We start from the raw sequence: 45,112 nt of genomic DNA on the forward strand, positions 1-45,112 counted from the left end.
TCCCGACCCCGGAGACGATCACCACCAGCACGGTGGTGAGCGACAGCGGCATCGAGGCGCTCACCGAGATGTCCGCCCCGATCAGGTCGGCGAGGAACATCCCGGCCCGGACCCCGGCGACGATGCCGACGGTGAGCATCAGCGTCTCGAGGATCCGGCCCGCCGCGGTCACGTACCAGCCGGTGACGGCATCCTGCACGGCACCGATCGAGGTGAGCCCCGCGAGCTGCACGATGATGCACGAGACCACCACGATCGAGGAGTTCACGCTCGGGTTCACGAGGCTCACCAGCACCGCCGCGAAGACCGCGACGAAACCGCCGAGGGCCTGCGCGTAGAACAGCGGGATGTGCCGGCGGGCGAGGACCTCCATCGCCGCGATCAGCAGGCCGGCGGCGAGGGTCGCGGTGATCACCACGAGAGTGCCCGCGCCGAAGCTGAGCGCGGCCGCACCGCCCATCATCGCGAAGCCGGCGACCACGAGCGGCAACCGGTAGGCGGGCGGCGACTGCGGGATCGCCTCGACCTGCCGTCGCGCCTCCTCGAGGCCGATCGCGCCGGTGATGTACCCGTGGGTGACGTCCTCGAAGGCGGCCAGGCGCGCGAAGTCCTGCACGCGCGCGCTCGCCGAGCGCACCCGGGTGAAGGGGGTCGAGGTCTCGTCGGTCAGGTACGAGATGGTGATCTCGTCGAAGGTGACCTGGACGGAGACGTTGCGCAGACCGGAGGAGCTGGTGATCCGCAGGACGGTCGCGGTCACCTCGGAGGCGGCCGCACCGTTGGTCAGCAGCCCCTCCCCGATCCGCATGGCGAGGTCGAACACGGCATGGAGCCGGGTGGAGGAGGTGGGCACGGAACGATCGTGCCACACCCGCGAGGGCTCAGAGGTTCGGGGACAGCGAGAGCACCCCCACGCCCACGGCGAGCAGCAGCAGCACGCCCACGTCCACCGCCCGGTGCCGCACCGCGAGCGCCCCCACGGCCCGCACCGGCAGCAGCGCCCGCGCGGCCGCGAGACCCACCAGCAGGGCGGACAGCATCGCCCCGGCGATCGGCACGGACCCCAGCGCGCCGACCGCGACGATCACCGGGAGGGCGGGCAACGCGATCGCGAGGACCGTCTGGCGCCGGAACGCGGCGCGAAGGGTGAACGGGGAGCGATCGGTCGGCACGGGCCCATGCTACGGGCCGGGGCGGCTACGCTGGCCGCGGCCGGCAGCGCCGTCGGCCCCCGCCCCGATCTGGAGGAGCCCCATGACCACCCCCGGAGCGACCCGCCTCGAGCACGACCTGCTCGGCGATCGCGAAGTGCCCGCCGACGCGTACTACGGGGTGCAGACCCTGCGCGCCCAGGAGAACTTCCACATCACCGGGGTGCCGCTGTCGCACTTCCCCCGGCTCATCGAGGCCCTCGCCCAGGTCAAGCGCGCCGCCGCGCGCGCGAACCACGCCCTCGGCGCCCTCGACGGCGAGCGCGCCGCCGCGATCGAGCAGGCCTGCGCCGAGATCGAGGACGGCGCGCTGCACGAGCACTTCGTGGTCGACATGATCCAGGGCGGGGCCGGGACCTCGACGAACATGAACGCCAACGAGGTGATCGCCAACCGCGCGCTCGAGATCCTGGGGCGGGAGAAGGGCGACTACGCCCACCTGCATCCCAACAACCACGTGAACCTGGCCCAGTCCACCAACGACGTGTACCCGACCGCGGTGCGCCTCGCGATGATGCTGTCCTTCCCCGCGCTGGCCGACGCGATGGACCATCTCATCGGGACCCTGCGCGCGAAGGGCGAGGAGTTCTCGCAGGTGCTCAAGATGGGCCGCACCCAGATGCAGGATGCGGTCCCGATGACGGTCGGCCAGGAGTTCAACGCCTGGGCCACCACCATCAGCGAGGACGTCGAACGGCTGACCCGCACGGCGCGGCTATTCCGGGAGATCAACCTGGGCGCGACCGCGATCGGCACCGGCATCACCACCGACCCCCGCTATGCGCAGCTCGCCGCGAAGGAACTCTCGGAGATCACGGGCCAGCCCTTCGTGGTCGCCGCCGACCTGGTGGAGGCCACGAGCGACACCGGCGCGTTCGTCACCTTCTCCGGTGTGCTGAAGCGCATCGCGGTGAAGATCTCGAAGATCTGCAACGACCTGCGGCTGCTCTCCTCGGGGCCGCGCGCGGGGCTCGCGGAGATCACGCTGCCGGCGGTGCAGCCGGGCTCCTCGATCATGCCGGGGAAGGTCAACCCGGTGATCCCCGAGGTCGTCAACCAGGTCGCCTTCGAGGTGATCGGCAACGACCTCACCGTCACCTTCGCGGCCGAGGGCGGGCAGTTGCAGCTCAACGCCTTCGAGCCCGTGATCTGCTACAACATCCTCGAGTCGACCCGGATCATGACCCGTGCGATGAACACCCTCGCGGATCGCTGCATCGCCGGGATCACTGTGAACGAGGACGTCCTGGAGGACTACCTGCACCGGTCGATCGGCGTGGTCACCGCGCTCGTGCCCGTGATCGGCTATGCCGCGGCGACCGACATCGCCTCCACGGCGCTGCGCACCGGGCGCCCCGTGCGGGAGCTGGTCATCGAGCGGGGCCTGTTGGACGAGCGCCGCCTCGAGGGGCTGCTCTCCCCTGCCTCGATGACCGCGCCCGTGCGCCCCACCGCGACCGGCACCATCCCCGCCCTCCTCGCCGAAGAGCTCGACTCCGGAGAGGTCGCCCCGCCGCCCGGGACGGGCACCGGCGCCGCAGGGGCCGCGCAGGAAGCTCAGGGCGCGCAGGCCGCGCAGGACGCTGAGACTGCCCACGACGCGGAGCACGGCACCGTCTGAGCCGGGCTCCGGAGACGCCGACGGGCGGCACCCTCCCGGGGTGCCGCCCGTCGGCGGTTCCCCGCGCGGTTCAATGCACGGCTCAGCGCGCGGAGGGCCTCACTCGTCGGCTTCCTCCTGCTTGCCGCGCATGACGAGCTTCGGATCGGGCTGGCCGACGACCTCGTGGTCCTTGCCGTCGTACTCGAACTGCGAGAGGAAGTAGCGCATGGCGTTCAGGCGGGCGCGCTTCTTGTCGTTGGAGCGGATGATCGTCCACGGCGCGTAGCGCTTGTCCGTGCGACGGAACATCTCCTCCTTGGCCTGCGTGTACGCCTCCCAGCGGTCGAGGGACTCGAGGTCCATCGGGGAGAGCTTCCAGCGGCGCACCGGGTCCAGTTGACGGATCGCGAACCGGGTCCGCTGCTCCTTCTGGGAGACGGAGAACCAGAACTTCGTGACGTGGATCCCGGAGTCCACCAGCATCCGCTCGAAGTGCGGGACCTGGGTCATGAAGGTCTCGTACTGCTCGGGCGTCGCGAAGCCCATCACCCGCTCGACCCCGGCCCGGTTGTACCAGGAGCGGTCGAAGAGCACCATCTCGCCCGCGGTCGGCAGGTACTGGATGTAGCGCTGGAAGTACCACTGGCCGCGCTCGCGGTCGCTCGGCTTGTTCAGCGCGACGGTGCGGGCGGTGCGGGGGTTCAGGTGCTCGGTGAAGCGCTTGATGGTGCCGCCCTTGCCGGCCGCGTCCCGACCCTCGAAGATGATGATCGCCTTCTGATCGTTGTCCTCGAGCCAGTACTGGTACTTCAGCAGCTCGACCTGCAGGTGGTACTTCTCCCGCTCGTACTCGTCGCGGTCCATCCGCGTGTCGTACGGGTAGCCCTCCTGCCAGGTGTACACCGGGTTGCCCTGGGGATCGATGAGATCCGGATCCGGGGTGTGCCCGTCGGCGACCGTGTACCCCTCCTCGCGCAGGTGCTCGATGTACTCGCGCAGGGACTGGTTGTCGGGGATCTTCACGGTCTCTCCTCCATGGGGTCGCGGGATGTCGGCGCGAGCGTAGGGTCCTTCGGTGGCCGGGGGGTGAACAGGGCGGCGATCAGTGGGCGAAGTGGCGGGTGCCCGTGAGATACATCGTGACTCCCGCGGCGCGGCAGGCCTCGACGACCTCCTCGTCGCGGATCGAGCCGCCGGGCTGCACGATCGCGCGCACGCCCGCGTCGATCAGGATCTGCGCACCGTCGGCGAAGGGGAAGAACGCATCGGAGGCGGCGACCGCGCCGCGAGCCCGCTCGATGCCCTCCCCGCCGAGGGTGTTGGCGCGGGTCACGGCCAGGCGGCACGAGTCCAGGCGGTTGACCTGGCCCATGCCGATGCCGACGGCGGCGCCGCCCGCGGCGAGCAGGATCGCGTTGGACTTCGCGCCGCGCACCGCGCGCCAGGCGAAGGCGAGGTCGGCGAGGGTGTCCGCGTCGGCCGGCTCGCCGGCGGCGAGGGTCCACTGCGCGGGATCATCGCCCGCGGCATCGATCGCGTCGGCGTCCTGGACCAGGGTGCCGCCCCAGATGTGGCGCACCTCGAGACCGGTGCGGGGACGGTCCTCGACCTGCAGGATGCGCAGGTTCTTCTTGGTGCGCAGCAGCTCCAGGGCGGCGTCCTCGTAGCCGGGAGCGAGGATGACCTCGGTGAACACGGGCTTGACCTGCTCGGCCATGGCGAGGGTGACGGGCCGGTTCGCGGCGATCACGCCGCCGTAGGCGGAGACCGGGTCGGTCGCGTGGGCGGCCGCGTGCGCGGCGGCGATGTCGGTGCCCTCGGCGACGGTCGCGATGCCGCAGGGGTTGTTGTGCTTGACCACGGCGACGGCCGGGGTGTCGACGTCATACGCGGCGCGCAGGGCGGCGTCGGCGTCGACGTAGTTGTTGTAGCTCATCGGCTTGCCGCCGAGCAGCTCCGCGCCCGCGAGACCGGGGGTGTCCGCGTCGGAGACCGCGAGGCGGGCGCGCTGGTGCGGGTTCTCGCCATAGCGGAGGGTCTGGGTGAAGCCGTAGGCGGCGGCGTCCTCGTCGGAGAGGTCCAGCAGGTTCGGCTCGGCACCCTCGCCCTCGCCGGGCTCCTCGTCCTCGGAGAGCCGCGCGGTCATCCACTCGGAGATGGCCGTGTCGTAGTCCGCGGTGACGGTGAAGGCGATCGCGGAGAGCTCCTGGCGCTCTGCGAGGGTGAAGCCGCCCGCCGCGGCGGCCCGGGCCGCGTCGGCGTAGCCCTCGGGCTCGACCACCACGGCGACGCTCGCGAAGTTCTTCGCGGCACCGCGCACCATGGAGGGGCCGCCGATGTCGATCTTCTCGATGATCTCGTCGAAGCTGCCGCCCGCGGCGACGGTGTCGGAGAACGGGTACAGGTTCACGACGACGAGGTCGAAGGGGGCGATGTCGTGCTCGTCGAGCTGGGCGCGGTGCGTCTCGAGGCGCTGATCGGCGAGGATCCCGCCGTGGACCCGCGGGTGCAGGGTCTTGACGCGGCCGTCGAGCATCTCCGGGAAGCCGGTGACGGTCTCGACCTCGGTCACCGCGATCCCGGCATCGCGGACGGTCGCGGCGGTCGAGCCGGTGGAGACGATCTCGGCGCCGGCGTCCGCGAGGGCGCGGGCCAGGTCGACGATGCCGTCCTTGTCGTAGACGGAGAGCAGGGCGCGGCGGATCGGGCGACGGTCGGTGGCGGTCACGAGAGCTCCTCGGTCAGGTGTGCTGCGGTCGTTGCGGTGGACACCCAGGCGGTCGATGTCCACGTGATCACTCCCCGGTGGTCTCCCACCTGCGCCAGTCGTGTGCGCTCAGGGTATCGCGGTCAGGCGGCGCACCACGTCGACGAGCAGCGGCTGCTCGGCGGCCTTGATGCGCTCATGGAGGGTCTCCTCGGTGTCGTCCTCGAGGACGGGGACCGCCACCTGGGCGAGGATCCGCCCCGTATCGACCCCGGCGTCGACCTCGATCACGGTGGCGCCGGTGATCTTCACGCCGTGGGCGAGGGCGTCGCGGACCCCGTGCGCCCCGGGGAAGGAGGGCAGCAGCGCCGGGTGGGTGTTCAGGAGGCGGCCGCCGTAGGCGTCGAGCAGGGGGGTGCCGACGAGCTTCATGAAGCCCGCGAGGACCACCAGCTGCGGATCGTGCGCGGCGACGGCCGCGGCGAGCGCCCGGTCCCACGACTCCCGGTCCGGATGGTCGGCGAGCGCGACGACCGCGGTGGGGATCCCGGCGGACCGGGCGTGCTCGAGGCCGGCGGCCTCCCGGTCGGCGAGGACGCCGACGATGCGGAACGGGGCGTCGGGCTCGCGCGCGGCGCGCAGCAGCGCGGCGAGGTTCGAGCCGGTGCCGGAGATGAGGACGACGACGGGGGTGCTGGTCACCCGTCCAGGGTAGTCCGGGACCTGGCCGTGCCGCCGCGACGGGCGGCTCCCGGACCGGACGGGCAGAATGGGGCGATGAGCGAGCAGCCCCCGCGCCCCCCGGACCGTCCCCTCGAACGGCATCGTCGACTGCTCGCCGCCCTCACCGTGGCGATGCTCGCCTCCTGGCTGCTGATGATGGCGCCGCTGCCGTTCGCGCTGGGGTCGGGGCTGACCGGGCTCGCGGCGCTCGTGCTGCTGGTGCTGCTGTCGATCGAGGCCTTCCGCCGCCGCCGGATCGGTCTCGGCGTGCTGGGCCTGGTGGTAGGTGTGCCGGCGACGTTGCTGATCATCGGGGGCGCGGCGATCTCGGCGCTCTTCTACCAGCCCCTGGCCGAGCTCGAGGCGTGCCGGGCCGAGGCGATCACCGAGCAGGCCCGCGCGGCCTGCACCGCCGAGGGGCAGGACGCGATGATCAGCTGGGTCAGCTCCGTGGTGGGCGGCTGAGCTCGTCCTCGCCCGGGGAGTCCGGGCTCGGCGCGCTCTGGGCCGACCCGGCCGATGCCGCGGACGCGGCCGGACTCACCACGGCCGGGGACGGGGACGCGGGCGAGGCGGCGGTTCCTGCGGAGGCAGCGGTTCCTGCGGAGGCAGGAGTCCGCGCCGAACCGGCCGACGCCGACGACTCCGGACTCGCCGCCGCCCGCCGCGGCAGGCGGGCGGCGAGGGCTCCGCGGACCCGCTCCAGGCGGGAGACGGGACCGCCGCCGACCCCGGAGCCGCCGCCGGCCGCGGAGCCTCCGTAGGCCCCGGAACCGCCGTCGGCCCCGGACCCCGCGGTTCCGCCCGCGGAGCGGCGCCCCTCCCCCGTGAGCTCGGCGCGCTCGGCGGTCTCGGCCCGCTCGACGCGCTGACGCAGCCAGGGGATCAGGCCAGTGCCGAGCACCCCGATCACGAGCACCGTCGGGACCAGCACGATCAGGGCGAGCGGCAGCAGCAGCTCGTCGAGCACCGGACCGAGATGGCTCAACCGGCCCTCGCCGATCCCTCCCGTGGCCAGGCCCACGATGAGCACTGTCCCCACGAGCACCGCCACGGGATAGCCGATCCACGCGGTGACGCGCTCGCGCCAGGGCAGGTCCTCGAGGTCGCGCACGAGGCGCACCGCGCCGAGGACCACCGGCACGGCCGGCAGCACGATCAGCCCCCAGACGGCGTCCGGGAAGTCGCCGGGCTGCGGGAGGGCGCCGAGCATCGGGAGCGCGGGCAGCACGCCGGTCTCCGCGCCATCGAGCGAGATCCCCGTGGACGTGCCGAGCTCGACGGTGCCGCCGGAGAGCACCACGAGCGCCCACACGGCGAGCAGCGGCAGCAGGGCGAGCTGGATCAGGGACAGCACGAGCCCGCCGACGGGGCCCGGGTCGAGCTGGGCGAAGAGCGCGGACTGCGCCGGGACGGACAGCAGGAGCATCACCAGCACCGTCGCGAGTCCCAGGGCGAGGAGGCCGGCCACCGCGAGCAGCGTGGCGCGCGCCACCGAGCCCCAGGGGCGGGGCAGGAGTTCGAGCACCCGCACCCCCGGCACGGTCGCCGTCGCCTCGCGGCGCAGCGACCACAGCAGGCCCGCGAGGCCGCCGAGCATCGCGACCATCGCCCCGGACACCAGGGCGGAGGGGAGGACCGGGCTCACCAGGGCGCTGCGAGAGATCGCCGCCACCAGGGCCAGGCCGATCGCGTAGACGAGGACGTAGAGGACGAGCGCGCCGCCCGCATCGCGCAGCGCCCGATCGCGCAGCACCCCGTCCTCCCGGACGAGCAGCAGCGCGCGGCCCACGCGCCGCATCCCGGCGGCGCAGAGCACCACGAGCAGCAGGAGCAGGCCGAGCGGTGTGAGGGTGACGGCGCCGTCGATCGCGCCCGTGGTCAGCACCAGGCCGCCGCCGTGGCCGAGCACGAGGAGGTTCAGTGCGATGAGGATCGCGTCGAGGGCCGTCGCGGACGAGCGGGTGGCGACGACCTGCGCGGCGAGCGCCGGCACGACCACGAGGGCGAGGGCGGTGCCGAGGGACACGATCGCCGCGAGCGCTCCCCGGACCAGGGGTGTCGCGATGCTCTCGGTCTGACTGCTCACGCACTGCTCCTCGAACGCCCACTGCACACGGTCCGCGGCCTTCGCCGCCGCCCCATGGTCGCACCTCCCGACCCCTGGGTGCCGCATAATGACACGGATGTCCGACCACAGCCCGAGCCCCACGATCCTCGTGCGCACCGTGCGCCTCGAGGAGGACGTCGACCTGCTCGGCCACCTCCCCCGCGGGCTCACCGGGGCGTGGCTGCGCCACGGGCAGGGTGTGGTCGCGATCGGGTCGACCTGGTCGGTGCAGACCACCGGCCCCCACCGCTTCGGCGCCGCCAGCTCGGCCTTCCGGGCGCTCGCGGCGACGGCCCGCGTCGACGACGAGGTCCGCACCCGCACCTCGGGCCTGATCGCGCTCGGCTCCTTCTCCTACGCCGCCGGCTCGCCCCGCCCCTCGACGCTGCTCGTCCCCCGGGCCGTCCTCGGGGTGCACGACGGCGAGGCGTTCCTCACGGTCACCGCGATGGACGAGGAGCCCCCTCTGCCCACCTCGTGGCGGGACCTGTTCCCCTCGACCCCCGTCGGCCCCCCCGGGGACGGCGAGGACCTCGAGCTCGAGCCGGACCACACGCCCGACGAGTACCAGGCCCTGGTGCAGGAAGCGGTCGCGGAGATCGCGGCCGGCCGCGCCGGGAAGATCGTGCTCTCCGAGCGGACCACCGTGCGCTCGGCCACGCCGCTCGAGCCCGCGCTGCTGCTCGCGCGCCTGGCCCGCGCCTATCCGAGCACGTGGGTCTACCACCTCGAGGACGTGATCGGGGCCAGCCCTGAGATGCTCGCCCAGACCGAGGACGGCCGGGTGTTCTCCCGCGTGCTCGCCGGCACGCGCCCGGTGGCCGACGACGGCGAGCTCGACGAGGCGGACCGTCGCGCCTTCCGCGCCGACGCCAAGGAGCTCTCCGAGCACGCCTACGCCGCGGATTCGGTGGTCGAGCGCCTCGTCGACCTCGCGGAGGACGTCGAGGTCTCCCCCGAGCCGTTCGTGCTCCGCCTCCCGGGGCTGGAGCATCTCGCCTCGGACGTCACCGCCCGGTTGCGCAACGGCGTGACCAGCCTCGATGTGGCCGCCCGGCTGCATCCCTCGGCGGCCGTCTCCGGCACCCCGCGGGAGCAGGCCGACGCGATCATCGAGCGCCTCGAGCCGCACGACCGCGGCGGCTACGCCTCCCCCGTCGGCTGGATGGACGCCGACGGGGACGGGCAGTGGGCGATCGCGCTGCGGATGGCGCACCTGCGCGGCCCCCACGAGGTGGTGCTCCAGGCCGGCGGCGGTCTCGTCGCCGCTTCCGATCCGGTCTCCGAGCACGCGGAGGTGCTCGCCAAGTGCCGGCCGATGCTGCGCGCGCTGCGCGGGGATCAGGCCGAGCGGGATCCGAGCGTGACCTCGAGGGTCTGAAGCTCGTCCTCGCGCAGCACGGTGAGGGTGTGGGTGCTGCCCACCTCGAGGCCGCGGACCACCCCGGTCAGAGCCGCGGCGCTGCCGACGGGCGTGTCGTCGACCCGGGTGATCAGGTCCCCGTCGCGCAGATCGCCGGCCGCGGCGGGGGCGTCTGGTTCGAGCGCCACCACCTCGGCACCGCGATAGGTGGTCTCCCCCACCGTCGCGCTGCCGTCGGTCGTGGTCACGCCGAGATAAGCATGATCGGCGGAACCGTCCTCGACGAGCTGCTCGGCGATGAGCATCGCCGTGTTCGAGGGGATCGCGAAGCCGAGCCCGATCGAGCCGGCCTGCCCCTCGCTGTTCGGAATCCCCGCGATCGCCGAGTTGATCCCGATCACCTGCCCGGAGGCGTCGACGAGGGGACCGCCCGAGTTGCCGGGGTTGATCGCGGCGTCGGTCTGGATCGCCGAGGTGTAGCTGGTGTCGGCGCCGGAGGGGTCCTCGCCGGTCGCGGTCACCGGGCGGTCCACCGCGGAGACGATACCGGTGGTGACGGTGTTCTCCAGCCCCAGCGGGGTGCCGAGCGCCATCACCGGCGCTCCCACCTCGACGGTGGAGGAGTCGGCGAAGGTCGCCGGGACGAGATCGTCCGGCGGGGAGAGGAGGCGGATGACGGCGAGATCGGTGGAGGTGTCGGAGCCCACCAGCTCCGCCTCGTAGCTGAGTCCCTCGCTCGTGGTGACCTGGATCCGGCTGCCGCCGGAGACGACGTGCTCGTTGGTGAGGATCGTGCCGTCGGACTCCAGCACGATGCCGGTGCCCTGACTGGTGCCGCCCTGGGTCGCGACCTGGATCGAGACCGCGCTCGGGGAGAGCTGCTCGGCGATCGCGGTCCAGTCCGGGTCCTGCGCGGTCGAGGCGGAGGCGACCGGGCTCGCCGTGGTGCCGTCGGTCGGGGCGGAGGCGGTGGTCGGGGCCGGTTCGTCGGCGAACAGCTCGTCGTAAGCGATGACCCCGCCGAGCGTCGCCCCGCTGGAGAGGATCATGCCCGCCGCGACGAGTCCCACGACGCCGCCCCATCCCGGACCGCGGCGCCGCGGAGCGGGGGCCGGGGCGGGGTCCGCGTCGGGGGCGGCCGCGGGGGCGGCAGCGAGGGCCGGGACCGGGCTCAGCGGCTCGGTGGCAGGGCCGACGGGCAGCTGCGACGTGGCGGGCTGGAGCGACTGCAGCGGCGGCTCGGGCTGGGGCTGCAGCTCGGGCCCGGGCTGGGGCTGCGGGGCGGGCGGGGTCAGGTCGTCCATCGGCTCACCTTCGACTACGGGGTCCTCGGGTCCGGTGCGGACCCTTCTCGGACAACCAACACCCGCAGCCCCTGTGCGGGCTGTACCAGAGCTGTGCGCAAGCTGTCGACGTCGACCCGGTGCGCCTCGGCACCGAGGGCCCGGGCCGCGGCGGCGAGGTCCGTGCCGTGCGGGGTGGTGAAGAAGCGGCGCAGCACCTCGGGCGGGGCGGCAGCGTGCTCGAGACCGCCGAAGATGCGGCCGCCGTCGTCGTCGACGACGATCACGTCGAGGTCGGGCCGCACCTCCTCGGGTCCGATGATCTGCCCGGTGAGGTCGTGGAGGGCGGTGAGGTCGCCGAGGAGCACGCGCACCCTCCCGGGGGCGTCCCGGCGCGCGAGGGACAGCCCGCCCGCGAGGGACACGGTGCCGTCGATCCCGGCGAGGCCGCGATTCGCGAGAACCCTGGCCGCGGTGGGGCCGGCGTGCTCGTCGAGGTCGCGGACCAGGCTCGAGGAGCCGAGCACGAGCACGTCCTCGGCGCCGCTCGCCTCCCACACGGTGAGCGCCGCACGCGCCTGCCAGGACGGCCCCGGCGACGGGATCCGCTCCGCGGCGGCCCGCTGCCAGGCGTCACGGAGCGAGGGACCGTCGTCGGGGACCCGCTCGCCGCGGGCGGCGGGGACGACCAGGCGGGCGCGCCGGGCGGCATCGGCGAAGTCGGGGTGCCGGTCCACGACGATCACCTCGACGTCCTCAGCGCCGAGCAGCCCGCCGAGCACCGGGCGGGAGAGCGTCGGGTGGCCGAGGACGATCGCCCGCTCGGGACGCAGCGGATGCCGCGGATCGGCCATCACCTCGGCGAGCAGGCCCGGATAGCCGACGACGAGGCTGTCGCCGCCGCGGGCGCCGGAGCTGGGCTCGGCCAGCAGCGGGAGGTCGTGCTCCTCGGCGAGGGCGCGGGCGGCGGGGCCCGCTCCGTCCCCCGCGACGACCACGGTGCGCGAGGACACCGTCACCGGCTGCGGGGCGGGGGCGGGGGCGGGAAGACGCCGGGTGAGCACGAGGGAGGGCCGCTCCCCCGGGTCCGAGGCCCGCTCGGGACGCGGGGTGAGCGGGTCCCGGAAGCCGAGGTTCACGTGCACGGGCCCGGGATGCTCCCCGGTCGCAGCGGCGTGGGCGCGGGCGAGGGTGGAGACGACGGTGCGCAGCTCGGCGTCGGTGGCCGCCGCGGCCGTGGGGGCGGGCAGATCGGCCTGGAAGCGCGCGAAGGGGCTGAACAGTCCGGTCTGCACCGTGGTCTGGTTCGCGCCGGTGCCGCGCAGCTCGGCCGGACGGTCGGCCGTGAGCAGCAGCAGTGGGATGCGCGAGTGGTGGGCCTCCATCGCGGCGGCGAGGAGATGCGCGGCGGCGGTGCCGGAGGTGGTGAACACTGCGGCGGGATGCGCCGGATCGTGGCGGCCGATGCCGAGGGCGGTGAAGGCGGCGGCCCGCTCGTCGATCCGCACGTGCACCCGGATCCGGGCGGCGATCGGGGTGGACGCGAGCGCGTAGACGAGCGGGGCGGAGCGGGAGCCGGGGGCGAGCACCGCCTCGCGCACGCCGAGCTCCGCGAGGGCCGTCCACAGGGCCGTCGCGGCATCCACCGCCCCGGAGCCGGTGGGGACGGGGGCGGGGATCACGGCATCGGGGACGCGGGGCTCGGGCATGGGATGAGCGTAGGTCAGAGCAGGTCCGCGCAGTCCGCGAGGCGCTGCTCCCAGGCGGCGGCGAGCGCCGGCGGGGCCGCGTGGCGGGTGAGCAGGTCCTCGTCGGGGACGGGCCTTTCGACGGGGATCCGGCCGTCCCGGGCGAGGAGCGGGTCGGCGACGAGGTCACCGGTGAGCAGGGTCGCGGTCCCGAGTCCGCAGGCGTGCTCGAGGCGCGGGAGGGCGGCAGCGAGCGCGAGCCCGGCGGAGAGGCCGAGGCTCGATTCGATCGCCGAGGAGACGACGACGGGCAGCCCGGCCTGCTCGGCGAGCTCGAGGCAGCGCCGCACACCGCCGAGGGGCTGGACCTTCATCACCAGCAGGTCGGCGGCCTCGGCGCGGGCGACGCGCAGCGGGTCCTCGACGCGGCGCACCGACTCGTCGGCCGCGATCGGCACGTCCAGCTCGCGGCGGAGGGTCGCGAGGTCCTCGAGCGCCGCGCAGGGCTGCTCGGCGTACTCGAGCCCGCCGGCGGCCCGGTCCAGGAGAGGCAGCGCGGCGCGGGCCTCGTCGAGGGTCCAGGCGGCGTTCGCGTCGATCCGGATCCGGGCGGAGGGGCCGAGGGAGTCCCGCACCGCCTCGAGGCGGGCGGCGTCGGCGGAGAGATCGCTGCCCGGATCGGCGACCTTGACCTTGGCGGTGCGGGCCCCGCCGACGCGGGCGATGCGCGCGGCGAGGGCCGGCTGGACCACGGGGATCGTGGCGTTGACCTCGATCTCCTCGCGCAGCGGCACGGGCCGCTCGAGGGTCGCGTCCTCGAGCGCGGCACGCAGCCAGGCAGAGGACTCGGGGGCGTCGTAGTCCCAGAAGGGTGAGAACTCGGCCCAGCCGGCAGGCCCGTGCAGGAGCAGTCCGTCGCGCACCTCGATCCGGCGGAAGCGCGTGGTCATCGGGATCGCCCAGGCGTGGGCGCGGTCGATGCCGAGGTCGCGGAGCGGGGCGGGGATCTGCATGGGCGGGGGCTCTCCAGGGTCCGAGGGCGGGCTCTCCAGGCTAGCGCCGCGGAGGGGGACGGGACGGCCCGCCCCTGCTGGGACGGCGCGCACCCTCCGTCCCGGTCCGGGGCGGAGAGTGCGGGCGGGGCGGGTCCGTCAGGCGACGGAGACCACGGCGGTGTCACCGAACCAGCCGGGGGTCATCTCGAGGGTGCTGATGGTCGCGCCCTCGGGGATGTCGAACACCAGCACGCCGGTGTAGGTGTTGCCCGGGTTGACGCTCTCGAAGATCAGCGCGTCGTCGCGGTACCACTCGTCGTCGGAGGACGAGTATTCGACCCCGTCGCCGACGAGCACGAAGTCGTAGGAAGAGACATCGATCGCATCGGTGCCGGTGTTGTGGATCTCCACCGTCACGAGCACGAACTCGCCCTGCGGCTCCGCCTCCAGGTACTCCATGCCGATCTTCTCGACCCCACGCTCGACCGAGGTGACGGTGAGCTGGACGTCGTCGGCCTGGACGACCTCGCCGATGCCGGCGACGGCGGGCGCCGCCTGGTCGGCGGGAGCCTCCTCGGTCGCGGCGGCGTCCTCCGCAGGCACGGCCTCCTCCACGGCGGCGTCCTCGACGGGCGCCTCTTCCGCCGGGGCGTCCTCCGCGGGAGCCTCCTCAGCGGCGGGCTCCTCGGCCGCAGCCTCCTCGGCCGCCTCCTGCTCCACGACCTCCTCGGCCACGACGGGATCCGGCTCGGGCGACGCGGAGTCGGATCCGCCGCGGACGGTCCCCTGGAAGATGAGACTGAGGAGGACCAGCACGCCGGTCACGATCCAGGCCATGAGCTTGTACCGGTCACGGTCCGCGAGGGGGCGGCCGTACTTGTCGCGGCTCGCACCGGCGAGGTGCAGGATCACGTCGATCAGCGCCCAGATGCCGCAGCCGCCCAGGGTGAACAGCTTGCCGAGACCGAGACCCACCTGGCCGAGGTAGAAGCGGTCCACGCCGAAGATGCCCAGGAAGCAGGAGAGCAGCCACGTCACCAGGAAGGACTTCTGGGGCACGCCGACGGGTGCCTGACCGGGCAGGGGCTGCCCGCCCGGGACCGCCGCCCAGGTCGCCTGCTGGGCGGTGGGCGCCGCGTACGGGCTCGCCACGCCGGGGGCCGGGTACGGGCTCGCCACCGGATACGGAGTAGGAGCCGGCTGCGGTGAGCCGTAGGGCGACGGCGAGGCACCGTACGGCGACTGCTGGGCCGCGTCCGGGGACTGCTACTGCGGTGCCCCGTACGGCTGCTGCGCCCCGTAAGGCTGCTGCGGTGCCCCGTACGCCTGCTGGGGAGCGCCGTACTGCGCGCTCTGTCCGCCCGGTACGGACGGGGTGCCGTGGGAGTCGCGGGGATCGACTCCCTGGGGCGAGGTCGGACCAGTGGTCAACTCGTCTCCTGGTTGTTCACGAAGGGGGATGGACCTCCCGAGCGGGAACCGCACCAGTGCGGCGCCCGTCCGAGCTGTCGAGAACGACCCTAGGAAGGGGGTCCGACAGACGAGCGGGACCTTCGGCGCACAACGCCCCCGGGCGCCCTGCGCAGGGCAGATGTGAGGACCATCCCGCGCAGAGGGCCCGTCGGCCGCCCTCCCGTCGCGGACTACCCTGGCCCTCATGACCCCCGCGCCCGACTCCCCCCGCCCGGTCTCCGACCTCTTCGACCCCACCCGCTGGCGTGCGGTGAGCGCCGCGGAGCTCGGCGGGCCGGAGCTCACGGACCTCACCTACCACCGGGCCGTCGACCCCGCCGGCGCGGACCTGCCCACGGTGCGCATCGCCTTCGACCGGCCCGAGGTGCGCAACGCCTTCCGGCCACGCACCGTCGACGAGCTGTACCGGGCCCTCGATCACGCCCGCCTCGACCCGGGCGTCGGCGTCATCCTGCTGACCGGCAACGGCCCCTCCCCCAAGGACGGCGGACATGCCTTCTGCTCAGGCGGCGACCAGCGGATCCGCGGCCGCTCCGGCTACGAGTACGCCGAGGAGGAGGCGCTCGAGGACACGTCCGCGGTGCGCACCCGCTCGGCCGGGCGGCTGCACATCCTCGAGGTGCAGCGCCTGATCCGCACCATGGGCAAGGTCGTCATCGCGGTCGTCAACGGCTGGGCCGCGGGCGGCGGTCACTCGCTGCACGTGGTCGCGGACCTCTCGATCGCCTCCCGCGAGCACGCCCGCTTCAAGCAGACCGACGCCGACGTCGGCTCCTTCGACGGCGGCTACGGCTCCGCCTATCTCGCCAAGCAGGTCGGGCAGAAGCGGGCCCGGGAGATCTTCTTCCTCGCCGAGGAGTACTCCGCGCAGGACGCCTACGACTGGGGTGCCGTGAACCGCGTCGTCGACCACGAGCGGCTCGAGGAGGAAGCTCTCGCGATGGCGGCGGCCATCGCGACGAAGTCCCCGCAGGCGATCCGCATGCTCAAGTTCGCCTTCAACCTCGCCGATGACGGCCTCATGGGCCAGCAGGTCTTCGCCGGGGAGGCGACGCGCCTGGCCTATATGACCGACGAGGCCGCCGAGGGCCGCGATGCCTTCCTCGGCAAGCGCGCCCCCGACTGGTCGCCCTTCCCCCATCCGCAGGGCTGAGATGAGCACGCCCACCACGCCGGGCGACGCCCTGCCCTGGATCACGCCTGCGCCGTACGACGCCTCCGCCGCCTCCCTCACGGAGCACGTGGCGGCGGTCGGCGCGATGATGGCCGGCCGGGCCCGCCTGTGGCTCGGCCCGTTCCCCGCACCGGAGCAGCTGCCCGCGGGCTTCGAGGAGACGGCGCTCGTGGTCCCCACCTCGGGATCCACGGGCGCGCAGAAGGCCGTCGCGCTGGGCCTCGCAGCGCTGCAGGCCTCGCAGGACGCGACCGCGGAGCTCCTCACCGGGAACTCGGCCGGTGCGTCCCTGGAGGGGGCGGCCGGGGCGTCCGGTGGGCACGGATTCTGGCTGCCGCTGCTGCCGCCGACCCATATCGCCGGCGTGCAGGTCCTCGCGCGCGCCCATCGCACCGCACAGGTCCTCGGCCTGTCCGCCCCGGCGCTCCCCGATCCGCTGCCCGACCTGCGCGGTCACTTCGACGCGGAGACCTTCGTGCAGCTCGCCGAACCCGCCCTCGCGCAGGCCGAGCAGGCGGGGCTCCCGGCTTTCACCTCGCTCGTCCCGACCCAGCTCACCCGGCTCGTCACCGGGGCGACGGGGGCCGACGCCCGGGCCCGCGCCCTGCTCAAGCGGTTCGCGGCGGTGCTCGTCGGCGGCGCCGCCACCCCTCCCGACGTCCTCGCCCGGGCCCGCGGACTGCCCCTGCCCGTGCGCACCACCTACGGCTCCTCCGAGACCGCGGGAGGCTGCGTCTACGACGGTCGCCCCCTGCCCGGCGTCGAGCTGTCCCTCGACACCGCGGGTGGCGCGGGAGCGGAGGGCGAGCCGGGCGGTGCACGCGAGCCGGGCCACGCGGGCGAGCCGGTCGCGGCGGACTATGCGGTCGCGGCAGGTGAGCCGAGCACGGGGCGGCTGCTGATCGCCTCCCCCACGCTCGCGCTCGGCTATCTCACGGCCGACGGCGGGGTCGACTCCTCTGCGTTCTCCGGGATCGCGCCGCGGCGGCTGGTCACCTCCGACCTCGCCGAGATCAGCGCCGACGGCACCCTGCGGGTCCTCGGCCGCGCCGACGACGTGATCGTCACCGGCGGTCGCAAGGTCCTCCCCCAGGACGTCGAGCGCGCGATCGACCGCTCCCTCATGCTCCGCGGCCTGGTGCGCGCCGCGGTGGTGGTGGGCGTTCCCGATCCCGAGTGGGGAGAGCGGATCGAGGCGCTCGTGACCCTGGAGGACGGCGCCCGCGCCGAGGAGGCGACCGCCCTGGTCCGCTCCGCGCTGCGCACCTCCGAGGTCCCCGCGCACATGATCCCGAAGCGGGTGCACGCCGTGGACGACCTGCCGCTGCTGGGCATCGGCAAGGTCGATCGCGCCGCCGCCCGACGCCTCGCCCGCGGCTGACGGGATACCGCGCGCTCGAGGATCCGCCCCCGCTCCGCCTCGCGCCTCCGGTCCGCCCGAGAAACCCCGCGCCGCCCATCTGTCCGAGAACCCCCACAGACTTGGGGGTATTCGGTCCCTATAAGCCCAAGTCTGCGGGGTTTATGGGGCGGGAGCGGGGAGAAGGAGCGGGGGCGGGGCGGAGAGGCGGGAGCGGGGGCGGCGTAAGCTCTACGGGGCCGAGTCCCGTCGGCCGCGGACCTCCGAAGGAGCACGATGGCCAGCTGGTCTCAATGGGTGCAGGGCGCCCGCCCCCGCACCCTCCCTGCCGCTCTCGCTCCCGTCGCCGCCGGCACCGGGGCCGCGATCTGGCAGCTCGAGTCCGTCCACTGGCCCACCCTGCTGCTCCGCGCGGGGCTCGCGCTCCTCGTCGCCGTGTCCCTGCAGGTCGGCGTGAACTACGCCAATGACTACTCCGACGGGATCCGGGGCACGGACGACGAGCGCGTCGGCCCCTTCCGCCTGACCGGCTCGCGCGCCGCCGCCCCGGCCGCCGTGAAGCGGGCCGCCATCGGCGCGCTGGCCCTGGGCGCCTTCGCGGGACTCGTGCTGATCATCCTCGCCCGACTCTGGTGGGCGCTGCCCGTGGGTGTCGCCGCGGTCGCCGCGGCCTGGTTCTACACCGGCGGGAAGCGACCCTACGGCTACCTCGGGCTGGGCGAGCTGTTCGTCTTCGCGTTCTTCGGCCTGGTCGCGGTGAACGGCACCGCCTATGCGCTGACCGGGTCCTTCACCTGGGTCGCGCTGCTGTGCTCGATAGCGATCGGGCTGTTGGCCGTCTCGATCATGCTCACCAACAACCTGCGCGACATCCCCACCGACCGTGAGAGCGGCAAGATCACCCTCGCCGTGCGTCTCGGCGATCGCGGCACCCGCTGGGCCTTCTCCGCGGCGGTGCTCCTGCCCTTCGCGCTGATGGTGCCGGTGATGGTCGTGCAGTGGCCGGTGCTGCTGGTCCTGTCGGCGCTGCCGCTCGCCCTGCTGCCCGCGCGGGTGGTGCTCTCCGGGGCGGAGGGCAGGTCGCTCATCCCGGTGCTCGGCGCCGCCGGCCGTCTCGAGCTGGTGTTCTCGCTGCTGCTGCTCGCGGGTCTCGTGCTCTGAGCCCCCTGCGCTGACTAGTCCCCCGCCCCGGCCTTGCGAGCGTCCTGCTCGTCGTCGCGGGAGTCCTCCGCCTCGTCGAGGGCGGCATCCTCGGCCTCGGCGTCCTCGTCTCGGACCGGGCCGCGGCGCTCGACCCGCGCCTCGTCGGCGGCCTGCAGACCCGCCGCGGCGTTCTCCCGCACCCTCCCGAGGAACAGGAACGAGATCATCATCGCGATGAGCACGGCGAGGACCCCGGCGAGCATCACGCCCACGCCCGCCAGGGCGAGCAGGTACCACAGCACCAGCCACAGGGCGATGCGGATCAGGGCGTAGCCGAGGACGTTGCGCATGGGGACCAGGGTATTGCTCCCAGCCCGAGAACCTAGACTCGCTGCATGCTCCGCGGAATCTCGGTCGTCCTCTCCATCGCGCTGACGATCTTCGCCCTCGCGGACTGCGTGCAGACCACCGATGACAAGGTCCGCGGCATCCCGAAGTGGGCGTGGATCGTGCTCATCGTGCTGATCCCCTGGGTCGGGCCGCTCACCTGGCTGTTCGTGGGCAAGGAGCGCCCGTGGAACACCCAGCCGCCGCGGCGCAGCGGCCCGCTGGCGCCCGACGAGGACCCCGACTTCCTGCGCCGGCTCGACGAGGACATCCGCCGGGAACGTCGCGAGGGGCGCTCGCGGGGCGAGGACGGCTCCTCCTCCGAGTGACCGCTCCCCCGGGTCTCCCGGCGCCGGCTCCGGAGCAAGCGATCAGCGATCAGGCCCCGCGGCTCACAGCCCCGAGTACGAGTGCAGTCCGTTGATGACCGTGTTGACGATCGTGTAGTTGAAGACCACGGCGAGGAAACCGGCCAGCGCGAGCCAGGCCGCGCGGGTGCCGCGGAAGCCGCCCGTGGTGCGGGCATGCAGGTAGGCGGCGTAGATCACCCAGATGATGAAGGTCCACACCTCCTTGGGGTCCCAGCCCCAGTAACGGCCCCAGGCCTCGCGGGCCCAGATCGCGCCGAAGATGAGGGTGAAGGTCCAGCATACGAAGCCGACGGAGTGGATGCGGAAGCTGAGCCCCTCGAGCACGGTCGAGGAGGGCAGGCGGTCCAGCACCCGGCCCATCGCGCCCCAGTGCCCCTCGCCCGCCCGCTCGTGCTGGGCCTGGGCGAGCTGCAGACCCGCGACGACGGCGCCGAGGATCGACAGGGACGTGGCGAGCACGGCGACGGCGATGTGGATGTAGATCCAGTGGGAGTTCTGCAGGCTGGGGGTGAGCTCGGCGGCGGGCACGATCCACACCAGCTGCGCGAGCATCAGCGCGAGCAGCACGGGGCCGAGGACGAAGGTGCCCAGCACCCGCAGCTCGGCGCGGCGGATCGAGAACACCAGGAAGGCGAGCATGACCACGGCGGTGCTGGTGGTCGCGAACTCGTACATGTTCGTCCACGGCACCTGCTTGGTCGCGCCGGAGCGGGTGGCGACGCCGAGCAGGTGCAGCGCCGTGCCGAGGCCCGCGAGGACGAAGGCGAAGGTCTGCGCGGACATCGTGCCGGGAGCGCGCGGGGATCCGACGGGCCCCTCCGCGTCGACGTCCTGAGCACCGGCGCCGGACGCCACGGCCGACGAGGCGGGCACCGCGTCGCCGGTCACCGCCCCCGCGGCCACCAGCTCCTTCCGGGCGAGCTTCTCGTCGCTGCGGCGCTGGGAGGTGGAGGCGAGGTCGGCCGCGAAGCCGATCAGCGCCAGCACGTACAGGATGATGGTGACCATGATCGCCAGGGAGGAGATCTCGGCCAGCTGCTGATCGATCACGGGGCACTTCCTTCGGTGGACTCGACGAGTCGGCGGGCGAGGGTCCTCACATCATCCTCCAGATCCGGGTCATCGCTGCGCGCGAGACCGGCGACCTCGAGCACTCCCCCCGATCCGACGCGCACCCACACCCGTCGGCGGGGCACGAACAGCGACAGGATCAGGCCGGTCACCGCCGTCAAGGCGCTCACCAGCACCCAGCGCTCGAAGGGGTCGTGGGCGACGTCGAAGGCGGCGTAGCGCTTGATGCCGTCGAAACTGATGGTGGTGCCGTCGGGCAGCTCGTACTCCTGGCCCGGGTAGAGGCGGAGCAGCACGGGGTTGCCGCTCTCGTCCGTGACCGGGGTGAGGGTGGAGAGATCGACCTCGTAGGCGTTCTGCGGCACGCCGTCGTCGAGGCCGAGGTCGCCCTGGTAGACGGTGAGGGCGAGCTGCGGGTCGACGAGGTCGGGGTACTGGGAGTGGGGGCCGCTCTCGTCGATCACGCCCGTGGGCAGGAAATAGCCGACCACGGCGGTCTGCTCGGGGCTCGCGTCGGGCGCCTTGAGCACCACCTGCGAGGTGTAGCCGACATCGCCGAGCGGCACGGTGATCAGGGGGCCCTCGGCGACGACGGTCCCCTCCGGGTCGGTGACCGTGATCTCGGGGGCGTAGCCGTTGCCGAGCAGGTACATGGAGGCGCCGTCGACGTGGAGCGGCTTGTTGACCTGCACGGTCCGCTCCTGCACCGCGCCGTCCTCGCCCGTCACCGCGACATCGGCCTCGAAGCTCGTCGGCTGGCCGACCTTCGAGGGATCGCCCTCGAGCACGTACTCGGCGCGGAACTCCTCGAGGGTGAAGCGGAAGGACGGCAGGTCGGCGGGGTCGAACCAGGCCCCCGACTGGAAGGAGTCGTACTGGGTGAGGGAGTTGGAGAAGCCGCCGCCCTCGACGACGGTGATCTGCCCGTGGTAGCGGGTGAGCTGGCCGCCGGCGACGCAGATCAGCACGCCCACGAGCGCGATGTGGAAGAGCAGGTTGCCGGTCTCGCGCAGCAGACCCCGCTCGGCGCTCAGCGAGTCCCCCGTGCGCTCGACGCGGTAGCGACCCCGGCGCAGGCGGCGGTGCGCGGTCTCGAGGAGCATGTCGGCGTCGGCCTCCGGCAGCTCCACGCGGGTGTAGCCGGTGAAGCGGTTGAGCCGGGAGGGGGTGCGCGGGGGCCGCGAGCGCAGCTGGCGCAGGTGCACGCCGACGCGCGGCACGATGCACCCGATCAGGGAGATGAACAGCAGCAGGTAGATCGCCGAGAACCACGGGGAGGAGAAGACCTCGAAGAAGCCCAGGGTGTCCAGGATCTCGCCCCAGCGCCCGTTCTCCTCGAGGAACTGCTCGGTGAGGGTCGGGTTGACGCTGCGCTGCGGGTACAGCGAGCCGGGCACCGCGGCGATCGCGAGCAGCATCAGCAGGATCAGGGCGGTCTGCATGCTGGTCACCTGCCGCCACAGGAACAGCAGCGTGCCGCGCAGCCCGAGGGAGGGACGGCTCGTCGCCTCGACCTTGCTGCTCCAGGAATCGTGCTCGTTCATCACACCACCGGCTCGAAGGTCGCGATCAGGCCCTGCAGGGAGCCCATCCAGGCGGTCCACACCCCGGTCATCAGCAGCACCCCGATCGCGATCAGCAGCGCCCCGGAGAGGAGTCCGATCGCCCGACGATGCCGGGAGAGCCGACGGCTCAGCCCGAGGGCGCGGTCGAACAACAGGGCGAAGAGCACGAAGGGGATCCCGAGGCCCAGCGAGTAGGCGAGGGACAGGACGGCGCCACGCATCACCGCGCCGTCTCCGCCGCCGTCGAGGGACAGCGCGGCGATCGCGGCGTAGGTGGGACCGATGCAGGGGGTCCAGGACAGGCCGAAGATGAGGCCCATGAGCGGGGCTCCGAGGAGCCCGGCGTCGGGCCGCTTGGAGGTGACGGGCCGGTTGGCGCCGAGACCCGGGAACACCCCGAGGAAGACCAGACCCATGAGGATCACGATCGCGCCGGCGATCCGGTTGATCCACACCGTATGGGCCTGCAGGAGGTAGCCGAGCGCCCCGGCGAAGCCGCCCAGCACCATGAACACCACCGCGAAGCCGGCGACGAAGAGGAGCGACCCGAGCAGCATGCGCCGAGTGTCGGGCTTGCCGCTCTCCCGCTGCCCGGCGAGCCCTGAGACGTAGCCGAGATAGCCGGGGACCACCGGCAGCACGCACGGCGAGAGGAAGGCGACGAAGCCCGCGGCGGCGGAGACCGCGAGGGCCAGCAGCAGTGATCCGTTCAGGGCGGTGGCCTGGAAGGCGGCGCCGAGGTCGGCCCCGGTCATTCGGCGAGGACCGTGTCGAGCATCGCCCGCAGGACGGACGGGTCCGCGGCGCCGGAGATGCGGGCGGCGACCCGCCCCTCCCGGTCGAGCACGAGCGTGGAGGGCACGGCATTGGGGGCGACCTGGCCGCGCAGGGCGTACATGATCTGCGCGTCGGTGTCGGGCAGGGACGGGTAGGTGATGCCGTACGTCTGCTCGAAGGCCTGCGCGGGTCCCGCTGCGTCGCGGACGTTCACCCCGAGGAAGGCGACGCCCTGTGCGGCGTACTCCTCGGAGATCGCCTGGAGGTCGGGGGCCTCCTTGCGGCAGGGCGGGCACGAGGCGTACCAGACGTTGAGCACGAGCACCTCGCCGCGGAGGTCGGCGCTCGCGAGGTCCTCGCCGTCGTAGGTGGTGCCGGAGAAGTCCAGCGGCTCGTCGCGCTGCTCCGCGGGGATCTCGGTGGTCACGCCGTCGCCGGAGACGTAGCCGGCGTCCCCCGAGGAGTAGCGGCCCGAGGTGTCGGTCCCACAGGCCGCGAGGACGGCGGTGAGCGAGAGCCCGCCGGCGGCGGCGAGCAGGGTGCGGCGGGTGGTCACGTGAGCTTGCCTCCGGTGGCGTCGACGGCGTGCACGGTGAGCGAGGCCGCGGGCTCGGCGTAGTCGACGCCCGTGAGGCGGTCCCCGTCGAAACGCAGGGTCGTGACCGAGCAGAGCGCGCACTGCCGACGGCGCGGGTCGTGGATCAGGGGGCGTCCCTCGGCGCTGCGCCGGGCGAGCCAGATGGGCAGCTGGTGCAGGACCAGCACGGCCTCCCGACCCTCCGCCTCGGCACGGGCCTGCTGCACGGCGGCGGCGACGCGGGCGACCTGCGCCCGGTAGGGCTCGCCCCAGGAGGGACGGAAGGGGTTCGCGAACCAGCGCCAGTTGCGGGGATCCGTGAAGCGGGCCTCGCCGTGGCCCATGCGCTGCCCCTCGAAGCGGTTCCCGGACTCGATCAGCCGCGGATCGGTCGTGACCTTGAGGCCGTGCGCGGCGGCGATGGGCGCGGCGGTCTGCTGGGCGCGCAGCAGCGGGGAGGCGCGCACGAGGGCCACGTCGTGCTCGGCGAGGTGGGCGCCGACGAGGGCCGCCATCTGCTCGCCGCGCTCGGTGAGGCGGTAGCCGGGCAGGCGGCCGTAGAGGATCCGTTCGGGGTTGTGCACCTCGCCGTGGCGGACGAGGTGGACCGCGGTCGTGCTCATGGGCGCCGGCTCCTTCCCTGATCGTCCCGCTGCTCCTGGCAGAGCCGCCTCACGGTACCAACCACGTCTGGGACGAGCCCGCGCGCGAGGCGGTGGGCGCGGCGGGCATCACGTCCGTCGACCCCTCGCGGGACTCACTCGGCGGTCGCGGGGCGCACGGCGATGGGAGCGTCCTCGGGCAGCGTCCCGCCGAGGATCCGACCGAGCTCGAGGAAGTCCGCATGCCCCACGACGTCGAGCAGGTTCTCGCGCACGGAGCGCACGTGCAGGGGCGCCGCACGCTCGAGCAGGGCCATGCCGGCGTCGGTCAGCTGGGCCTGGCGCCCGCGGCCGTCGGAGCTGCAGCGCACCCGCTCGACCAGGCCCCGCTTCTCCATCCGGGAGATCGTGTGGGTCAGGCGCGAGCGCGAGTGGACGACGCGGTCCGCGAGCTCGGACATGCGCAGGAAGCGGTGCTCCTCCTCGGAGAGGCGCACCAGGATCTCGTACTCGCCGAGGGTCAGGTCGATCTCCGGATCGGACTGCAGCGCCTCGGTGAGGCGGTCGGTGAGCAGGGTCGTGGCGTAGAGGAAGCGCCTCCAGGCCAGCTGCTCCTCGCGCGTCAGCCAGAGACCCTCAGGGCTTGACTCCGTGTCGTGCATCACGTTCTCCTGTTCCTCGCGACTCGCGGTTGTGTCCGGATCAATCCTAGTTTATCTTTCAAGCAAGCGCATCAGTCTCGACGAGATCCTGCGGCACCGACCCCGAGAAGGAGACCCTCATGAACGACCTCACCCCCGGCACCTGGACCCTCGACCCCAGCCACACCTCCGCATCCTTCACCGTCCGCCACGCGGGCATCTCCAAGGTCCGCGGCCAGTTCACCGACATCGAGGGCACCCTCGTCGTCGCCGAGGGCGGCGACCTCGCCTTCACCGCGTCCCTCAAGACCGCGTCGGTCGACACCGCGAACTCCGACCGCGACAACCACCTCCGCTCGGGCGACTTCTTCGACGCCGAGACCCACCCGGAGATCACCTTCCGCTCCACCGGCCACCAGGGCGACACCCTCACCGGCGAGCTGACCATCAGCGGCGTGACCAAGCCCGTCGAGCTCGACTTCACCTACGAGGGCGCCGCGACCGACCCCTTCGGCATCTACCGCGCCGGCTTCACCGGCGCGACCAAGATCTCCCGCAAGGACTTCGGCCTGACCTGGAACGCCGCGCTCGAGGCCGGCGGCGTGCTGGTCTCCGACGAGGTCAAGATCGCGATCGAGGCGGAGTTCACCGCTCCCACCGCGGCCTGATCGCCCCCGCACCCTCGACGGGCCGTCCGCAGACCGCGGGCGGCCCGTCGTCGTGCTCGCTACAGTGCCGCCCATGAGCACGCCCCGCATCCCCTCCCCCTCCGATCCGAACGCCCGCGTGGTGTACCTGACCCGTGAGGGCTGCCATCTGTGCGACGACGCCCTGCCGGTGGTGCGCGCCGAGGCCGATCGCGCCGGCACCTCGGTCGAGGTGCGCGACATCGACGAGGACGAGGCGCTGCGGGCCGACTGGACCTACGACGTGCCGGTCGTCATCGTCGACGGCGCCGTGCACGCGAAATACCGGGTGGACGCCGCGGAGCTCCGCTCCGCGCTCGCCCGACGTCCCTGGTGGAAGCGCCTCACGGGCCGCGCCTGAGGCCCCCAGGTCGCGCCCGGCGGTTCGCGCCGGACGGGGGCGGGCCGCGCCGGACCCCGGCGGGCCGCGCACGGCCCGAGCCGCCCCCGGACGGCGAGAGGGCCCCCGTCCGCGTGGACAGGGGCCCTCTCTCGCGGTCAGACCGCGATCACTTCTTGTTGCGGCGCTGGTGACGCGTCTTGCGAAGCAGCTTGCGGTGCTTCTTCTTGGACATGCGCTTGCGTCGCTTCTTGACGACAGAACCCATAGATGGCCTCAGATCTTCATGGTGGTGAAAGGTTCATGAGTGCGCGGCCCACGGAAGTGCTCCCTCGAGGAGACCCCGGGGCCGGCGCCACGATCGACGCACCATTCTACACGTCACTCCCCGTGGGCCAGTGCGAGATCCGTCGCAGCCCCCGCCGCCAGGCGCAGCTCCTCGTCGACCTCCCGCACCACCAGCGAGTCCGCGACCTCCGCGACCCGCTCGCGCAGCAGCCGGCGCGCCCGTCGGGTGCGGACCGCGGCGGCGAGCGCGGCGAGCGCCGTGCCGAGCAGGCCCAGCAGCAGGCCGGCCGCGAGGCCCAGCACGATCAGCGCGGTGGGCAGCGGGACGGGGATCCACAGGCCTTCGAGCATCGGCAGCGGCAGCGGCGGGATCCCGGCGAAGGCCAGGGCGGCGTTGGCGGCGAGCCAGCCGAGGCCCACCACCGCCGTCAGCAGCGCGAGCCACTGGAGCACGTCGAGCACGGGCCACCACCAGGAGGTCTCCCGGGAGCGCAGGTCCGCGCCCGCGACGGCCTGGTCGAGCGCATCCGGCAGCTCGTCCTCGCGGGAGCGGGCGGCGGTGCGGATCGCGGCGCGCCAGGGATCGGTGCCGCCCGCCGAGGCGGCGTCGGCGAAGCGGCGCACGCCGCCGGCGGCACGGGCCCGGGTCGCCGGATCGGCCTCGGGCAGGGACGATCGGTGCACCTGCTCGTCGGCACGCTCGCGGCCGAGTCCGAGGCGGGCGAGGGGGTCGGCGCGGAAGCGGCGCAGCCAGCGCACGGGCGGCCAGCCGACGCGGCCCGCCGCGCGGTGGCGGTAGGAGCCGCCGACGGCGCTCGCCACCGGCTCGACCCGCGCGGCGACCGCGAGGTCGTCGACGAGCTCGGAGACCTGGGCCTCCGCGCTGCGGGCGGGGAGCCCGGCCGGGTCGGCGGCCGCGCGCAGGGACTCGGCGGCGGCGCGCACATCGGCGCGGTGGCGGGAGGCGACGGCCTCGCGTCCGCGGGCCACGTCGGTCAGCAGGTCCCGCAGCGGCTCGATGCCCTCCCCGGTCTCCGCGGAGACGCCGAGCACCGGCGCCCGCTCGAGGCCGTCGCGGCGCGCGAGCTGCTCGAGGGCGGCGAGCACGCCCTCCCGCTCCGCGGACCGGATCCGGTCGAGCTGGTTCAGCACCAGCACGGTGACGGCGTCGTGCCCCGCGAAGGGCTGCACGAAGTCCTGGTGGAGGACGGCGTCGGCGTACTTCTGCGGGTCGGTGACCCACACCAGCACGTCCACGAGGCCCGTGAGCCGCTCGGCGATCGCGCGGTTGCCGAGCTCGACCGAGTCGAGGTCCGGCAGGTCCAGGAGGACGAGGCCCGAGTCGCCGGGGAGGTGGTGGCGGTCCTCGACCTCGAGCCAGTCCAGCAGCGGGTCGCTGCCCGCACCGCCGAAGACCGCGGCGACCGGTGCGGAGGTGGTGGGGCGGCGCACCGCGGCGCGCGTCACCTCCTGGCCGACGAGCGCGTTCAGCAGGGAGGACTTCCCGGAGCCGGTGGCCCCGAAGAGCCCCACCACGGTGTGCTCGGCGGAGAGGGCGCGGCGGCGGTCGATGCGGCCCACGACCTCCTGGGCCGCGGAGACGTCCCCGCCCGGGGCGACCGGGGCGAGGGCGTCGGCGGCCCGGGCGAGGGCGTCGAGGCGGTCCGCGAGCGGGGCACCGTCGCGGCGGGACCTGCGCGAGGAGCCGGAGGAGCGGGAGAAGAGGCTCATGCGCCGCTCCTGACCTCGTCGGCGAGCGCGTCGAGGGCGTCGGCGTCGGCCGCGAGGAGCTCCCCCGTGCCGACCTCGCCGAGGGCGTCGAGGCGGTCGAGGAAGGGGGCAGAGCGCCCGGCGACGAGGGCGTCGAGACGCTGGCCGAGCCGCTCGCGAGCGATGCGCGCCATGCGGCGCACGGCCTCGTCGCCGAAGATCGTCTCGAGCAGCTTCTGCCCGACCACCGCGGTCGCGGCGCCGGCGCCCACCTCGAGGCCCGTCGGCACGAAGGCGGTCGAGGCGAAGACCACGATCATCAGGGCGACGCCGACGGCGTTCACGCCGAGGGAGAGCAGCCGCGCCCGCGTGCGGCGATCGGCGCCCTCGGTGCGCACCAGCTCGAGCACCTCGCCCTGCCAGGCGCGGATCTCGGCGGTGACCTCGTCGACATAGCCCTCGGGGAGCCGGGAGAGGTCCCGGCCCTCGGCGAGGAGGCGGCCGGAGGGGCCGGCCCGCCAGGCGGCGTCGGCCCGTTCGGCGCCGCGCGCGGTCTCGTCGATCACCACGTGCACGAGCCCGGTGCCGAGCGCCTGCTCGGCCGCGATCGCCGGGGCGGGACGACCGGTGAGGGCGAGGCCGATGCGGTCCCGCACGCGGGAGACCATGCTCTCCAGGCTCCGGAACAGTTCGCCGGTGCCGACCACGTCCTGCCAGCGGGCGAGCACCTCGCCGCGGAGCAGGGAGCCGTCGCCGAGGGCCGCGTCGATCCGCTCCCGGGAGCCGGAGAAGGCCTCGATCGCCACGTCGCGCAGGCGCTGGCGCTCGGCGTCCTGGGCGCGCGCCTGCTCGGCGAGGGTGCGGGCGGAGCCGGCGAGGGAGGTGATAGAGCCGGCGAGGGTGCGGCGGGCGATGCGGGAGCGGGCCTCGCCGTCCTCCGCGAGGGACTGGACGTGCGCCCGCAGCTCGGCGATCCGCTCGGGGGCCAGCAGGCCGTCGGTGTCGAGCTCCGACTCGGGGACCAGGAAGAGGCGGTCCGGGGCGAGACCCTGCCGCTCGAGCATCGCGCGGAGATCCGCGGCGAGCTCCTCGGCGACGCCGGGGCGGTCGGGGATCCGGTTCATCACCACGTCCACGGTGACATCGCGTTCGGCGGCGCTGCGCAGCACCTCCCAGGGCACGGCGTCCGCGTAGCGGTTGGCGGTGGTGACGAAGAGCCACAGGTCCGCGGCGCGCAGCAGCTGCCGGGCGAGCTCCCGGTTGCCGGCGGCGACGGAGTCGATGTCAGGGGCGTCCAGGAGCGCGAGGCCCGCGGGGATCCGCTCCTCGGCCCGCAGCTCGAGCGAGGTGGAGGGGGTGAGGTCGCCGGTGGTGGACTCGACCTCCCCGCCGGTGACGCGGGCGAGGCCGGGCAGGATCCGGGTGCCCGTGAACCAGGCGCGGTCCTGGGGGTGGTGCAGCAGCACCGGCCGACGGGTGGTGGGGCGGATCGCTCCCGAGCGGCTCACCACGGCGCCGACGAGGGAGTTCACCAGGGTGGATTTGCCCGCGCCGGTCGAGCCGCCGATCACGGCGAGCAGCGGGGCGTCGAGGGAGTCCAGGCGCGGGACCACGTGGTCGCCGAGCTGGGTGAGGGCGGCGGTGATCTCGGCGCGGGCCTGCTCGGCGCCCTCGAGGGGCAACGGCAGCTCGAGGGCGCGGAGGTGCTCGGCGAGGTCCTCGAGAGCGGCGGGGCGCTGGGTGGTCATGCGGCCCAGTGTGTCAGTCGAGGAACGGATCCAGACCCCACTCGGGGAAGGCGACGCGTCGCGCGGCCTGCACTGCCCGGTCCAGGTCGTCCTCGGGGTCGAAGCCGGCGGACCAGTCCTTGATCGTGAGCGGCCGGCCGTCGCCGTAGCGGGACATGGCGGGATCCGGGGAGAGGCCGTGGGCCGTGCGGGCCCGACCCTCCGTCGTCAGGTAGGAGGCCGGGAGGGGCTCGGCGGGGTCGAGGGCCTCCCCCGTCGCCACCGCGATGAGCTGGGCCCAGGAACGGGGCACCACGTCGATCACGGCGTACCCGCCGCCCCCGAGGGCGAGCCAGCGGCCGTCGCACACCTCGTCGGCCAGCTCGCGCACGATCAGCATCGCCTCGCGGTGCGCCTCGAGGGTGACGGAGAAGTCGGCGAGCGGATCCGCCCGATGCGTATCCGCGCCGTGCTGGGTGACCAGCACCGTCGGCCGCACCGCACGCACCAGCGCCGGGACCGTCGCGCGGATCGCGCGCAGCCAGCCGTCGGCGGTGGTGCGCGGCGGGAGGGGGACGTTGATCGCGGAGCCCTCCGCCCCGGGCCCGCCCGTGTCCTGCACGAAACCGGTGCCGGGGAAGAGCCGCTCCCCCGTCTCGTGCACCGAGAGCGTCACCGCGCGCGGCTCGTCCCACAGGGCGAGCTCCACGCCGTCGCCATGGTGGACGTCGAGGTCGACGTACATGACCCGCTCGGCGCCGGCGTCGAGAGCGTGGCGGATCGCGACCGCCGCGTCGTTGTAGACGCAGAAGCCGGAGGCGCTGCGGGGCCGGGCGTGGTGGAGACCGCCCGCGACGTTCACGGCGCGCCGCACCCTGCCGGTGAGGATCGCGTCCATCGCGGCGAGGGAGCCGCCGGCGATGCGGGCGGAGGCGGTGTGCATGCCCGCGAAGGGCGGGACGTCGTCCCCGCCGATCCCGAACGCGATCAGCGCGTCGAGCTCCTTCGCGGTGAACGCGGGGAGGCCATCGCGCTCGGAGGCGGTGCGCACCGCGGCGACGTACTCGGGATCGTGGACGGCGGTGAGCTGGGCGTCGGTCGCGACGGGCGGGTCCAGGTCGACCACTCCCGGTCGATCCAGCAGACCTGCGCAGCGCGCGAGCTCCCGGGTCAGCTCGAGACGGATCGGGGACATCGGGTGGTAGGGGCCGAAGTCGTACTCGCGCAGCGCCTCGGACCACACGATGCCGGTGCGGGCGGCGGGGAGGGCGGCGTCGGCGACCATGCCCCGAAGGGTAGCCGGGGTCGTAGACTGCCGCGGACGCGAGCCGGGGACAGGACCGGGGACATGATGAGCCGGGGCAGGAAGGGGAACGATGGACGAGCGCTGGTCCCGCCGTGCCCCCGTCTCCAAGTGGCGCATCTACCTGCGGGCCCTCACCAAGGCGACCCCCGCGCGCATCGCTCTCGGGGTGTTCACGCTGATGATCGCGGTCTTCACGGTGCTGCTGTCATTGCCCGCCGCGACGGCCGACGGCAGCCGCACCCCCTTCGTCGACGCCCTGTTCACGGCGGTCTCGGCGATCTGCGTGACCGGTCTGACCACCGTCGACACGGGCGTGCACTGGTCGCGCTTCGGCCTGGTCGTGATCATGGTCGCGGTGAAGCTCGGCGGCCTCGGCCTGCTGACCCTCGCGTCCCTGCTGAGCCTCTCCGTGCTGCACCGCCTGGGGCTCGCGCAGCGGATGATCACCGCGCAGGAGACCCGCGCCGAGCGCCTCGCCGAGGTCGGCGGCGTGCTCCGGGTCATCCTCATCACCTCGACGAGCTTCGAGATCGCGACCTTCCTCGCCCTGACCCCGTACATGTTCATCACCGAGCACGGGGTGGGCGAGTCCCTCTTCCTCGGCGCCTTCTACGCGATCAGCGCCTTCAACAACGCCGGCTTCGTGCCGGAGGCGGCCGGCACCTCGCAGTACCTCGGCGATCCGTTCTTCTCGATCCCGATCGCGCTCGCGGTGTTCGTGGGCTCCCTCGGCTTCCCCGTGATCATGGTGGTGGTCAAGAAGCTGCGCACCCCGCGGCGCTGGAGCCTGCACGCGAAGCTCACCCTGACCACCACCGCGGCGCTGTTCGTGCTCGCCTGGGCGGCCTACCTCGCGCTCGAGTGGGCGAACCCGGCGACGCTCGGCCCTCACGGCATCGGCACCAAGATCCTCGCCTCGGGTTTCACCGCGGTGATGCCGCGCTCGGGCGGCCTCGCGACCGTGGACGTCGGCCAGATGACGGGCGAGTCCCGTCTGCTGACGGATCTGCTGATGTTCATCGGCGGCGGCTCCGGATCGACCGCGGGCGGTATCCGCGTGACCACCTTCGCGCTGCTGGTGCTGTCGATCTGGGCGGAGGTCCGGGGCAACCCTGACGTCGAGGCCTTCGGCCGGCGCATCCCGCAGGAGACCATCCGCCAAGCGATCGGCGTGCTCGTGATGAGCTCGGCGGTGGTCTTCCTCGCGACCTTCCTCCTGCTGCGGATGACGGCCTTCACCCTCGACCAGACGCTCTTCGAGGCGCTCTCCGCCTTCGGCACGGTGGGCCTGTCCACGGGGATCACCCCGCATCTGCCCACCGAGGCCAAGGTCGTGATCATCGCCTGCATGTACGTGGGACGTCTCGGGCCGATGACCCTCGGCGCGGCGCTCGCCCTGCGCCACCGCACCCGCATGCTGCAGCTCCCGCTCGAGCGCCCGATCGTCGGCTGAGGCGCAGCGTCGGCGAGGGCCGATCAGTGCTCGCCGCAGCGGGCCTAGACTGTGCCCGCCCGGTCCCGTCCGCTGCGGACCGAGCACCGCATCGAGGAGGAGACATGGCACGCACCGCCCGCGACGAGGGCGTCCTGGTGATCGGGCTCGGACGCTTCGGGGCCGCGATCGCGCTGACCCTCGAGAAGCTCGGCACGCAGGTCCTCGCCATCGACGAGAACGAGGAGCTGGTCCAGAAGTACTCCGGCCAGCTGACGCACGTGGTCCGCGCCGACGCCACCCAGCCCGAGGTGCTCGACCAGGTGGGTGCCGGCGACTTCTCCCTCGCCGTGGTGGGGGTGGGCACCTCCATCGAGGCGAGCGTCCTGATCGCCGCGAACCTGGTGGACCTCGGCAAGCCAGTGATCTGGGCGAAGGCGATCTCCGCCGCGCACGGTCGGATCCTGCAGCGCATCGGCGCGCACCACGTGGTCTACCCCGAGGCCGATGCCGGCAAGCGCGTCGCCCACCTCGTCAACGGCCGGCTCATGGACTTCATCGAGTTCGACGACGGCTTCGCGATCGTCAAGATGCGGCCCCCGCGCGAGGTGCAGGGCATGACCCTCGCCGAGTCCGACATCCGCGCCAAGCACGGCGTCACCGTGGTGGGCGTGAAGTCCCCGGGCAAGGACTTCACCTACGCGGTGCCGGAGACCATGGTCGCCGCGCACGACGTCATCATCGTCTCGGGCGACACCCACCTCATCGAGAGGTTCTCCAACCGCCCCTAGGGGGTACGGGTCGTGGCCCGGTGGACGCTGACGGGAGGCGCCCCCGGGGTCCTGCCCTCGGGTCCGTCCCGGCTTCGGCCCCGGGCCCGCTCTCGTGCACGCTGTCGTGCCCAGGCCGTGCCTGCGGACCCCACGCCCCCACCCCCGTGCGGTGACCGCTACGTCATGTGCGGCTGTGTTCCACCGAGGGAACACAGCCTCACATGACGTGCCAGGAACCCACGCGAGCGTGGGGTGTGGGGTGCCGCGCAGGGACTCAGCCGGCGGTCATCGCCCGGGAGGCCTCGGCGGAGGCGGCCATCGCGGCCGCGACCCCGGCGCGCACGCCCTCCCGCTCGAGCGCGGCGAGGCCCTGCACCGTCGTGCCGCCCGGGCTCGAGACGCCGTTCTTCGCGACGGCCGGGTGCATCCCGCTTTCCGTCAGCATCGTGGCGGCGCCGCGCACCGTCTGCTGCACGAGGGTGGCGGCGAGATCGCGCTTCAGGCCCAGGCGCACGCCCTCGTCGGTCATCGCCTCGATGATCGCGAAGACGAAGGCGGACAGCGAACCGGCCGCGCCGATGAAGGCGTGGACCTGGTCCTCCGTGATGTCGACCGCGACGCCGGCGCGGGAGAACAGGGCATGGAGCAGCTCGTGCTGCGCGTCGGTGACGGCACTGCCGCGCATGAGGCCCACGACCCCCTCCCCCACCGAGATCGGGGTGTTCGGCATGGCGCGAGCCGCCGCGGCACCGGCGGGCAGGGTCTCCTCGATCTGCGCGAGGGTCACGCCCGCGGCGAGGGAGAGCACGATCGCGCCCGTCGGCAGGTCCTCGCGCAGCTCGGCGACGAGGTCGAGGATCTGGTAGGGCTTCACGCCGAGCACGACGACGTCGGCCCCGCGCACGGCCTCGGTGCGGGAGGCGGCGGCGGTCGCTCCGAGCTCCTCGGCGGCACGCTCGCTGCTCGCCGTGCTCGAGTTCGCGACCAGCAGATGCTCGGGGCCCACGCCCGCGTCGAGCAGGGTGCGGCCGACGGGCCCGCCCATGTTCCCGGCGCCGATGAGGGCGACGCGGACGGAGGAGAGGTCGATGGTCCCGGTGCTCGTATCAGTCATCCCGCCAGCGTACGGCGCGTGACGCGGATCAGCTCCCGCCGTCCCGGATGCCCGGTCACGACCGGGCGGTGACGGCCCCGGCCCGGGCGGCGATGCGGGACTCGACGACAACGAGCACCTGGACGGCCACGGCACCGCCGGCGGCGAGGAGCAGCAGCAGCGGCCAGTCCGAGCTCGGCCGCTGCAGGGCGCCCGAAGCGTCCTGCCACGGCCAGAGGCTGCGCAGGGCACCGATCATGACGCCGGCGAGCACCACCATGGTGCCGCGGCGATGGCGGGTCAACAGGGTGCGCATGACCCTCACGATGACGACGAGGCCCACGAGGGCCCAGAGGGCGAACCAGGCGAGGTATCCGAGATCTCGCTGGTCCACGGCCTGCAGGGTGGGCTGGTACAGGCCGACGCTCAGCAGCAGGAAGGACCCCGAGACCCCGGGCAGCACGAGCGCGCACACGGCGATCGCAGCGGCGGGTGCCACCACCCACGGGCTCGGCTCGAGGGAGGTCGAGGGCAGAGAGGTCAGCAGCAGCCCGCCGATCGCGCCGAGGCCGAACAGCCCGACCTCCGCTCCGCGCCACGCTCCGCCGGAGAGGCGCACCGGCACCAGCACGGAGCCGGCGACGAGCCCGAGGAACAGCGCGCGCATCGTCTCGGGATGCTCCTCGACGAGTCCCGCCACGGGGCCGGCGACGGTGAAAACGGCCGCGGCCATCCCGACCACGAGCGGGAGCAGGAGCAGCCAGTTCACGCCGCGCAGCTGCTCCCGCACCGCGGCGGTGCGGTCCGGACCGGTCACCAGGCGCCGCCCGGCGACGGCGATCCGGTGGCCTGCATCGATCAGCTCGTCATAAATCCCGGTGACGAGGGCGACGGTTCCGCCGCTGACGCCGGGGACGGTCTCGACCAGGCCGATCAGCGCACCCCGCAGGAGGTTCCCCAACGGGTTGCGGTGGCGAGAGGGAGCGATGTCGGCGGGCGCGGCAGCAGGGGCGGTGTCCGTCATGAGTCCAGCCTACGGAGCGGGGATCCGCCTCCCCTGCCGGACGCAGCGGCGAGTGACCGACTCCGCGCTCGCGTTCTCGGATCGGGCGTGGCCCTCGGGCCCCTCCCCGCCGGTTCAGCGGCCGCGACCCCAGTGCGGGGGCACGTCGCCCGCGAGACGGGCGTCGTTGGACTCGTCGGCCCCAGGTTCGGGGGCGTCCTCGGCGAGGCGATCAGGCAGCACCTTCGGTGCCTCGCCGCGTGCGGCGGCGGGGGCGGGCCCGTCCCGCTCCTCCCAGTCGATCGGCTTCCCGGTCACGGAGGAGATGACGACCCGCCTCCCGCTCACTGCCGCTCCTGGTAGCGGCGGATCGCGCTGGAGACGGAGACGTCCAGCAGCACCGAGCGCTGCTCGAAGCCGAGGAAGCTTCGCACCTCGGTAGCCAGGTGCTCCTCGAGCCGGGCCCGGCCGTCGGAGCAGATGTACTCGACCACCGCGTCGAGGTCCTCGCTCGAGTAGAAGGACAACGGGTGACCGGCGGGGATCTGCGGTCGCGGCAGACGGTGGCGGATCGTGCCGACACCCTGCGGGGATCCCGTGTGCTCCTCCTCCTGGACGAGGCGCAGCGCCCGCTCGACGGCCCGGCGGATCCGCTCCGCCTCGCCGTCGGGGTCGATGAACAGCGCCCAGGACCAGACCCGCTCGGTCGCCCAGCCGGCGGCCTCGAGGCGCTCGGCGCGGAGCCGGTCGCGCTCGCGCTGTCCCTCGGTGGCGACATAGCGGGCGCCGTCGGTGTCGACGGCGAGCAGCAGACGGCCGGGCATGTCGGGATGGCCGAGGGCCAGCTCGATCCGGTCCGCCGTAAGGCCGAAGTCGCGCTCGACCTGCAGACCCAGGCGCCACAGGCGGTCGGCGAGATCGCGCACGAGGGCGTCGGTCTCGAGGGTCCTCGGGGCGACGGGGTCTCCGGCGGCGGGATCCTCGGAGCCGGAGCCCTCGGCGCCGGAGTCCTCGGAATCCAGGGAGCCCTCGGCGGCCGACGGCTGCTCCGCGGAGTCCCCACTCTCACCGGCCGACGCGGCCGGCGCGGGAGTGGAGCCCGTCGTCGTGTCGATGTCCGTCGTCGCGTCGGAGTCCGTGGTCGCCGGGGAGTCCGGGGCCGCGTCGGCCCCCTCCCCGAGGGCGGCGGCGATCGCGGCGTCGAGGTCGTCGTCCTCGGCCGAGAGCGCCGCGGCCTGCGCCTGCCCGTCGGCCCGAGCCTGCCCGTCGGCGCCGGACTCCTCACCGGAGGCGGCGAGGGCGGTGACATGCGGGGTCACCTCCACATCGGGCCCGCCGCGCAGCACCCAGAGCAGGGCGCGGAGGTCCCTCGCTCCGTCACTGCGCAGGCGTCCGAGGTCGAGGTCCTCGAGGTCGAGGGAGGAGACGACGGTGGTGCGGCCGCGGGCCCGGGTGATCACCGTGGCGAGCGCCTTGCGGCCGCCGGGCTCCGAGAGCGGGCCGAAACGGTGCAGCACACGGCCGTGCGGGGTCTTGCCGAAGCCGACGGAGACGATGATGTCGTCGCGCACGATCGAGGTCGCCTGCGCGACCGGCAGCACCGTGAAGACCTCGCGAGCGCCCGGGTCGAAGTACTCGCGCAGCGCCGGGATCACCGAGACGGTGTTCATGATCCGCTCCATGAGCCGGCGGGCATGCGTCTGGGTGAAGGTGAGAACGGCGAGGGAGCGCTCAGGGCGGGTGCGGGCATGCTCGATGACGAGATCGGTGACCCGGCGCAGCTCGGCCTCGGTGCTCTCGACGTACTCCATCGACTCGGTGACCGGGCCGCGCCCGTTCTCCACCAGCACCAGCCGGTCGGGCTCGGGGGCGATCGGCCGCGGCACGGCGACCACCGCGCCGCTCAGGGCGCGGCGCTGGGCGAAGGCCCGCAGCCCCTCGGCGGCGGGCCGGGGATCGCGGCGCAGCTCGACGTGCGGGGCGATGCGCAGCATGTCGTCGAGCAGGCTCGAGGAGGAGTCCTCGCCGTACTCGAGCGGGTCGCCGACCACGACGGTCTGCTCGGCGCGGACGATCGAGGGCAGGGCCGCGGCGGTCGGCAGCCGGCCGCCGTCGGCGACGATGAGCACGTCGAAGTGGCGGCCGCGCGGGATCACCTGCGGCACGAGATACGGCGAGGCGAGCCAGGCGGGACGCGCCTGGAAGAGGATGTCCTCGTACTTCGCGGCGAGGTCCCGGATGGAGACGGTCGAGGAGCGGGCGAGCTCCGCGATCGCGGCCCGGGAGGTGTCCGGGTAGGCCTTCATCGTCGCCACCCGCGCCTCATCGGCGGCGGCGTGGACGCGCGAGGCGGACTCCCGCAGATACGCGGCGTCGAGGCGGCGGAAGCGCTCGGCGACCTGCGACAGCGAGGTGCCGTCGTACTGGGAGATGGTGGGCTCGGCGCCGGCGATCAGCTCGAGGACGCTGCGCCACCACGCGAGCTCCAGCTCGGCGCCGACCTGCTCGGCCGGGACGCGGCGGGTGCGGAGATCCTCGACCAGCTCGCCGAGGCCGTCGAAGGACAGCCGGCGCAGCAGCTCGGTGCGGCGCGGCAGCGACTCGAGGTCCCCGCGGTCGGCGTGCAGGGCCTCCGCGCGGCGCTCGAGCTCGTCGAGGTCCGCGCGCGGCAGGTCCGCTCCCGCGGGCGTGCCGTCCAGGAGCACGGCCAGCTCGTCGAGCACCCGCTGGGCGTCCTGGGCGGCGCGATGGGCGGCGTCGAGATCCGCGGGCAGGGCCGGGGTGCCGTTGCCGGTCAGCGCGTCGCGGCTCCAGGCATCGGCGACGGCGCGCGCCTCGACGAGATCGCGGTGGAGGTCCGGGGACACGGAGGCGGGACGCTGCAAGGCCGCTGCCTCGCGGCGCAGGCGGCGGCGCACGCCGAAGCCCATGCTCACCCCGTGCTCGACCCGCCAGGACTTCTCGGCGGTCGCGGCCACGAGATCGGCGAGCGGTGCGCGGAACACGGCGGCCTGGAAGCCGGAGAGCAGGGCCCGCACCCGGTCCAGCAGGGCCAGGCGGGACTGGAGCTGCTCGAGGGTGCTCGGCTCGCGCAGTCCCAGGTGCTCCCCGCACGCGGGGCACGCGCGGCGCAGCCGGGGCAGCACCTCGTCGCGCCACTGCTCGAGCAGCTCGCGGGCCCGCTCCGCCTGGGTGTCGGAGCTGATCGGCGCCCCGTACCAGGCGGTCTCCTCGGGGCCGGTGCTGAGCACGCCCACCTCGGCGGCCTCGCGCAGCTGGGCGGTGAACCGCTCCCGCTCCTCGCCGACCATCGACGCGGCGACGTCGGAGCGCAGCCGCACCGCGGTGCGGGGGGCGGGGCGCAGCCGGGTGAGGGCGGCGAGGGCGGAGATCGCGTCGTGCGCGGAAGCCTGCCACGGCTCCTGCACGCGATGCATCGCCTCGACGTGCCCGGCGAGGATCTCGCGGGTCTCGGCGAGCTCGGCGGGGGCCTCCGCCTCGGGACCGAGGCCGTGGGAGCCGGCCTGGCGCAGGCTGCGCAGCAGGGCCGCGGAGGCGTTGCGCTGCAGGGCCGGGTCCGGGGAGAGGTCGAAGACCAGCTCCTCGAGGCCGCGGGACTGGGCGAGCTCGAGCAGGCGGGTCAGGTTGCGGCGGCGTTCAGAGACGATCAGCACGCTGCGGCCCCGCGCGTTGAGCTCCTCGGCGAGGTCGACGACCAGGTCGAGGGAGGCCGCGCCGGGCGGGGCGGCGACCGCGAGGTCCTGGCCGGCGAGGACCCGCTCGAGGACGGCGAGGTGGTCGGGCTCGACGGCGGCGACGAGCTCCTGCTCGTCGACCGCGGGCACGTCGCTCTCCGCGTCGCCGCGCACGACGGACCGCGCCTCGAGGTCGCCGGAGAGCGCGGCGACCAGCGGCGAGGCGGCCCAGTCGGTGCGATCCGCGGCGAGGTCCTCGGCGACGGAGCCGGCGGCGTCCATGAGGTTGCCGACCACGAGCGCATGGGTGATGCGGAAACCGGGCAGCGGCTGGCCGAGGGCGCGGAAGGCGTCCAGGACCGGGTTCGGGTCGAAACCGTGGGCGCCGTCGGTCGTGGCGAGCAGCGCGCGGGCGTCGACCGCGACCCCGGCCTCGCGCAGGGAGCGGAGCAGCACGGGGTTCAGGTCCGCGGTCGCGTCGACCTCGAGATCGACGTCCTCGCGGGCGTTGCCGCGCAGGCGCAGCGTGAGAGGGCGGACCAGCACGGGGGCATGGATCGGGGCCGAGCCGTCGGCCGGCAGCCAGGTCGCCTCGCCGATGCCGAGATGGCAGGTGGTCAGACCCACGTCCTCCGCGTGCCGCTCGGCGATCTCGCGGATCGTGCGGGCGTGGGCGCGGGCGTCGGCGAGCGCGCCGACCTCGCGCACCAGGGAGGACAGGCGCGTCGGCCCGCGACCGGCGAGGAGCTGGGCGAGGCCCGAGGGGTGCGAGTGGGTGAGGTCCAGGACGGTGGGCCCGGCCCGCATCTGGGTGAGGAACGAGGGGGCGGTCCCGCCACCGGTGATCTCCTGGGTCCAGCGGTCCAGGGCATCGGCGACGCGGTCCTCCCGGCTTAGTGGACGGTGCTCGCGCCGCTGCTGGAGGAGGTCCTCCTCGTCCTGCTCGGGGGCGATGCCGGCGCCGACCTCCTCGAGGTGTCGCGCGACGACCAGCTCATAGGCCGGGGAGGCCGGGGCGGTCCGGGCGGCCCGCTCCTCCGTGCGGGCGGCATCGTCCCGCCGGGCGGGCTCCGGGTCGGGGTTCTGCTCGACCTCCGCGGCCGGGTCGGGGAGGCGCTTCTTGCCGCGCAGGAGGTTCCACATCATGGGTCCCGAGGTTACCGGGGCGCGGCTCAGACCTCGTGGAGCCGCACCGAGTGCTCGGCGAGATGCTCGCGCAGCTCCTCGGTGATCTCCCCGGCGATGACCAGGTCCGTCAGCACGGAGACGGGGCAGATCCCGGCGAGGGCGCGCTCGCCGATCTTGTCGGCCGTGGCGAGACCCACGACGCGCCGGGAGTGGCCGATCATGATCCGGGTGACGCCGGCCTCGGCCTCCGAGTGGCAGGTGAGCCCCGCCTGCACGTCCAGGCCGATGGTGCCGACGAACATGGTGTCCAGCCACAGGTCGCGCATGGTGGCGGTGGCGAGAGGACCGGTGAGCTCGAAGGAGTAGGGCTCGGCGACGCCGCCGAGGACGACGGTGCGCACGTGCGGGCGCAGCACCGCCTCGGTCGCGATGTTCAGCGCGGCGCAGACGACGGTGAGCCCGGGCATGCCGTCCCGGGAGTCGATGTCCGGCCGGGAGACGACGCGCCGCGCCGTCGAGGTGGTGGTGCGGCCACCGTTGAAGCCGATGGTCTGTCCGGCCTCGACGAGGCTCGCGGCCCGCTCCGCGATCCGCTCCCGGTCGCCGCCGGAGGTGTCGGTCGCCCGGGGACCGGTGGCGAGGGAGTAGGCGACGTCCACGGCGACGATCCCGCCGTGGGTGCGGCGGGCGAGCTGGGCCCGCTCCATCTCCACGAAGTCGCGGCGCACGGTGGACTCGCTGATGCCGAGCTCGCTCGCCACCTCGGCGACGCTGAGCCGCTTGAGCTCCGAGAGTCTCGCCAGGACATGGTCCCAGCGGGCGGAGCGGTCTTTGCCGACGGGGGCGCTGCGCATGGTCACGCAGTCAGTATTGCGCGGACGCCGCCCGGATCGCCGCCCGATGCGCACGTTCGATCACTCCGCGGCCGAGTTCCCAGGTCTCGTTTGTGTCACGATCGGGGCCGTCGTACGTTGGCGGCGTCGCCTCGAACCGGGGCGCTCCCGCTCAACGAAAGGATGTCCATCATGGGTTTCGATGACGCGCTGAACAAGGCCAAGGGTCTCGCCGAGGAGAACCCGGAGCAGGTCGAGCAGGCGCTCGACGCTGCCGGCGAGGAGATCAAGGAGCGCACCCCCGACAACGTCGACGGTCAGGTCGACGAGGGCGTGGAGGCCGCGAAGGACAAGTTCGGCCTCTGATCCCCGGATCCGCACTCAGCGAGGGCCCCGACGCGAACGCGTCGGGGCCTTCGCTCCGTCTCGGGGTCTGGGGATGTCGAGCTATCGAGGTGTCGTGCCGCGCCGGGTCAGGACTTCTTGCGGGTGGCGAGGGCGACGCCGACGCCGGCCGCGATCACGATGACCACGCCGATGCCGATCAGCAGCGGCGCCGGGAGGCCGCCGGAGCCCACCTGCTCCTCCGCGGCGGTCGCCTCGGACGTGGTCTCCGCGCTGGTCGGAGCGTCGGATCCGGCATCGCTCGCGGCGGGAGCCGTGGTCTTCTCCCCGGCGGTCTCGTCGCCGGCGCTGCCTCCGTCGCTCGGGGCGGGCTCGAGGTCGCCCGCGGCGGGGTCGTTCTCGACGGTGAGGGCGAGGGTGCCCTCGATGGGATGACCATCGGAGGAGACCACGCGCCACTGGATCTCGTACTCCCCGGCGGGCAGCGGCTCGGCGAGGTCGAGCACGGCGTCGTGGCCGTCGATGGTGGGCGTCTCCTCGAGCACGGTCTCCCCGTCGGCGTCGACGATCCGCACCACGGGGCTCACGTCGAGCAGGTCCGCCGAGTAGGTCAGGGTGATCTGCTCGGGCGAGGTCTCGACCGCCGCGCCGTCGGCCGGGTCGGAGGAGATGAGCGTGTCGTGGGCGCGGGCCGGAGCCGGCAGCAGCGAGAGCGCGGCGATCACGACCACGATGAGCAGGGGCAGCAGGACCTGGGGGCGACGGAGGGCGGTGTTCACCCCGGCAGGCTACCGCTGTGCTCCAGGACTGGCAGGGCCGCCCGGGCTGCGGCGACCTCGGTCAGATCCAGGTCTGTGACCAGCATCCCCTCCTCCCGGCCGAGCTCCTGGCGGACCTCGCCGAGGGGGCTGATGACGGCGCTGTGCCCCACCCCGCGAGCGGCCCGACCGGTGTAGGCGGGGTCGGGGGCCTGGTCGGCGGCGAGCAGGAGACTCGTGGAGTCGAGGGCCCGGGCGCGCAGCAGGAGGCGCAGCTGCTCGACCTTCCCCGGTCCCTCGGCCCAGGCGAGCGGCAGCAGGATCGCCTGGGCGCCGCGCCGGGCGAGGGCGGTGAACTGTTCGGGGAAGCGGACGTCGTAACAGGTGGCGAGGCCCAGCTGGGTGCCGCGCAGCTCGAGGGTGACGAGCTGGTCGCCGGGGGCGACGGTCTCGGACTCGCGGGCACCGAAGGCGTCGTAGAGGTGGATCTTGCGGTAGTCGACGTCCACGCCGTCGCCGCGGGCGATGAGCGTGTTGTGGACGCGACCGTCCGCGGTGGGGGTGAAAGAACCGGCGACGACCACGAGGCGATGCGCGGCGGCGAGGCGGCGGATCTCGTCCTCGAACTCCTCGTGACGGGCGAGGGCCGCCGCGCGCAGGTCGGTGCCGAAGGGGGTGAGCGTCGCCTCGGGCAGGAGCACCAGGTCGGCGCCCGCCTCGGCGGCGCGGCCGACGGCGGAGCGCACGCCCGTGAGGGTCCGCTCCGGGTCCTCGTGGACGGTGATCTGGGCGAGGGCGATCCGCGGCCCGGCGGCGGCCCGGGCCCGGTCCAGCTCGGCGGGGGTGTCGATGTCCTCCCCCTCGGCGCCGACGGGCTCCTCGCGCACGAGCTCGGTCTCGTCGAGCGCGGCATAGAGGCGGCGCAGGGGCAGGTCCGTCCAGGTGCCGTCGGCGCCCCGCACCTCCTCGAGGGCCGCCCGGAGCCGGGCGACGGGCCAGGCCGCGATCAGCAGGTCCAGGCAGTGGACGCGGCCGGTGCGGGCAGCGGCAGCGACGAGCCGGTCGAGGGTCTCGGCGCGCAGCAGCGGCAGGTCCCCGCCGAGGACGACCACCACGTGCTCGTCGCCCGTCTCCGCGGCGCCGCGGGCGAGGGCGGCGAGCGGGCCGGAACCGGCGGGCTCCTCCCGCACGAAGCGGGCGCCGAAGCGTTCGGCGAGGCGGGCCCCGTCGGCCTGTTCGGGACCGACGACGATCCGGGAGCCGACGGGCGCGGCCCGCAGCACCCGCTCGAGGGTGCTCGCCCCGCCCACCTCGGCGCGGGTCTTGTCGAGCCCGCCGTGACGGGCGGACGCACCGCCCGCGAGAATCACGGTGGCGGTGGGCACGTGCACGCGGCTCGACATGGGTCGATCCTGTCACGGAGCGCTACGATGACCGAGGCCTTCGGTCACGGGACGACATCCCGCGTCGGGACCGCAGCGCCTCCGTAGCTCAGGGGATAGAGCACCGCTCTCCTAAAGCGGGTGTCGCAGGTTCGAATCCTGCCGGGGGCACTTTTCTGATCAGCACGTTAACGAATCACCACAGCGGCTGACCTGCGTAGTCGGCCTCCTGTGACCCCCTGGTGACACCCGCCCTTCCGTTCACCAAGGCGAGCGCAGCTTTTTCCTCACTCCCGGCAACGTGGGTATAGCGCGAAGTCACCGCGAGCGAAGAGTGCCCCGCCCAGGTCCGGACCGTCGCCAGCGGCACCCCAGCACGCACCCACTCCGACACCGCGACGTGCCGAAGGTCGTACAGCCGCAGCTCCGGAGCGATCACGGACCAGTGCATGTCCCGCCGCATGTTCCGCGACGCGATCAAACCGCCGCCCGGCGCCGAGAACACCCGATCACGAGGGGCGAGGTCCGCGATGTGGTGTTCGAGGTCTTCCCGCACAGCAGCCGCCAGCGGGACGTATCGAGCCTGATGGTTCTTCACGTCCTTCTCCCTGTGTCCCTCCGGGAAGGACCGCAGCACCCGCAGCCGCCCGCCGGACACGTCCCGGACCCGCAGCGCCCGCATCTCTCCCGGCCGAGGCAAGGCCGTAGCTCCAACAATCCACAGAACCCGACGCACAGAACCCGTATGAGCGCCTGCGCTTAAACCATCTCCATAGCAGGTGCCTTCAAGCAAGGCACTTCCAAATGCACTCAAGTAGGCACACGTGCACCTGCCTCTGCCAGCACACACCCGCCGTGGTACCTTGCCCCGCGAGGGGCCGAGCCCAGGGGAGCACCTCACGCACCGTTGCCTTCGAGTGATGGCCCATACCAAAGGGGGATAGATGCATTTTGTAGTGCCACAGCTCAGTGAAGTCCTATTCGGCGCAGGATGGCTCGCACTGATCGGCGCCATCGGATTCGCGCTATTCAAGGGGTTCCGAAGTGGACGCGGCAAGACGGGTGGGGCAAACAAGTGAAATCGTCGCGCAGGCGCGCTGACCGCCTTGCTTATTGCGCTCATCATCGGGATCGGTTTCCCAGCGACCGCGACAGCTGAAACACCAGAGCAGAATGGGCTCGAAGCATACACGGACATTGAGCTCACCGAGCTCTTTGGCGATGCAGGTGTAGCCGAGAACGACATGGAAGGCCTCATCGCAAAAATCCGTTCCGGGGAGGTCCCGGAATCAATGCAGCCCGACAGCACGCCGGTCGAGGTGTCCACTGAGGAAGTGAAGGGCGGCTACGTTACCGTCTACCGCTACGCAGACGGGTCTGCCACAACAGTCACCTCGACCTCAGGAGAACAGGCGGACGATCCCAAGCCCGGCACGATTACGACCCAGGCAATCGCCGTCAAGGGAGTCGGATGCTCCTCGAAGAAGACTTCTGGCTCGACGACCACCTACACCGGGTGCAATGTTGAAGCTGCCTACTTGATTGGTACCGCCAAGTTCAAGTTTGACGGCAAGCGCTCTGGCGGTAAGTTCACAATCACGCGTGTTTACGGCGGTGGATGCAACTACTTGACTAAGTGCACAGGCGACACCCAGGCCCACTACATCCGATCCCTTGCCACGTGGCAGCTCGAGTCGCATTAGATCCACACAGCGTCAGTACGTTTGGCCGGTGAGAACTTTCCTTACTGACTCAAGGCGGCGGCTCCGCCGCCGCGGGGGGGGGGGGG

At 73.4% G+C, this 45,112-nt stretch carries 42 protein-coding genes, 1 tRNA gene and 1 riboswitch (1 of these 44 running past the window's edge); of the genes, 14 read left to right on the forward strand and 29 right to left on the reverse strand.

The features are described 5' to 3' along the window. Together ACZCAH_RS07410 and ACZCAH_RS07415 are read right to left on the reverse strand one after the other, a co-directional pair. On the reverse strand, positions 1 to 853 hold the 5' portion of the coding sequence (locus tag ACZCAH_RS07410) for a threonine/serine exporter family protein (protein WP_464340453.1). 575 nt of this gene lie to the left of the window's left edge; only the first 853 of its 1,428 coding nucleotides appear in the window; it begins with the start codon at positions 851 to 853; its stop codon lies off the left edge, out of view. Positions 854 to 881: 28 nt separating this feature from the next. After that, positions 882 to 1,172 carry a DUF3017 domain-containing protein gene (locus ACZCAH_RS07415; protein WP_464340454.1) on the reverse strand — a complete coding sequence of 97 codons (291 nt, stop codon included), beginning with the start codon at positions 1,170 to 1,172 and terminating at the stop codon, positions 882 to 884. A gap of 82 nt (positions 1,173 to 1,254) precedes the next feature. On the opposite strand from ACZCAH_RS07415, the gene aspA reads away from it, so the two are divergent. Continuing rightward, entirely contained in the window at positions 1,255 to 2,832 is a 1,578-nt protein-coding gene (aspA, locus tag ACZCAH_RS07420) for an aspartate ammonia-lyase (protein WP_464340455.1), read from the forward strand. Positions 2,833 to 2,931: 99 nt separating this feature from the next. Here the strand turns inward: aspA and ppk2 are convergent, their stop codons facing one another. The 3 genes from ppk2 to purN all read right to left on the reverse strand — a co-directional run bounded on the left by ppk2 (position 2,932) and on the right by purN (position 6,223). After that, complete coding sequence (gene ppk2 / locus ACZCAH_RS07425; protein ID WP_464340456.1) at positions 2,932 to 3,837, reverse strand: polyphosphate kinase 2; 906 nt, start codon at positions 3,835 to 3,837, stop codon at positions 2,932 to 2,934. A 79-nt stretch (positions 3,838 to 3,916) separates the two neighbouring features. Next, positions 3,917 to 5,542 carry a bifunctional phosphoribosylaminoimidazolecarboxamide formyltransferase/IMP cyclohydrolase gene (purH, locus tag ACZCAH_RS07430; RefSeq protein WP_464340457.1) on the reverse strand — a complete coding sequence of 542 codons (1,626 nt, stop codon included), beginning with the start codon at positions 5,540 to 5,542 and terminating at the stop codon, positions 3,917 to 3,919. A 35-nt stretch (positions 5,543 to 5,577) separates the two neighbouring features. Next, positions 5,578 to 5,654: riboswitch (ZMP/ZTP riboswitch) on the reverse strand. After that, on the reverse strand, positions 5,651 to 6,223 hold the full coding sequence (gene purN, locus ACZCAH_RS07435; protein WP_464340458.1) for a phosphoribosylglycinamide formyltransferase: 573 nt from the start codon (positions 6,221 to 6,223) through the stop codon (positions 5,651 to 5,653). (Overlaps the previous riboswitch by 4 nt.) A 75-nt stretch (positions 6,224 to 6,298) precedes the next feature. Here purN and ACZCAH_RS07440 point away from each other — a divergent pair, with 75 nt between their 5' ends. Further along, the gene (locus tag ACZCAH_RS07440; protein WP_464340459.1) at positions 6,299 to 6,709 is read left to right on the forward strand and encodes a hypothetical protein; all 411 of its coding nucleotides are present in this window, start codon (positions 6,299 to 6,301) and stop codon (positions 6,707 to 6,709) included. Here ACZCAH_RS07440 and ACZCAH_RS07445 read toward each other — a convergent pair. Then, on the reverse strand, positions 6,687 to 8,333 hold the full coding sequence (locus ACZCAH_RS07445; RefSeq protein ID WP_464340460.1) for a cell division protein PerM: 1,647 nt from the start codon (positions 8,331 to 8,333) through the stop codon (positions 6,687 to 6,689). The two genes, ACZCAH_RS07440 and ACZCAH_RS07445, sit on opposite strands and share 23 nt — an antisense overlap. A 97-nt stretch (positions 8,334 to 8,430) precedes the next feature. Between ACZCAH_RS07445 and ACZCAH_RS07450 the strand changes: the two genes are divergently transcribed. Continuing rightward, positions 8,431 to 9,735: an isochorismate synthase gene (locus ACZCAH_RS07450; RefSeq protein WP_464340461.1), complete on the forward strand. Its 1,305-nt coding sequence runs from the start codon at positions 8,431 to 8,433 to the stop codon at positions 9,733 to 9,735. Here the strand turns inward: ACZCAH_RS07450 and ACZCAH_RS07455 are convergent. From ACZCAH_RS07455 to ACZCAH_RS07470, 4 genes are all read right to left on the reverse strand, one after another. Continuing rightward, positions 9,696 to 11,021: a S1C family serine protease gene (locus tag ACZCAH_RS07455; RefSeq protein ID WP_464340462.1), complete on the reverse strand. Its 1,326-nt coding sequence runs from the start codon at positions 11,019 to 11,021 to the stop codon at positions 9,696 to 9,698. The genes ACZCAH_RS07450 and ACZCAH_RS07455 overlap by 40 nt on opposite strands. A gap of 14 nt (positions 11,022 to 11,035) precedes the next feature. Beyond that, positions 11,036 to 12,709 carry a 2-succinyl-5-enolpyruvyl-6-hydroxy-3-cyclohexene-1-carboxylic-acid synthase gene (menD, locus tag ACZCAH_RS07460; RefSeq protein ID WP_464340463.1) on the reverse strand — a complete coding sequence of 558 codons (1,674 nt, stop codon included), beginning with the start codon at positions 12,707 to 12,709 and terminating at the stop codon, positions 11,036 to 11,038. A gap of 14 nt (positions 12,710 to 12,723) precedes the next feature. Then, on the reverse strand, positions 12,724 to 13,701 hold the full coding sequence (locus tag ACZCAH_RS07465; protein WP_464340464.1) for an o-succinylbenzoate synthase: 978 nt from the start codon (positions 13,699 to 13,701) through the stop codon (positions 12,724 to 12,726). Positions 13,702 to 13,839: 138 nt separating this feature from the next. Further along, the gene (locus ACZCAH_RS07470; protein WP_464340465.1) at positions 13,840 to 14,862 is read right to left on the reverse strand and encodes a DUF4352 domain-containing protein; all 1,023 of its coding nucleotides are present in this window, start codon (positions 14,860 to 14,862) and stop codon (positions 13,840 to 13,842) included. 478 nt (positions 14,863 to 15,340) lie between these two features. Here ACZCAH_RS07470 and ACZCAH_RS07475 point away from each other — a divergent pair, with 478 nt between their 5' ends. The 3 genes from ACZCAH_RS07475 (at position 15,341) to ACZCAH_RS07485 (ending at position 18,851) form a co-directional block, all read left to right on the forward strand. Beyond that, positions 15,341 to 16,309: a 1,4-dihydroxy-2-naphthoyl-CoA synthase gene (locus ACZCAH_RS07475; protein WP_464340466.1), complete on the forward strand. Its 969-nt coding sequence runs from the start codon at positions 15,341 to 15,343 to the stop codon at positions 16,307 to 16,309. 1 nt (position 16,310) lies between these two features. Further along, the gene (locus ACZCAH_RS07480) at positions 16,311 to 17,711 is read left to right on the forward strand and encodes an AMP-binding protein (protein ID WP_464340467.1); all 1,401 of its coding nucleotides are present in this window, start codon (positions 16,311 to 16,313) and stop codon (positions 17,709 to 17,711) included. A gap of 255 nt (positions 17,712 to 17,966) precedes the next feature. Then, positions 17,967 to 18,851 carry a 1,4-dihydroxy-2-naphthoate polyprenyltransferase gene (locus ACZCAH_RS07485; RefSeq protein WP_464340468.1) on the forward strand — a complete coding sequence of 295 codons (885 nt, stop codon included), beginning with the start codon at positions 17,967 to 17,969 and terminating at the stop codon, positions 18,849 to 18,851. A 14-nt stretch (positions 18,852 to 18,865) separates the two neighbouring features. Here the strand turns inward: ACZCAH_RS07485 and ACZCAH_RS07490 are convergent, their stop codons facing one another. Beyond that, on the reverse strand, positions 18,866 to 19,183 hold the full coding sequence (locus ACZCAH_RS07490) for a DUF4229 domain-containing protein (RefSeq protein ID WP_329748976.1): 318 nt from the start codon (positions 19,181 to 19,183) through the stop codon (positions 18,866 to 18,868). A 45-nt stretch (positions 19,184 to 19,228) separates the two neighbouring features. On the opposite strand from ACZCAH_RS07490, the gene ACZCAH_RS07495 reads away from it, so the two are divergent. Beyond that, positions 19,229 to 19,549, forward strand: coding sequence for a PLD nuclease N-terminal domain-containing protein (locus tag ACZCAH_RS07495; RefSeq protein ID WP_329747424.1), 321 nt, complete (start codon positions 19,229 to 19,231; stop codon positions 19,547 to 19,549). Between the two features lie 63 nt (positions 19,550 to 19,612). Here the strand turns inward: ACZCAH_RS07495 and ccsB are convergent, their stop codons facing one another. The 6 genes from ccsB to ACZCAH_RS07525 form a co-directional block, all read right to left on the reverse strand. Next, the gene (gene ccsB / locus ACZCAH_RS07500) at positions 19,613 to 20,641 is read right to left on the reverse strand and encodes a c-type cytochrome biogenesis protein CcsB (RefSeq protein WP_464340469.1); all 1,029 of its coding nucleotides are present in this window, start codon (positions 20,639 to 20,641) and stop codon (positions 19,613 to 19,615) included. Beyond that, positions 20,638 to 22,206: a cytochrome c biogenesis protein ResB gene (gene resB / locus ACZCAH_RS07505; protein ID WP_464340470.1), complete on the reverse strand. Its 1,569-nt coding sequence runs from the start codon at positions 22,204 to 22,206 to the stop codon at positions 20,638 to 20,640. Before resB ends, ccsB begins: the two co-directional genes overlap by 4 nt. Beyond that, positions 22,206 to 22,982: a cytochrome c biogenesis CcdA family protein gene (locus tag ACZCAH_RS07510; protein ID WP_464340471.1), complete on the reverse strand. Its 777-nt coding sequence runs from the start codon at positions 22,980 to 22,982 to the stop codon at positions 22,206 to 22,208. Before ACZCAH_RS07510 ends, resB begins: the two co-directional genes overlap by 1 nt. Continuing rightward, a complete protein-coding gene (locus tag ACZCAH_RS07515; RefSeq protein WP_329748972.1) occupies positions 22,979 to 23,560 on the reverse strand; it encodes a TlpA family protein disulfide reductase in 582 nt (193 codons plus the stop codon). Before ACZCAH_RS07515 ends, ACZCAH_RS07510 begins: the two co-directional genes overlap by 4 nt. Continuing rightward, entirely contained in the window at positions 23,557 to 24,204 is a 648-nt protein-coding gene (locus tag ACZCAH_RS07520; RefSeq protein WP_464340472.1) for a histidine phosphatase family protein, read from the reverse strand. The genes ACZCAH_RS07515 and ACZCAH_RS07520 overlap by 4 nt, the downstream gene beginning before the upstream one ends. Positions 24,205 to 24,338: 134 nt before the next feature. Beyond that, the gene (locus ACZCAH_RS07525; RefSeq protein WP_464340473.1) at positions 24,339 to 24,845 is read right to left on the reverse strand and encodes a MarR family winged helix-turn-helix transcriptional regulator; all 507 of its coding nucleotides are present in this window, start codon (positions 24,843 to 24,845) and stop codon (positions 24,339 to 24,341) included. A gap of 119 nt (positions 24,846 to 24,964) precedes the next feature. Here ACZCAH_RS07525 and ACZCAH_RS07530 point away from each other — a divergent pair, with 119 nt between their 5' ends. Further along, complete coding sequence (locus ACZCAH_RS07530; RefSeq protein ID WP_464340474.1) at positions 24,965 to 25,492, forward strand: YceI family protein; 528 nt, start codon at positions 24,965 to 24,967, stop codon at positions 25,490 to 25,492. A 73-nt stretch (positions 25,493 to 25,565) separates the two neighbouring features. After that, the gene (locus ACZCAH_RS07535) at positions 25,566 to 25,871 is read left to right on the forward strand and encodes a glutaredoxin family protein (protein ID WP_329748968.1); all 306 of its coding nucleotides are present in this window, start codon (positions 25,566 to 25,568) and stop codon (positions 25,869 to 25,871) included. 148 nt (positions 25,872 to 26,019) lie between these two features. Here the strand turns inward: ACZCAH_RS07535 and ACZCAH_RS07540 are convergent, their stop codons facing one another. From ACZCAH_RS07540 to ACZCAH_RS07555, 4 genes are all read right to left on the reverse strand, one after another. Next, positions 26,020 to 26,118 carry a 30S ribosomal protein bS22 gene (locus ACZCAH_RS07540; protein WP_019174583.1) on the reverse strand — a complete coding sequence of 33 codons (99 nt, stop codon included), beginning with the start codon at positions 26,116 to 26,118 and terminating at the stop codon, positions 26,020 to 26,022. 113 nt (positions 26,119 to 26,231) lie between these two features. Beyond that, positions 26,232 to 27,869 (reverse strand): GTPase, encoded by a 1,638-nt coding sequence (locus tag ACZCAH_RS07545; protein ID WP_464340475.1) that lies wholly within the window; start codon positions 27,867 to 27,869, stop codon positions 26,232 to 26,234. Further along, on the reverse strand, positions 27,866 to 29,596 hold the full coding sequence (locus tag ACZCAH_RS07550) for a dynamin family protein (protein ID WP_464340476.1): 1,731 nt from the start codon (positions 29,594 to 29,596) through the stop codon (positions 27,866 to 27,868). The genes ACZCAH_RS07545 and ACZCAH_RS07550 overlap by 4 nt, the downstream gene beginning before the upstream one ends. 13 nt (positions 29,597 to 29,609) lie before the next feature. Then, on the reverse strand, positions 29,610 to 30,860 hold the full coding sequence (locus ACZCAH_RS07555) for an acetoin utilization protein AcuC (RefSeq protein WP_464340477.1): 1,251 nt from the start codon (positions 30,858 to 30,860) through the stop codon (positions 29,610 to 29,612). Positions 30,861 to 30,951: 91 nt separating this feature from the next. On the opposite strand from ACZCAH_RS07555, the gene ACZCAH_RS07560 reads away from it, so the two are divergent. Both ACZCAH_RS07560 and ACZCAH_RS07565 read left to right on the forward strand, forming a co-directional pair. After that, the gene (locus ACZCAH_RS07560) at positions 30,952 to 32,334 is read left to right on the forward strand and encodes a TrkH family potassium uptake protein (protein WP_464340478.1); all 1,383 of its coding nucleotides are present in this window, start codon (positions 30,952 to 30,954) and stop codon (positions 32,332 to 32,334) included. 104 nt (positions 32,335 to 32,438) lie between these two features. Continuing rightward, entirely contained in the window at positions 32,439 to 33,104 is a 666-nt protein-coding gene (locus tag ACZCAH_RS07565) for a potassium channel family protein (protein ID WP_329747411.1), read from the forward strand. A 256-nt stretch (positions 33,105 to 33,360) separates the two neighbouring features. Here ACZCAH_RS07565 and proC read toward each other — a convergent pair whose 3' ends face one another. The 5 genes from proC to ACZCAH_RS07590 form a co-directional block, all read right to left on the reverse strand. Next, a complete protein-coding gene (gene proC / locus ACZCAH_RS07570) occupies positions 33,361 to 34,200 on the reverse strand; it encodes a pyrroline-5-carboxylate reductase (RefSeq protein WP_464340479.1) in 840 nt (279 codons plus the stop codon). Positions 34,201 to 34,255: 55 nt separating this feature from the next. Further along, the gene (locus ACZCAH_RS07575) at positions 34,256 to 35,203 is read right to left on the reverse strand and encodes a DUF368 domain-containing protein (protein ID WP_464340480.1); all 948 of its coding nucleotides are present in this window, start codon (positions 35,201 to 35,203) and stop codon (positions 34,256 to 34,258) included. Positions 35,204 to 35,317: 114 nt separating this feature from the next. Continuing rightward, a complete protein-coding gene (locus ACZCAH_RS07580; protein WP_464340481.1) occupies positions 35,318 to 35,530 on the reverse strand; it encodes a hypothetical protein in 213 nt (70 codons plus the stop codon). Beyond that, the gene (locus ACZCAH_RS07585) at positions 35,527 to 40,023 is read right to left on the reverse strand and encodes a hypothetical protein (protein ID WP_464340482.1); all 4,497 of its coding nucleotides are present in this window, start codon (positions 40,021 to 40,023) and stop codon (positions 35,527 to 35,529) included. The genes ACZCAH_RS07580 and ACZCAH_RS07585 overlap by 4 nt, the downstream gene beginning before the upstream one ends. A 26-nt stretch (positions 40,024 to 40,049) precedes the next feature. Further along, complete coding sequence (locus tag ACZCAH_RS07590) at positions 40,050 to 40,859, reverse strand: DeoR/GlpR family DNA-binding transcription regulator (protein ID WP_464340515.1); 810 nt, start codon at positions 40,857 to 40,859, stop codon at positions 40,050 to 40,052. Positions 40,860 to 41,030: 171 nt separating this feature from the next. Between ACZCAH_RS07590 and ACZCAH_RS07595 the strand changes: the two genes are divergently transcribed. After that, entirely contained in the window at positions 41,031 to 41,204 is a 174-nt protein-coding gene (locus ACZCAH_RS07595) for an antitoxin (RefSeq protein ID WP_464340483.1), read from the forward strand. Between the two features lie 107 nt (positions 41,205 to 41,311). On the opposite strand, the gene ACZCAH_RS07600 is transcribed toward ACZCAH_RS07595, so the two are convergent. Both ACZCAH_RS07600 and ACZCAH_RS07605 read right to left on the reverse strand, forming a co-directional pair. Beyond that, positions 41,312 to 41,962: a copper resistance CopC family protein gene (locus ACZCAH_RS07600; protein ID WP_464340484.1), complete on the reverse strand. Its 651-nt coding sequence runs from the start codon at positions 41,960 to 41,962 to the stop codon at positions 41,312 to 41,314. Then, complete coding sequence (locus ACZCAH_RS07605; protein WP_464340485.1) at positions 41,959 to 43,344, reverse strand: nitrilase-related carbon-nitrogen hydrolase; 1,386 nt, start codon at positions 43,342 to 43,344, stop codon at positions 41,959 to 41,961. The genes ACZCAH_RS07600 and ACZCAH_RS07605 overlap by 4 nt, the downstream gene beginning before the upstream one ends. A 77-nt stretch (positions 43,345 to 43,421) precedes the next feature. On the opposite strand from ACZCAH_RS07605, the gene ACZCAH_RS07610 reads away from it, so the two are divergent. Further along, a tRNA-Arg gene (locus ACZCAH_RS07610) sits at positions 43,422 to 43,494 on the forward strand. 25 nt (positions 43,495 to 43,519) lie between these two features. Here ACZCAH_RS07610 and ACZCAH_RS07615 read toward each other — a convergent pair. Continuing rightward, entirely contained in the window at positions 43,520 to 44,521 is a 1,002-nt protein-coding gene (locus ACZCAH_RS07615; RefSeq protein ID WP_464340516.1) for a tyrosine-type recombinase/integrase, read from the reverse strand. On the opposite strand from ACZCAH_RS07615, the gene ACZCAH_RS07620 reads away from it, so the two are divergent. Next, entirely contained in the window at positions 44,430 to 45,026 is a 597-nt protein-coding gene (locus tag ACZCAH_RS07620) for a hypothetical protein (protein ID WP_464340518.1), read from the forward strand. The two genes, ACZCAH_RS07615 and ACZCAH_RS07620, sit on opposite strands and share 92 nt — an antisense overlap. The last annotated feature ends 86 nt before the right edge of the window (positions 45,027 to 45,112 follow it).

The sequence above is a fragment of the Brachybacterium sp. B718/18 genome, from assembly GCF_055454375.1.

What these genes read in the sequence shown, in the direction of transcription:
- aspA (WP_464340455.1), top strand. Translation starts at nt 1,255, where the DNA reads ATGACCACCCCCGGAGCGACCCGCCTCGAGCACGACCTGCTCGGCGAT.
- ACZCAH_RS07440 (WP_464340459.1), top strand. Translation starts at nt 6,299, where the DNA reads ATGAGCGAGCAGCCCCCGCGCCCCCCGGACCGTCCCCTCGAACGGCAT.
- ACZCAH_RS07450 (WP_464340461.1), top strand. Translation starts at nt 8,431, where the DNA reads ATGTCCGACCACAGCCCGAGCCCCACGATCCTCGTGCGCACCGTGCGC.
- ACZCAH_RS07455 (WP_464340462.1), bottom strand. Translation starts at nt 11,021, where the DNA reads ATGGACGACCTGACCCCGCCCGCCCCGCAGCCCCAGCCCGGGCCCGAG.
- menD (WP_464340463.1), bottom strand. Translation starts at nt 12,709, where the DNA reads ATGCCCGAGCCCCGCGTCCCCGATGCCGTGATCCCCGCCCCCGTCCCC.
- ACZCAH_RS07465 (WP_464340464.1), bottom strand. Translation starts at nt 13,701, where the DNA reads ATGCAGATCCCCGCCCCGCTCCGCGACCTCGGCATCGACCGCGCCCAC.
- ACZCAH_RS07475 (WP_464340466.1), top strand. Translation starts at nt 15,341, where the DNA reads ATGACCCCCGCGCCCGACTCCCCCCGCCCGGTCTCCGACCTCTTCGAC.
- ACZCAH_RS07480 (WP_464340467.1), top strand. Translation starts at nt 16,311, where the DNA reads ATGAGCACGCCCACCACGCCGGGCGACGCCCTGCCCTGGATCACGCCT.
- ACZCAH_RS07485 (WP_464340468.1), top strand. Translation starts at nt 17,967, where the DNA reads ATGGCCAGCTGGTCTCAATGGGTGCAGGGCGCCCGCCCCCGCACCCTC.
- ACZCAH_RS07490 (WP_329748976.1), bottom strand. Translation starts at nt 19,183, where the DNA reads ATGCGCAACGTCCTCGGCTACGCCCTGATCCGCATCGCCCTGTGGCTG.
- ACZCAH_RS07495 (WP_329747424.1), top strand. Translation starts at nt 19,229, where the DNA reads ATGCTCCGCGGAATCTCGGTCGTCCTCTCCATCGCGCTGACGATCTTC.
- resB (WP_464340470.1), bottom strand. Translation starts at nt 22,206, where the DNA reads ATGAACGAGCACGATTCCTGGAGCAGCAAGGTCGAGGCGACGAGCCGT.
- ACZCAH_RS07510 (WP_464340471.1), bottom strand. Translation starts at nt 22,982, where the DNA reads ATGACCGGGGCCGACCTCGGCGCCGCCTTCCAGGCCACCGCCCTGAAC.
- ACZCAH_RS07520 (WP_464340472.1), bottom strand. Translation starts at nt 24,204, where the DNA reads ATGAGCACGACCGCGGTCCACCTCGTCCGCCACGGCGAGGTGCACAAC.
- ACZCAH_RS07525 (WP_464340473.1), bottom strand. Translation starts at nt 24,845, where the DNA reads ATGCACGACACGGAGTCAAGCCCTGAGGGTCTCTGGCTGACGCGCGAG.
- ACZCAH_RS07530 (WP_464340474.1), top strand. Translation starts at nt 24,965, where the DNA reads ATGAACGACCTCACCCCCGGCACCTGGACCCTCGACCCCAGCCACACC.
- ACZCAH_RS07535 (WP_329748968.1), top strand. Translation starts at nt 25,566, where the DNA reads ATGAGCACGCCCCGCATCCCCTCCCCCTCCGATCCGAACGCCCGCGTG.
- ACZCAH_RS07540 (WP_019174583.1), bottom strand. Translation starts at nt 26,118, where the DNA reads ATGGGTTCTGTCGTCAAGAAGCGACGCAAGCGCATGTCCAAGAAGAAG.
- ACZCAH_RS07545 (WP_464340475.1), bottom strand. Translation starts at nt 27,869, where the DNA reads ATGAGCCTCTTCTCCCGCTCCTCCGGCTCCTCGCGCAGGTCCCGCCGC.
- ACZCAH_RS07550 (WP_464340476.1), bottom strand. Translation starts at nt 29,596, where the DNA reads ATGACCACCCAGCGCCCCGCCGCTCTCGAGGACCTCGCCGAGCACCTC.
- ACZCAH_RS07555 (WP_464340477.1), bottom strand. Translation starts at nt 30,860, where the DNA reads ATGGTCGCCGACGCCGCCCTCCCCGCCGCCCGCACCGGCATCGTGTGG.
- ACZCAH_RS07560 (WP_464340478.1), top strand. Translation starts at nt 30,952, where the DNA reads ATGGACGAGCGCTGGTCCCGCCGTGCCCCCGTCTCCAAGTGGCGCATC.
- ACZCAH_RS07565 (WP_329747411.1), top strand. Translation starts at nt 32,439, where the DNA reads ATGGCACGCACCGCCCGCGACGAGGGCGTCCTGGTGATCGGGCTCGGA.
- proC (WP_464340479.1), bottom strand. Translation starts at nt 34,200, where the DNA reads ATGACTGATACGAGCACCGGGACCATCGACCTCTCCTCCGTCCGCGTC.
- ACZCAH_RS07575 (WP_464340480.1), bottom strand. Translation starts at nt 35,203, where the DNA reads ATGACGGACACCGCCCCTGCTGCCGCGCCCGCCGACATCGCTCCCTCT.
- ACZCAH_RS07585 (WP_464340482.1), bottom strand. Translation starts at nt 40,023, where the DNA reads ATGATGTGGAACCTCCTGCGCGGCAAGAAGCGCCTCCCCGACCCGGCC.
- ACZCAH_RS07590 (WP_464340515.1), bottom strand. Translation starts at nt 40,859, where the DNA reads ATGCGCAGCGCCCCCGTCGGCAAAGACCGCTCCGCCCGCTGGGACCAT.
- ACZCAH_RS07595 (WP_464340483.1), top strand. Translation starts at nt 41,031, where the DNA reads ATGGGTTTCGATGACGCGCTGAACAAGGCCAAGGGTCTCGCCGAGGAG.
- ACZCAH_RS07605 (WP_464340485.1), bottom strand. Translation starts at nt 43,344, where the DNA reads ATGTCGAGCCGCGTGCACGTGCCCACCGCCACCGTGATTCTCGCGGGC.
- ACZCAH_RS07615 (WP_464340516.1), bottom strand. Translation starts at nt 44,521, where the DNA reads ATGTCCGTGTATGCTTCGAGCCCATTCTGCTCTGGTGTTTCAGCTGTC.